The sequence below is a fragment of the Desulfovibrio sp. genome (genome assembly GCF_019424165.1).
Lineage (GTDB): Bacteria > Desulfobacterota > Desulfovibrionia > Desulfovibrionales > Desulfovibrionaceae > Desulfovibrio.
Window position 1 is genome coordinate 9,515 of record NZ_JAHZAA010000003.1, and the last position, 57,671, is coordinate 67,185.

Sequence of the window (57,671 nt, forward strand, 5' to 3'; positions counted from 1 at the left end):
GGCAAGGGCCAGCAGTTCTTCGCAAACGGTGGCTTCGTCCAGCGGGTCAAATTTGTACAGATCACGCAGCAGGGTGTTTTTTTCCTGCAGGGCGTGGGCCACCTTGGCCCGCACCAGGTCGGGATTGGTCAGGTCGCCTGCGCGCAGGCCCACACGGGCGGCCTTGTCTTCGTAGCAGGGGCCGATGCCGCGTCCGGTCGTGCCTATCTTGTGCAAGGCGCGTTTGGCTTCGCGGCCTTTGTCCAGGCTTTTATGGTAAGGCATGATGAGGTGGGCTTTTTTGCTGATGCCGAGCCTGGCCGGGGAAACGTCAATACCCTTGGCAGCCAGGTGGTCCACCTCTTCAAGAAAAACCTGCGGGTCAAGCACCACGCCGTTGCCGATGAAGCACATTTTGTCCGCGTGCAGTATGCCTGAAGGAATGAGGTGAAGGATGGTTTCTTCGCCCTGTACCTTGATGGTGTGCCCGGCATTGTTGCCGCCCTGAAAACGGACAATGGCCCGGCTTTGGGCGCTCAGCATGTCAACGATTTTGCCTTTGCCTTCGTCGCCCCACTGTGCGCCGATGATGACCGTATTCGCCATGATTTTACCTGCCTGAAACGCCGCCGCAGGGGGGCGTACTGTCATGAGGAAGCGTTACGCACCCGCAGGCGCGATAAATGACCGCCTTGTCAAACTGCCAAAAGCAGGACGCAAAGCCTTTCATGGTACCTATCTCGGATGCAAATGCAAGTCAAATGTCCATAACGGCGTAACACCGTACGCAGGCCATGTGTTTACAGGGCATGCGCCGGAAAATATGACGGCTTTGGTCTGTGGCCGCTGAAGTCCCCGGCTGCATGCTTTGCGGATGTGGCCGGGTATGGCGCAATGCCCGTGGTTGCTACGGCTTGCCGTCTTCGTCATCTTCTTTGAGAGGATGGAATTTCAGAACACGGCAGCGTTGCTCGGAAACGTCTTTTTGCGGCGGCTCCAGAGAAAATTCGGGTGCAAGGCCGGGTAGTTGCGGGGCAAGACCCTCGCGGCCCTGGCTCTGCCGCGACCAGTGATAGTTGAAAAGCTGGTTTTTCCAGCGCTTGGCCTGAATCAGGGAAAAGATGAGCGTCGCCTCTTCCCACTTTCTTGTGGGTTCAAAGCGGCTGCTTACGGTGGCGTATTTGCTCCACAGCGACATCAATGACGCTTCGTCGATCGTATCCAGTTGCTGCGCCAGCCGGGCAAGCAGTTTTTCCATATATCCTCCGCTAATAAGTGCAGGGCGCGCCAGGGGCGCAAACCTGCCTTGTGGGTCCTGGGCGACAAGGCAATGTAGGGCCTGGCCTGTGTTTCGTCAACGCGCAGACGGCGTAAACCCTGCGGCAAAGTCCCCGCCGCGCCGCGTGGACGGCGGATTTGGGCTGGTGGGGCGGCTTCTTCTGTGCTATGCAAAACCCTTACCTGACCGACGAACATCTGGAGGCACGCATGTCGGATCTCAAGGCCATGTACAGCACTGTCCGCAAGGACGCTTTTCCCGAAACCATGACCATCATTCTTGGCGATGAAAAACTCGTGTTCCAAAAGCGCGTCTGGACGCTGGACGGCGAGGAAAAGGGCCTGCGCTACGGGGAAAACCCCGATCAGCCCGCAGCCCTGTACGCCCTGAAAGAGGGTGCCATCACTTGCGGCGGCCTCCAGTGGCGGGGTCCGGGACACGGCATTGTTTCTGCCCTCACTGAAGAACAGATGATTCAGGCGGGCAAGCACCCCGGCAAGACCAACCTGACGGACGTGGACAACGGGGCCAATATCCTTCAGTACCTCGCAGACCGCCCGGCGGCGATCATTCTGAAGCACAACAATCCCTGCGGCGCGGCCTGGAGCAAGGACGGCGTGGCCGCCGCCCTTGAAAAAGCCTTTTGGTGTGACCGTATCGCGGCTTTCGGCGGCGCGGTGGTCGTCAACCGTCCCTTCACCCGTGAGGCCGCGGAAATGGTGGCCGCCAATTATTTTGAGGTGGTGGCTGCCCCGGCTTTTGAAGAAGGCGCGGTGGAGATACTTAAAAGCCGCAAAAATCTGCGCATTATGGAACTGCCCGGCCTGGGCCGCCTTGAAGAACTGACCTCTTCGGCGTTTCTGGACATCAAAAGCCTGTCTGACGGCGGCATTGTGGTGCAGAAATCTTTTGTAAACCGCGTTCTTTCCGGCGCCGACTTCTTGCCCGCCACCGCCACCACCAAGGACGGCCTTTCCGTGGCGGCGCGCGCGCCAAGCCCGGCGGAACTGGATGACCTGCGGTTTGCCTGGGCCGTGGAGGCCGGTGTTACCTCCAACTCCGTCATTTTTGTGCGCGACGGGGCCACCGTGGCTATCGGCACGGGTGAACAGGACCGCGTGGGCTGTGTAGAGCTTGCCATACACAAGGCGCACACCAAGTATGCGGATACCCTTGCCTTCCGCGAACTTGGCCTGACCCTTTACGAACTGAAGCTCAAGGCCGCCGAAGACAGCGCCCTGGCGGAAAAACTGGCCGACATCGAGCGGCGCACACAGGAAACCCACGGCGGCCTCGCCGGAACGGCCCTGGTGTCCGACGGCTTTTTCCCCTTCCGCGACGGCGTGGATGTCGCCATCGCCCAGGGCGTTACGGCCATCGCCCAGCCCGGCGGGTCCATGCGCGACGCCGAAGTTATCATGGCCTGCAATGAGGCTGTGCCTCAGGTAGCCATGGTTTTTACGGGGCAGCGTTCTTTCAAGCATTAAGTCCGGCGGCCTCGGGCCGGGCCGCGTATTGGCGCGGCCTGGCCTTGCCGCCTGTATTTTTTCCGGCCGGCCTCGGCCTGCGTTGCCGGCTGGGCGTATCCGCGCTGTCGGGGCGGGGGCCTTCTTTCTCCGCTGCCGCCGGAGCAGTCTGTTTTCAGGGCAACGCGACGTTGCGGCTGCTGGGCAACGGCGCGGGCGGACGTCCGCCGCAGGGGGCAGGCAGTCACGCGACTGGCGCCCGCATGAGCGCCTTGCAGATGCTGCGCGGCCATATCCTCAGCGTTGAAATGTTCCAGCGTCCTGATTTCACCCGTCACCATGCGAAAAGCCATGAGCCATACCCGCCGCATTTCTGAAGGCCGCAACGCGCGGCCCGTCCCGGAGTCCATGCCCCGCCTTTGCGTTACCGCCCTTTCCGGCGGCGGCGGCAAAACATTGCTTTCTCTGGGGCTTTGCCGTGCATTCGTTCGGTCCGGCCTTGTTGTGCAGCCCTTCAAGAAGGGGCCGGACTATATCGATGCCGCCTGGCTGCGCCTGGCCGCCGGGCGACCCGCCGCCAATCTTGATCCATATTTTCTTGAGCCGCCGCGTCTGCGTGCTCTTTTTGTCCATGCCATGCAAAGCGCGGCCGCCCATCTCGTGGAAGAAGCCGGGGCAGGCAGAAACGCCGCTGCCGCAGGCGGGCGTCTGCTCGGCCTTGTTGAAGGCAACCGTGGTTTTTTTGACGGCATGGACGCACGCGGTTCGTGCTCCACCGCGGAGCTTTCCCGCGTGCTGTCATGCCCGGTGATCATCAGCGTTGACTGCACCAAGATGACCCGCACAGCGGCGGCGCTGGTGCGTGGCATGCTGCATTTTGAAACGGGGATACGCTTTGCGGGCGTGGTGCTCAATCAGGTGGGTTCCAGTCGGCATGAACGCATTCTCAGGCAGGCGCTGGAGGAACATACGGATGTTCCCGTACTCGGGGCCTTGCCGCGGCTTGCGGAAAACCCCCTGCCTGAACGCCACATGGGCATTGCCTCCTGCGGCGACAGTCTTTCGCCCCAGGCACAGCAGGTGCTGGACAGGCTGGCGGATTTTGTGAGCGCGCATGTGGACATGCCCCGCGTGTTTGAAGCCGCCGCAAACGTTCCCCCGCTGGAGGCCGAAGCCTTCTGGCCGGAACCTGCCGGTGCAGCGGGCGGCAATTGTGCCGTCATGTCCCCGGCAGGGACAGGGCCAGACGGTCATGCCGCCGCGCCCCTCCCCGAGGGCAGCGCTGTGGCCGCCTTCTGTCCCCCCGGCGCCCTGGGCGCGCGCCCGCGCATAGGCTATGTGCGTGATGCCGCCCTGTGGTTTTACTATGAGGAAAATCTGGAAGCCCTGCGCCGGGCCGGGGCAGATCTTGTGCAGCTTTCGCTTCTGGATGCGGAGCACAGGCCTGCCTCGGCAGGGGATGAGCCTGGGGCTTCTTTTGACCTGGCCTGCCGCGCGCCCTGGCCGCAGGTGGATGGCCTGTACCTGGGCGGGGGCTTTCCTGAAGACCATGCAGAGGCGTTAAGCTGCTCGCCGTTGCTGGGGCAACTTGCGGTGTGGGCGGAGCTGGGCATGCCCATATACGCCGAATGTGGCGGCTTTATGGTGCTCTCTCGCGGTATTGAGCGTCAGGAAACAGTGTGGCCCATGAGCGGCATTTTGCCCGTAACTGCTGTTTTTTGTCCGAAACCGCAGGGCCTTGGCTATGTGCGGGGCCGTATTACGGCTCCCAATCCTTTTTTTGCGCCCGGCACAGATCTGCGCGGGCACGAGTTTCATTATTCCCGTTGCCGGTGGGAAGATGCGGACGGCTGGAGTCGCAATTCCGGCCATGCGCACTGGGCCATGCAACTGGACAAGGGGCAGGGCATGGGGCCTCCGCCCGGTTCGCCGTTGCCCCAGAAGGCGGGCAAGGAGTGCGGCGCGCACACGCCGCTTCGGGTGGACGGTCTTGTTTTTCGTAACGTATGGGCTTCATACACCCATATTTTCGCCCCGGCCGCACCGGGATGGGCAGAAAATTTCGTGAACGCGGCCCGCAGCTTTGCCGCACGGAACCGGAGAGAATGCCATGAATAACGCTAAAGTCTCCATCATTATTCCCGTCTGGAATCTCTGGAACATGACGGCCGCCTGTCTGCGCTCCCTGGCCATGCACACACGGGAGGAGAATGTGGAAATAGTGGTGGTGGACAACGGCTCTACCGATGCCACCACCACGGAACTGGAAGCTTTGGGCCGCGCCTTGTGGGGTGCGGCCTTTTGCCCGGTGCGGCTGACCACCAATATGGGATTTGCCGGAGGGTGCAACGCGGGGGCTGCCGCCGCCACAGGTGACCTGCTGTTTTTTCTTAATAATGACACAACCGTGACCCCGGGCTGGCTGCCGCCCCTGCGCGAGGCCCTTGGTCGGCAGCGCATGGGCGTCGTTGGACCGCTTTTGCTTTATCCTAACGGAACCATACAGCATTGCGGCATTTTTTTTACGCCCTTTCTGCAAGTGGGCCACCTGTATGAGGGCTTTCCCGGCGGGCACCCTGTGCCGCGCAACAAAAGGCCTCTTCAGGCCATAACAGGCGCGGCCATGCTGCTGCGCAAAGATGTTTTTTGGGAATGCGGCGGCTTTTTTGAAGGCTTTCGCAATGGCTTTGAAGATCTGGACCTCTGTTTTGAGCTGCGCGGCAAAGGGTATGCCCTGGCAGTGGAAGGGCGCAGCGTCATTGTACACCATACCAGCCAGACCCCGGGCCGTTTTGACCATGATAACGCCAACGGAATGCTGTTCTGCCAACGGCAGGCACGGCGACTCAGGCCGGATCTGCACATCCTGGCTGCGCTTGACGGCTACGAGTTGCGGCTCGGCCCCAATCTCGGGCACTGGCTTGAATTGCCGGAAGCGGTGGAAGAAAAGCGCAACGTGGACTTTGACGCGCGATTCACCGCCAATGAAGAGGCCTGCCGGGCAGAGCTGGAGCGTGAACCTTTGTGGCGGGGCGGCTGGCACCGGTTAATGGATATGCTTGAGGCCCGCGGCGATATGACCGCTGCCCTGCTGAGCGCCACCCGCTGCGCCATGTTTTTGGGCGACGAGGTTTCGCGCGAAAAACTGCTGCATCTTACAGAGGCCGTGGAAGGGCCGGATTACGCGGCTTCGGTGCGGGCCGGTCTGACCGGCGCTGTGGGAGATGATCTGGCGAAATCGGCCAAGGCACGGGTACAGCGTGCCCGCCGTGCGGCATACGCCATGGGCGATGTCCTTCTGGCCGAAGTTTTTAATAAATGGCTCTTGCGCTACGGCCAGGCATAGGCCAGACACTTCCATGCGGTGCTCAAAAAATGCAAAGAAAGCTGTTTTACATCAGGGGCAGACAGTAAATCCAGAAGCCGGCCCTTTTTCTATGGCCGATCTGCTGTCATAGCCCTTCGTGCTATTGAGATCACTTCTTTTTTTCTTTTCCGGACCTGCGTCCCGCCTGTAATTCATAAAAAACTCCTCATCTATTTCAATAAGGTGTGTATTTTTTACATTGGCGTAAATGTTTTTGCACAGTATTTTTTTGTTTTAAAAGTATGTGGTTATCGTTGTTGATGGGTGCAGTATGCCCGAAATTATTGATAGGAGTTATTGACAGCGCCGCTGTATTTCAATATGATATAAGCTATATAAGTTTTTTGCTATAAATATATTGGATATGCGGTATGAACGTTGAAAGTCATTCTGTCACGTTTTTCCAAAACCCGGTTCCAGACGGCGCACGGGGCCTCCAATGAAAGCTGTTGATGGGTATTCTGCAGATACTTTTCAGATGCCCCCACGCGATGTGGCACTTGCCTGCGGAAGCCGGTTGGACTTCTTGCAGGGTCTGCCGCAGGCTCTTGCGGTGATGCGGGTAGACCTGGATATTATGGGCAGACCGCGCGATCTGATGATTGTTTATGGTAATGAAGCTCTTTTTACACTTTTCGGTGCTCCCCGTGAGTGGATGACGGGCGTTTCGCTTGTTCATTCCTGTATGAAACTGGACAGGAAATGGCTGGAAATATTCTGGAAGACTGCCTATCAGGGGCATGTGCAGGAAATGTCCGGATTCTGGCCGTCATTGGGCAGGCACCTTGCGGTAACCTGCCATCGGCCACAATACGGCTACTGTACCTGTCTTTTTCAGGATGTTACCGAGCGCGTGCATAAAGAAAATGATCTGGTAAAAAGCCGTAACCGGCTTGAAGCCCTGCTGCGCAGTACTGTTGATATGGTTTTTCAGATTGATCCGGTTACAGGGGGTATCACTAATCTCGACCAGGATATAGTGGCCTGTAGCGGCCTGCTCAAAGCCAGAAGAGTGCCGGAAACCCTTTTGCGGCAAGGTCTTTTGGCCCCAGGGCAGAGCGAGAAAATCAACAGTCTGATCAGCCTTGCCCTGCGCGCTGAAAATGACTGTACCTGCGAGGTGCGCGCACGGCTCAAGGCCGGTGCTCCCTATACCTGGCACAGCCTGACTGTTGTGGGGTACAGCGACCCGTGTTCCAAAGAACTTGGCATTATAGGCGTTCTTAAAGATGTGCATGCCAGCATCAAGGAAAGGGATGCCCTGGTGCGCCGGGCGGAAAAAGATCCTCTTTGCGGCATTTATAACAGGGCTGCCGGCGAAAACCTTGTTGCCGCAAGGTTGAGCGGAGCGGACGAAACCTGTCACAGCGCGGCCCTGCTTGTTTTTGATCTGGATAATTTCAAGGCAATTAATGACACGACCGGGCATGCGGCGGGTGATGCGGTGCTGAAGGCTTTTGCCGTTCTGCTGGGCCAGTGCTTTCGTAAAGATGATATTGTTTTTCGGTTTGGCGGCGATGAATTTGCCGTTTTTGTGCAGAATATGCCGCAGGAAAGAATCGTCCGGGTCAGTAAAACTATTACGGCAAGGCTGGAAGAGCCACTTGTTGACGGCGTGCGCGTGGGCGTGTGCATTGGGGTGGCCTACAGCCGGTCTGGCCGTCACAACTATGAAGAACTTTATAAAATGGCCGATAAGGCTTTGTACAATGCCAAAGAAGGCGGCAAGGGACAGACTGCGGTTCTTTGTTTGCATGGCAGCGGAGCCTGATGGGCTGTCTGGTGAGCTGGCCTGATGCACCGGGTAGCTTCCGGCGGTGCAAAGGCATACTGTTTTAAAAGCGCTTTGCCGCGCATCAAGGATTTGTGCGTCGTGGGTGTGTTCGTGAGAAAGAGTGTCGTTGAGCGCCATTGTGCTGCATTTCGTGGCATGCAGCGTAGGCAGCCACGGCCATAGCCGCATTGCGGTCAATTATCGCGGAATGCAGGACGTACAAAAAAGAGGGCTGTCAGTAGTGGGGCAGCCCTCACTTTTTTGTCGAAAGCCTTTCCCGGCACTCTGGAGGCACTTGCAAAAATACAGTGCCAGGACGCGCCGGAAGGGCTCGTCTGAAGTTGCGTTCAGCCTTCGGGCAAGTCCGGAGGTCATGAACAAACGCCCGCCCCAAAGTCTCGTGCGTTCTTGCACGGGCAGGGCGGGCGTTTGTACGTTTTGAGAATCTGTGCCTTCACAATCCAATCTGCTGAAGTGGGCTGACAGCGAAAATGCTTGTCTGCCCTGCGCGAGTTTTTATAAAAAATCGCGCTACGGAGTTGCCAAAGCGTACCCGGCTTGCCGGGCGCACTGGCTTCGACCCGCACAGCGAAAGAAGTTGCGGGCTATGACGACAAGGATGGCCCACTGCTGCACAGGCGCTTCACCGTGCAAAGCGCTAGAAGCGCCCGATGATCAAATCGTCCAGGGTTCTTTTGGGAACATGATGAACCTCTTGGGCATCGCGCCAATAGGCCGTGTTACCGTCCGCGGGCAGCGGAGCTACCGCACGTGTTTCTTTGGCTGCGCCCAGGCCGAGCACCAGTGCGGGCTTGAGGTCTGCCGGGGCCTGCAAGAGCGCGGGTACGGCCTGATGATCAAAAGATTTGATGATGCAGCAGCCCCAGTCACGGCTGGTGGCAGCCAGTTGAATGGTCTGCGCGGCAATGCCCACGTCATAGAACGTCAGCTCCGTGCCGCCCTGCGGCATGAAAATGGTGATAAAGCCTGTGGGCTGTTCGCCGGGGTGCGGTCCGCCCCAGTCTTTGAGCGCGCCTGCCCAGCGGGTAAGAGCGAAGAGCTTTTTGCAGGTATCGCCCTGGGCTACAAGGCTGAACCGCAGGTCCTGGGCATTTCTGGCCGAGGGCGCCAGTCTGGCGCAATCCACAAGCCATTCCAGATCGGTAACGGTCAGCGGCCGGTCTTCTACAAACCGGCGGCAGGTACGCGCTTTTTCAGCTAATTTTCTGAAATCCATGGGGTCCTCCTTGCTTGTCCTGGCAAATGCACAGGCGCGGTCCAGAATATTCTTTTTGAGAAGAGATGTTCCCAAATTTTTCAAGCCGTGCATTCCGGTGTCCGGCAGCGCAGGCGCAGCGCCTTTGTGGCGGAAGGCCGCCGCGCAGCCGTCAGGGCTGCGTTACTGCACGGGCTTTCTATACTGTTGCCAGCAGAAACCACAACTGGCCCCATTGTATGGCAGCGCCCAGAAAATCGCCGTTAACACCGCCCCGGTCACGGGCCAGAGCCGCCATGCGGCGGATGAGAACATACTGCCCACAGAGCGTCAACGGAACTTGCCACAAGGCCACCTGCCCCGCAAAAAACATCAGACATAACAACAACAGTGCTCCCAGCGCGTAGCCTCGCGCCAGAGCCGGACTGGCTCCGGCACAGGTGAGCCCGCCCAGTGACTGTGGTTCGCGCGGCTCGGCAGATGCGGCCAGCCAGAGTGCGCAGGCCCGGCCCCAGGCAGGGGCTGCCACCAGGCAGAGCCATTGCCCGGCATGTATATGCCAGCACAGTGCCAGCCACATGCCACCAAAGGCCAGCAAAAGGTGCAAGGCTCCAAAAGCGCCCAAGCGGCTGTCGCGCAGGATGCTCCAAAAGCGGTCGTCCCGCGCACCGCTGCCACAGGCATCGCCAAGATCCGCCAGGCCGTCCCAGTGCAGGCCCCGCGTGGCCCATACTTCAAGCCCCATCCATGACCAGGCCGCAAGGGCGGCGCACAGCACAAGGCTGGCCTGAGGGGACTGGCACAGCAGAAAATATAAAAAAAAGCAGGGCAGGGTCAGCGTGAGGCCAATGCACAATCCGGCCGGGCCGTAAAAAGGCAGGCATCGGCCAAGGTCGTGTCCTGTGCAGTCACGACGGGGAGGCACCAAGCGGGTTAAAAAGGCCAGGGCGTCATAACAACGGCCTGGCCAGGACAAGCGACATATGTGCGGGTGCAAGGCCAAAACCCTAGCGGGTCATGGGGTGATTGAAGGCCAGAGCATAAAGATGGTGGAAAAAGTCCACATATTCCACGTTGATACGCTCGGGAACCTTGATGCGTGCGGGCGCGAAGTTCAGTATGGAGGTAATGCCCGCGTCCATGAGGTGCTGGGCCGCCCGCTGCGCCCTTTCCGGCGGGGTGGTGATGATGCCGATCTCGATATTCAGGTCAGACACCATATCCTTGAGGTCGCGGGTGCAGTGCACTTCAAGGCCGTGGACAATTTCACCTATCTTGAAGGGGTCGCAGTCGAATATGGCCACGATGTTGAAGCCGCGGGCGCGGAATTCACCGTGGTTAAGGATGGCCTTGCCGAGGTTGCCGACACCGATCAGGGCCATACGCCATTCGCGGTCAACACCAAGAGAAGAGGTGATGGCGGCGATAAGAGATTTTACATGGTAGCCGACCCCGCGAATGCCAAACTCGCCAAAGTAGGCAAGGTCTTTGCGCACCTGCGAACCGTTGACCCCGCAAGCCTCAGCCAGGGGGTTGGAGGAGATGACCTCCACATTGTCGCGGGAGAAGTTCTCCAGCACCTGTACGTATGTGGCGAGGCGCTGGATGGTGGCGCGGGGAATGTGTTTGCTTTTGGGTTGGTTAGCCATAGAAGTACCTTTTGAAAGCCGCGAGCTTGTCAACGGGAAGATGTCGTCTCGTGAAATAAAGTGTCTATCAAAAACCAGCAAATGTGCAAGCCGGGCTGCTTTTGTCAATGGTTACTGCCAAGAGCATCTGAAATATACGTAATCCTATGCTCTGGCAATGTCACGCTCAACTTAGCGCTATTGGGTTGCATGCACAACCATTGACGATGGTTGCCCCCCAGTGTGATAGTAACAAGATAGCCAACATGCCGCATGAACTTTGTTTTGTATTTTTTTTGTTGTTATAAAAGCATGTTACAGCTTGTTCCTTTTGGGTTGTGGGCGTTTGCCGCAGGTTGGGGCAGCCAATACGCGCGCATGTTACAAAAAGAATTTTTCGTGATCAAAATGCTACTATAAAAGGGTACAAAGGTTAAGCCCCAAGCTCCAGAATATGTTCCGGGCAGCAAAAAAGGCTAATATTCTAAAAATGCATCGGTTTTTATACGGATTGGGCATGTGGGGTTCAGTTGGTCATGTTTTTGTCCGCACAGGTTCGTCTGTTTCGTCATTATTTTCTCAATGCTGTTCCAGGCTGGGCAGGTTGCGGGCAGTGCAGGTTTGCTGTCGCGCTAAATATCTTTTGTAAAAACATCTCGCACGTAAAAATATGTGCTGCTGCCCGCTGGCTGGGCCAGCGCCTGGCAATGGCTTTTGCCCTGCCCCGTGGGAGGAGTTTCAGGGCGGCTTTACCGGTCAATCATGCCACTATGCTTTTTAGCTGAAGGAACGCACAGCCGCGCCGGATTTTCAGCCGCCTGCAAACAGGCGCATAGGCGGGGAAATAGCGGACTGATGCACTGTCTGGCGGCATAGCAGGCGCTACCCGGTCTTTTCCGGTAAGGCCGTTCTTTGTTGGCGCCGTGTTTTGTGTATTGGCGAGTATCTTTTGATGCGGCGCTTCCTCCCCGGATGTTATTTTGTGGGATAAATGGAAGCGCTGGCTGGCGGATTTTACGACAGTGGAGAAAAGGCGGCGCAACGTCTGCACGCTGCTTTTGGGCGGGCCGCGAACAGGCTATGGAAACTCAGGGAGTATGAGCGGCTCGCGCAGCATTCATGTTTTATATTGCGCTGCGTTGTGTATATGGGGCGAAGGCAGAAGGTAAAAGCAATTGAAACGGGGAAAAAGCGGAAATAAAAAAGGAGGCCGAAGCCTCCTTTTTTGTGTCAAAACTTGTCCGGCCTTACGCGTAGGGGTTGGCGTACAGCAGAATGAAGCTGATAACCAGGGCGTAAATGGCCAGGGATTCGATAAAGGCAAAGGCCAAAATCATGGTACCGGTGATCTTGCCGCTCACGTCAGGGTTGCGGGCAACGCCTTCGCAGGCGCCCTTCAGGCCAAGGCCCATGCCGATACCGCAACCGAAGGCGGCAATGCCGATGCCAAGGGCGGCGGCCAGGCAGGTGTAGCCAAGGGCCGAGGCGTCAAGCTGGTTGGCAGCAAAAGCCATGGTGGCCATACCCAGAAGAGCCACGGTATTCAGGGCGATCATCAGAAGTTTACGCATGAGACACTCCTTGCACTGTTGTATTGTTGGGTCATTACGACCATTCCCCACGTATAGAGTGCCTGTTTTACGTCCGGCAGGAGACGCCGCCGGGTTGCCTCCGGCGGGGGAGGGCGGCAGGGCCGCCCGTGGCAAGGCTAGTGTTCGGGAGCCTCAAGAGCGCCTTTGATGTAGAACATGGTCAGCATGAAGAACACGAAAGCCTGCATGGTCTTACCCAGAAGGAACAGCGCGTAGATGGGCAGTGTTCCCAGAATGGGCGCCATGATAAAAAACAGCACCATAACGATTTCTTCGCCCCGGATGTTACCGAAAAGACGGAGTGAAAGCGAAACCGGGCGGGAAAGATGCGACACCACTTCAAGCGGGAACATCAGCGGGATAAGAAACTTGGAAGGCCCGGTAAAATGGTGGATGTAGTGCGTTTTCCAGCGAATAAGGCCCACCGCGTTGTAAAACACCAGCACAAAGAGGGCCATACAGACCGTGGTGTTGAGGTTGGCGGTAGGCGCGTCGAAGCCGGGCACAAGGCCCATGAGGTTCATGCCGAAAATGTAAATGAAAATGCCCGCCAGCAGGGGAACGAACTTACGCCCGTTCTCACCCATGGTGGAAACGATAAAGTTTTCGATGGTGTCTACCATGGCCTCAAAAAAGTTCTGCAAGCCGCCCGGCACCAGCGTCAGGCGTCTTCGCAGGACCCAGGCCACAGCAAACAGAATGGCCATGCAGACCCAGGAGTAGAATACATGTTTGAATTCCACCACCTGTCCACCGATGGTGATTTCGTCCATGCCCATAAATGTGGAGAGCAATACCGGATGCGGCAAACCACCTGCCATGAGCCATGCCTCCTGGTCGATACGCGCCTAGGCGCTGCGTTGATGTAAAGCCCTAAGGCCATTCCCCAAAAATTTTTCGCGCTGCCCGCGCCATGCTCAGCAGGCCTGCTGGCTGCGCTTGGCCAGGGCATGGCCCTGCCATATACCTTCAGCCGGGCTTTTGCCAAATGCATAAAGCCGTGCCGCCGGATTTTCATGCCGCGCACAGGCCCTGCTGGGGGCGGCTGCGGCTGACGGTGCGGGCGTTATGCAATAAATCTGTGTTGTTCCGTCGCTGGTTTGCGGCTTCTGCTACGGGGTGCGGCGCGCGGTTCGCCCGGCCAGAGCAAAGCTGACAAGGGCGCAGAGCCCGCCTGCCAGCATGCCGCCCACAAGCGCAAACACTGGAGCTTGATACATGATGAGGGATATATATAGGATGCCCCCCACCAAGACAAGCCTGCCAAGCCAACGAATTATCACAATGCGCAAAAAAGCCGTGCTGTAGTCGCCCAGGCCCCGGCGTAAAAAGAACCGTGCCAGGCCCCAGAATGTCCAGGCCATGATGGCCAGGCCCACTCCAAACCAGAAAATCCAGGGCAGCACCGTGAAGGTCAGCGCGCCTACAAGCAGAACGGCGACGGCGAGCAGGAGTTCGTTGCGCACCATGACGCGCACTGCGGGATGGTCAAGGCCACGCCGCCAAAGCCAGGCGTCAAGGCTGTGTATCATGCTCTTTTTGCCGGTCACGGCCATCCGTTTTGCCCTGCTCCCCGGGGGGAACGCTTGCGGCCTCGCTCTGCGGGATCAGCCCTTTGCGCAGAGCGTCCTGCCTGGCCATTTTTTTCAGCAGCGCCTTGGTGTCGCGGTAAACATTCAGAAAACCGGCGGCGATGCCGACAAGCAGAAAAATCAGTTTGCCCCAGGGGCCTGTGTGCAGCCAGTAGTCAATGCCATAGCCTATGGCAAATCCCACAGCCGGGCCGCTGACCAGGTGCAGACCGATGACCCCTGTGTTGGCCATGGCTTCAAGGCCGCTTTGCTGCTGCTTGAGAAAATCCTTGAACGACATGTCCCCTCCCGCGCTGTGGCCGCCCTTGCAGGCAACTGGATTTGCATTTGTTCTCGCGCGTTATAGGGAATAGACGTTATAAACCCCAACGCTGTGTAAATTATCACAGCCTTTGCGCCGCGTCAATGACTTTCGCGGAAATATGCATGGCACATGGCCTTACAGGCTTTGCCACAGGGTCAGGCATTCCACGTGCGGCGTATGCGGAAACAGGTCCACTGCGGCCATTTCCACCAGCCGGTAGGCGCCGCGAAGCCGGGCCGCGTCACGGGCCAGCGTGGCCGGATTGCATGATACATAAAGGATGGTATGGGCATTGAGCCGCAACAGCGCATTCAGGGCGCGGGGGGCAAGGCCTGCGCGCGGCGGGTCCACCAGCACGGCATCCCATGTTTCCGTGGGGTGCCAGTAGTTTTCGTGCGCGGGGGCAAGCCTGTCCAGCCGCTGGGCGGCGTCGCCAGCCACATAGGAGCAATGGGTAAACCCCATTGCAGCGGCGTTGGCCTGTGCCAGGGTAACAGCTTTTGCGTCCTGTTCCAGCCCGAACAGCCGGCCGCAGCGGTCTGCCATGAGCAGTCCCGGAGCACCCACGCCGCAGTAAAGGTCAAGCAGCGCCGGAGATTCCTGGCTGACATGCCGCTTGAACATGCCCATGGCTGTGTCTGCCAGCACCTGCGCCGCAGCGGTATTGACCTGAAAAAACGATGCGGCATCCAGCGCGAAGTGCCGCCCGCCAAGGGGTTGCCAGAAGCGGGCCGAGGCCGGATTGTGCGCGCCGGCTCTGTCCAGGCTCACGATGCGTTTCTGCCCCTGGGCCAGGGCGTCATCACTGGCGCGCTCTTCGTGAATGAATCCGGCCAGGGCGGGAGAAGCCTTGAGCAGTTTTTGCCCCATGGCCCGTACGGCTTCCTGTTCTTCAGGGCTGCCTGGGCTGGTGATGCAAAGCGCCCACCAGCCGGGAGTGCGCAGGTCGGCGGAAAGCCCGCGCCGCAAAACGAGGAAGCGCCAGAAGCCGTTGTTCTGAGCAGCTTCTATGGTCATAGCGGCCGCTGCGATGCTGTTTTCCGGTGCGCGGCGTGCCGGGCGCGTGCCGCGCCTGCCTTTGCCGTCCTGCCTGTCGTGATGCGCGGCGTCTTCCTGGGGCGATTGCCTGTAACGGGCCTGATCACGGGGGGTATGCGCCGCCAGGCCGCTTTGTGCCGCCAGATCGGCCGCCATGCGGACAATGTCGCGAGCTGCGGCGGGCAACAGGGCGCATTGGGGTACAGAAACCACGCCGCGTCCGTTCCGGCGGCGCAGTCCGAGTATCAGAGGATCGCCTTCCGCGCCGCCGCCGGCAAAGGCCAGCTCCATCTTGTTGCGGTACTGTTCAAGCGCGGGAGAAGGCAGAACTTTGGTAAACAGGCCTTCCACAAGTCCGGCGTCCAGACCGCCGATGCGGATCATGGCATCAAGGGCGATGCGTCGTTTCCACTGTAATTGTGTGTCGTACGGCATGGTCTGCAACGGGCATCCGCCGCAGTCGCCATGGTGGGTACAGACGGGCGGCACAGAGCGTGGGGCATCCTGCAGGACTTCCAGCATGTCGGCTTCACAAAAACTGGATTTGCGTCGGGTGATGCGCGCACGCACGGTCTGCCCGGGCAGGCCGCCGGTCACAAAAACAACAGTGCCTCGGTTGCGGGTGCGCCCGGAGGCCCGCCCGGCCGCCGGAGCGGAGCCGGATATGGAAATCGCATCGCCGTGGGCGCGGGCCAGGCCGCGCCCGTCATGGGTCAGGCTTTCTATCTGAAGGGTAATGGTATCGTTCATCGCGGCAAAACATAGCAGCGCAAGGGCAGGATGCCAAGGAAAACTAGCAGGAAAAACTGTGGGTTTGGCTGTATATGCTGCAAGAACGCGGCTGTGGGGCGATTTTTCGCTTGTGCCGCGACGGCCCTTGGGGTACAAGCGCCGTGCGGCTGCATGCCGCCGCCCTGGGGCGGTGGTGGCGCGTCCTTGCCGAAAAAATGCGGAAGGCGCTTGACATTTGCCGTGCAATAGGGCAAATATGCCTTTCTCTTTTTGGAGGTTGATATCATGTACGCGATTATCGAAACCGGCGGAAAACAGTACCGCGTTGAAGAAGGTTCCAAGATCGTTGTGGAAAAGCTCGCGGCGCAGGCCGGAAGCGAAATTTCCCTGGACAAGGTGCTGATGGTCGGCGGCGCTGAATGCAAAGTCGGCGCTCCCTATCTTGCCGGGGCCGCTGTTACAGCGGAAGTGGTGGATCACGGGCGCGGCCCGAAGATCAAGGTGTTCAAGCGCTGGCGCCGCAATGACTCGCGCAAGATGCGCGGTCATCGTCAGGATTTCACCACCATTCGCGTCAAGAGCATCAACGGCTAGAACCTTTTATGAGGTTCTGGCGGGCGTGAGGGCGAACGCCCGATGTCCGGACATGCAGGTTCCTTCGGGGCCGGTTTGTCCGGTTGAGCGAAAAATTTACTCGCCCAGCTGAGCTTTAGGGTTCAGCGCACCAGGGAGGCTATTATGGCTCAAAAGAAAGCAGGCGGCTCTTCGCGTAACGGCCGCGACAGTGTAGGCCAGAGGCGCGGCGTTAAACGTTTCGGCGGCCAGCGTGTTCTTGCCGGCAATATTCTGGTGCGCCAGTTGGGCACCACTGTGCACCCCGGCGTCAACGTGGGCATGGGCAGGGACTTTACCCTGTTTGCCACGATTGATGGCGTGGTGCGCTTTGAAAAGTATATCCGCAAGCGCCGCGTGCTTACGCGCGTGCATGTGGAGGCGGCCGCCAGCTAGCGCGGCCGCGTGGGATTTTATTGATAAGGGAAGGGGCCGCAAGGCTTCTTCCCTTTCGGTGTTTGTGTGCCGTAAATCTGTTGGCGCAGCATGCCGGTTGAAAAACAAGCCCGTAAGCATCGGGCAGAGGATATTGCATGAGATTTGTGGATGAAGCCAGAATTCAGGTGCGTGCCGGCAAAGGCGGGCATGGCTGCCTGTCTTTCCGGCGTGAAAAATTTGTGCCCCGCGGCGGCCCGGACGGCGGCAACGGGGGGGATGGCGGCTCGGTGTACCTCAAGGCGGATAACCGCCTGCTCTCGCTGTATGACTTTCGTCTCAAGCGCCTGTACGAGGCGCAGAACGGCCGCCCGGGCGAGGGCAGCCAGTGCGACGGACGCAAGGGCGAGAATCTGGTTCTGAACCTGCCCGTGGGAACGCTGGTGTACGCGGAAGGCCCCGAAGGCGAAGTGCTGGTGGCTGACCTGAGCGAGCCGGACGCGGAAGTGCTGGTAGCCAGCGGTGGCCGTGGCGGCAAGGGGAATGAACATTTCAAGTCTTCCACCATGCGTGCGCCGCGTTTTTCGCAACCCGGCGAACCCGGCGAGGAATTCAGCCTGCGGCTTGAGCTGAAAATTCTGGCGGACGCCGGTCTGATTGGCTTGCCCAACGCCGGAAAATCCACGTTCATTTCGCAGGTGTCGGCCGCGCGTCCCAAAATTGCCGCGTACCCCTTCACCACGCTCACCCCCAACCTGGGTGTGATGATTGACGAGTTCAATCCGGACAGGCGCATGGTCATTGCCGACATTCCAGGCCTGATCGAAGGGGCGCATGAAGGGCAGGGCCTTGGCCTGCGTTTTCTCAAGCATGTGGAGCGCACGCGTTTTCTCGTGCATATCCTCAGCATTGAGGATGTGGGTGATGAAGATCCCTGGGCGGGCTTCAGCCTGGTGAATGAAGAGCTGCGCCGGTTTGACGCGGAGCTTGGCGAGCGCAGGCAGATCGAGGTGGTGAACAAGATCGACCTTGTAAGCCCTGAAAGGCTGGAAGCCCTGAAAGAGCGGGCCAAAGCAGATGGCCGCGAAGTTTACTTCATTTCTGCCCGCGACGATCTGGGGCTTGAGCCTCTGGTGCAGGAGCTTTGGCAGGTTTGCGAGAGCACCGCACGCAACGAGCCGATTGTGCGCCTTGAAGGCCCCAGCGATGTGGACGAAGAGGAATTTCCCGAAATTGAAGTCATCTATACCCGCGAATAGCGGGATGTGGAGCGGATATGAGCAGGCAGCACCCCCATGGCACGGCGTCCGAAGCCGGACAGCCGGAGCAGTGCGGCAAGTGTCGTTCTGAAGAAGAATCGTTTGAAACCTGGCAGCAGGAGCGCACGCGCGTTCTGGCCCAGGCGCGGGTAATTGTGGTCAAGGTGGGCAGCGCCGTGCTGACGGACGCCAGCGGGCTGAGCAGCCCGGTGCTGGCGGGGCTTGCCGCACAGCTTGCCGCCTTGCGCGACCTGCCGCTTGCCAGTGATCCGGCGGGGCAGCCCCAGCAGGGCGCGCGCCGTCTGGTTCTGGTTTCTTCGGGCGCGGTGGCTGCCGGGCGTGCCGCCCTGACAAGCCGTGGCCGTGTGGTGGAAACCGCGGGTCTGGCTGCGCGTCAGGCCGCGGCGGCTGTGGGGCAGGGTCAGCTTATGCAGGCCTGGGACAAGGTTTTTCTGGCCCACGGCATGCCTACGGCACAGGTGCTGCTGACTCGTGACGACCTTCGTGCGCGCCAGCGTTTTCTCAATGCCCGCAATACCTTTGCCGAATTGCTGCACTGGGATGTATTGCCGATCGTCAATGAAAACGACACGGTATCCATCAGCGAGCTGAAGTTTGGCGACAATGACTGCCTGGCGAGCCTGCTTATAAATCTGGTGGAAGCCGATCTTTTTATCAATCTGACCTCTTCGTCGGGCGTGCTTGCGGCTGATCCGCAAAAACATCCCGATGCGCCCGTTATGGATCATATCGACGATGTGGCAACGCTGGATCTGGGGCAACTTTGCGGCGGCAAGACGCTGGTAGGCACAGGCGGCATGTATTCCAAGCTGCTGGCCGCGCGCCGTGCCGCGCAACTGGGCGTACCCACGCTGATTTTGCCCGGCCGTGAGCCATGGGTCATCAGCCGTGCTTTTGCCGCTGCCGGGATATGCTCCGCGCCTGAGGGGCATGGGCCGTTCACGCGCGGAACCTGGGTGCGGTCCGGGCGGCACGCCATCACGCGGCGCAAGTTCTGGCTGGCCTATCAGTCTGACCCTGCGGGCAGCGTGCATGTGGATGACGGCGCGGCCAAAGCCTTGCTGCACAAGGGCAGCAGCCTGCTGCCCGGCGGCGTGTGCGCGGTGGAAGGAACGTTTCAGCGCGGGGGGCTTGTGCGCGTGCTGCACAAGGGTGAAAGCATCGGAGTGGGACTTTCCAACTACAGTGCGCCGGAACTCAAGAAAATCATGGGGCTCAAGCGCCATGAGGTGGCGGCCATTCTTGGTGATGCCCATTACCCCGAAGTCATACACAGGGATAACCTGCTGGTGGATGCGGCTGTCTGATTTCGTGAGTCCTGGGGCGCGTCTTCTGCTGTTGCGGGCGCGTCCGTGCGTTGCCCGGTGCTTTTTCTTTGCGCCGTGCAACGCCGTATGCGATGGACCTTGTCTGAACGACAAGGTTGACAATGGACAGCAACTACTCTGCGGCTCGTTGTTGAAGAGCCACAGGCAGCACCAGGGCTATGGCAACGGAAGGTGGTCTGGAGTAGACGGACTTTGAAATGTGAAGCAGTTCAAAGTTGTCATTTTGCCGGATGTGCAATTTTCGGCAGAATCTACGCCGTGTGACGGCGCTCCGCACTTTCGTACAGCGTTAGCGGATTTAAATTTTTTCAAATTTAAAATACTCTAAAAAGGTCCCGGCGGGACCTTTTTTATGGTCCGCGTTTAGCCGTGCTGCGGGGCAGGGCGCAGGGGAATGAGCGTGCCAAGGTCTATGCCCGTTACATCCACAAGGGCGCGGTACGGGTATATTTCCACCCCGCAGGCCAGCGCGGCGTAAAAAAGGCGCGCGTATTCCGGATCGATAAAGTCCGCAGGGGCAAAACAACTGCCGTCCGGGCGCTGCACAAGGTACAGCATGGCGGCCCGTTCGCCCTGGGCCACAATGTCCATCAGCTCGCGCAAATGTTTTTGCCCGCGTTCGCTGGCCGCGTCAGGAAAGCAGGCGGCATCGTCTTCCATCATGGTGACGTTTTTGCACTCCACCCACAGGGGCGGCAGGCCGGGGCCTGTGAGCAGTCCGTCCAGGCGGCTCTGCCCGCGTTTGGCCTCGCGGACAAGGCTGGCGTAGCCTTGCGCAAAATCGAGGCGCCCGGCATGAAAGGCGGCCTCAAGCATGCGATTGGGTATATTGGTGTTTACGCCCACCCAAAAGCCGGGGCTGGCACATGGGCCGGCGTCAGCAGGGGCGTCAGGGGTGGCGGGCGTTGCCGTCTGGGGCAGCCATACGCATTCCTGCGTATATTTGAGCTTGCGGGCAGGGTTGGCCGCCGGGGAGGCAAGAACGGGACGGCCCGGCCGGGTGAGGCCCAGCATGCTGCCGGAATTGTTGCTGTGCACCCACAGCTCCTGGCCGTTGACGCGCAGTTCTACACTGAAGCGTTTGCGCCGCTGCACAAAGCTGCCGATCACGCAGCCCTGCGGCATGGGCAGCAGGGGAGGCCGTGTCGCAGTACGGGGTGTCTGCCTGGGCATGTTTGCAGCGGGCAGGGCCTCGGTATCGGCAGGGGCCGCTGGCGCTGCGTGGCTTGCTTGCAGGCCGCAGGTTTTTTTTTGCTGCGCCTGTTGGGCCTGCGGTGGTTGCTGTGGAGGGCGCATCCGGCCACAGGCCTGCGGCTGGGGGCTGCCGGATTTTGTGGCCGCTGCGCCGTTCTGTTTTGTACGCATTTACACCCCGTGGCGAAGCTGATAAAATTGACGGCTGTAATTTCGCCGCATGCGCCGCATTGCGTCCCCCTTCGTGAAGGAGCCTCTCATGCAGATTTCAGATCGTTTGAGCAGCATCAAACCCTCTCTGACCCTCAGTGTCAACAGTCGCGCCCTGGAACTCAAGGCGCAGGGCGTTGCCGTAATCAGCCTGGCCGTGGGCGAACCGGATTTTCCCACGCCGCCCCACGTTTGTGAGGCTGCCAAGGCCGCCATTGATGCAAATTTTTGCCGCTATACCGCCGTACCCGGCATTCCGGAGTTGCGCAAGGCCGCCGGAGCGTATTTTGACCGCGCCTATGGCGTGCCCGTGCCGCAGGAATCCATTGTTATCGGGGCCGGGGGCAAGCATTGCCTCTACAATTTTTTGCAGGCTACTGTTAATCCGGGTGATGAGGTGCTTATTCCCGCACCGTACTGGTTGAGCTACCCTGATATGGTCATGCTGGCCGGGGGCGTGCCGGTCACCGTGCATGCCGGACCGGAGCAGGGTTTCAAGGTGACGCCCGGCATGCTGGATGCCGCATCTACGGACAAAACCCGCCTGCTCATTCTCAACTCGCCCAGTAATCCCACAGGGGCGGTGTATACCGAGGCGGAGTTTACGGCCATTATGGACTGGGCCTTGGCGCGCGGCATTTTTGTGCTGTCTGACGAGATTTATGACCAGCTTGTTTTCGCCCCGGCCAAGATGACCAGCGCCATCGGCTGGTTTGCCCGCTATCCCGAGCAGGTGGCCGTGCTCAACGGGCTTTCAAAAAGCTATGCCATGACAGGCTGGCGTGTGGGTTTTCTTGCCGCGCACCCCACGCTGATAAAAAAGATATCGTCCATGCAGGGGCATAGCACGTCCAGCATCTGCTCCATTGCGCAAAAGGCGGCTCTGGCGGCCCTGACCGGCCCCACAGACTGCATCGACACCATGCGCGAAGCCTTTATGCGCCGTCGCGATCTGGGAATGAAGATCGTAGGCTCCTGGCCGTGGGCTGTGTGTCCCAAACCTGACGGGGCCTTTTATCTTTTTGTGGACGTGCGCAAGTGCTATGGCGGCACGGTGAACAATTCCACCGAGCTGTGTACCCGCCTGCTGGACAAGGCGCATGTGGCGCTTGTGCCAGGCGCGGCCTTTGGCGACGACAACTGCATCCGCTTTTCTTACGCTGTGGCAGACGATGTGCTGTCACACGCGCTGGAAAGTGCCGGAGCAGAGATGGCCCGCCTGGCCGAAGAGGCGGACAGATAGGACGGATTTGTTGTTGCGCCAGGAAGCTTCGACGGCTACTGCGCCTGACGGGCTGCTGATGGCCTGGAAAGGCGTACAAAGGGGATTTGCATGACGCCCGGCAAGCGGCTTCGGCCGCGGATTTGAAAGAATTATAATTTTTTTTGCAAGAAGTTGTTGACAAACAGGCGTATTTTAGTCATTGTGCTTTTCGCCGTGGGGCTGTAGCTCAGTTGGGAGAGCGCTTGAATGGCATTCAAGAGGCCGTCAGTTCAATTCTGTCCAGCTCCACCAGATAGATAATTAAAACCCCCGATCATCACAAAGATGGTCGGGGGTTTTTGCTCGTTTATTAAGCTAAAAAATTAAATTTTTCGTTATCGTAGGTCTGCTCAGGTCGAATATTTTTCAACAAAAAATGTGCCTTATCAATAGCACTGTTTCTTTGTTCCTCTGATAGTCCATCTTGACACCCTTGCTGTAACACTATTTCTTGAGGGAAGCCCAGCTCAATCGCAATGCATGCCCACATGAATGCGTTTTCAGGAGCTTGCGACCTAAATTTCTTTCCCAAGGTTGAGCAAATCTTGTCTAGCTGTTTTGGTATTTTTTCTAGTGCACGGACTTGTCGTAGTTCTAAAGAATCAATCGCAGCAGTATTTTCAAAATCTTTTATGTCCAAAATACTTTTCGCCGGAGGCTCTTGGTTTCCATGCGAATCGCAAAATATAGCGGTCACTTCGGCGGGTTCGCCTTCTAAGCTGCTTAAAATTCCTCCGTATTGTCCCCAATGAATTACCCGTTTCCCCTTCGGCGGAAGATAGGGAATGCCTGTGATTAAAGGCCCCTTCGTAATCTCCAGTCCTTTCCTATTGTCATTCGGGGTGATTCCCCATGCGTTATATAATAGATTGCTGGATTTTTTAAATTTTATATTGTAAGCTGGAGCAGATCCGATATTTTCGATTACAATTTGAAGAGCGTTTGGAGTGTCAGGACGTGTTTGTGCATAAACAGAAATGTATGGCTTCCATTGTGCTTCAAGCGTTTTTTTTGTCACTTTAGCCATTAACCATGTTGCCCAAGCCATCACGCAAGTTGCAACGGTCATTAATAGATTTACAATATTTACCCACTCAGACATGCTCACTCCTCGACAATTTTAGCTAGTAGCGCTTGCAAATTCATATTCGCATGGCACCTGAGAGTTATTCCTCGTAGCACAACCGCAAATCAAATCCTGGGTATGTCTCTACTAAAGAATCTATTAACTTATTTACTAAATTAACAACATCTGGAATGGTGCCAGAATCAGTATTGGAGTTGATACCCGGAATTCTGTGAAATCGGTGCAATGGATTCAAGCAAACGGTGAAATTACTGTCGCGAACCGCACACCAATGACCATGAACATAAGAGGATGTCATGTTGTAGTATTGATCATAAATATCTTTACACTCTGAATCTTCAGCCATTTTACGCAAATTTGTTGTCGCCCAATTCCCAATGTTAATTTCTTGAAATTCTTCCCAGTAGTCCTCATTACACAATAGCTCCAATTTTTCGCGTGAAATAAAATCGGGCTGTTCCATCCCATCTCTTAACTTTAACAACATGAGCTTTGCTTGTCCGCATCCATAAGATCTATATGCCTTATAAAGTTCTAAATCATTTTTTATTGTTAAGTATTTGTGTGTTATCAGCAGTTCTGTAAGTGTCCTTATGGCAATTCGCCCCAATGATGCCAATTCAGCAGGCATAGCGGCAATTTCTTTAGCAAGAGATATGCCGTAAAAGACTATCCCGAATAAAGCATCACTTTGTGGATTTACATCTGTATTTGTGATCGTTGAAAAAAAATGCTCTTGTAACGTCATGTAAATTTTGTCTACCTCTTTTTCATCAATGTACCGTTGTTTTATTGTTTCAGGATCAAAAAATGTGCATTGAGTATTTTCAAAACAGAACTTCCAAAAATGTTTAGCCCACGCGTCGTCTATGTATTTGGCACTAGCCACTGAGAGTGTAAGTTCGAGGCTCCTTATTGATGGCCTGATTTTTGTCAAATCTGCTTGTTCAGGATATGAGCAAAGCTCATTGATCTTTCCTGTCATATTCTCAGAAAAAAATAATTTACCACAAATTGATACTAGAATTACTCGCAGCCATCTGCAGTGCGTGGCATTTTCAGATTGATGATCAAAACTGTTAAGCACCGCGTTGCTTAACGTTTGCTCCCAATTATCTATTTTTTCAGAGCAGCCAAGGTGATTACGCCACCTTTCTATCCCCGGTAGATCGTCAAAAACACACAATGATGAAAGTATCTCTTTTGCATTAGGGACACTAATAAGTTGACTTAAAAATGAAGCAAATACATCATCGCTTATACTCGCGAGATATGTAAGGGTTGCATCGGGGGGCGCAGCCTCTGCTGTTTTATTTTTCATAAAATCTTCACGGAGGATAATCATTGCTTTGCGCACAGAATTAAACACACCTTGTGGGCTTAAGTATTCAAAAAGTAATACAGCCCAAATCATTTCTGGAAGACGCTCGTTTGCCCAAGAGCTGAATTTAATAGGGGCGGGCATGTTAAGGAGGGGGGGTATTAGTTTTTTGCCTTGCTGCTTATGGTCGGTTAAGTTGCTGGTCAGAGACTTCCGGTTATTTTTTTTCTTTCTGCTCTTTTTCTTGCCCATCTCTCATAACTCCAAGCAGTATTAAATAATCAATAAATAATTTAGTGTATAGTAATACCTTTTATTTGTGGACGCAATGACTCCAAGATTTTTGGCTAGTGTTACAGCAAGGGTGTCAAGATGGACTATCAGAGGAACAAAGAAACAGTGCTATTGATAAGGCACATTTTTTGTTGAAAAATATTCGACCTGAGCAGACCTACGATAACGAAAAATTTAATTTTTTAGCTTAATAAACGAGCAAAAACCCCCGACCATCTTTGTGATGATCGGGGGTTTTAATTATCTATCTGGTGGAGCTGGACAGAATTGAACTGACGGCCTCTTGAATGCCATTCAAGCGCGCATGCGCCGTCAAATTGCGTTCAGGGCTGCACGGGCGCTACATCTGTTTGAACTACGTGCACACCAAGTTTCGGCGAAGGGTGTTGCCAGTAAAAATCCTCTCAGGCTTCTTCGTGCGGCTCCTTTCCCAGCGCGTGTTCTTTCCTCAACCATATTCTCCTGTTCCGTCAACTCTGCTTCATCTTGGTGATAAGCTGCGTCAGCCGTTCGGCCTGTTGGGCAAGGTTGGTAACCGCCTGGTTGGCTTCGGCCATTGCCTGCGCCGTCTGGCCGGACATGGCATTTACATGCACTATGGACTGGTTGATCTCTTCACTGGCGGCAGACTGTTCTTCGCTGGCCGTGGCGATGGCGCTGACCTGATCTGCGGTGGTCTCCACATTTTTTACGATCTGGCGCAGGGCATCGCCGGACTGCCCAGCGTACGTGGTGGCGGTATCCACTGCCTTAAGGGCGGAATCCATAGATTTGACGCTCTGTGCTGTACTGCTCTGGATGGCGGCAATGGCATTGCCCACATCATTGGTTGAAGCCACGGTTTTTTCCGCCAGTTTGCGGACCTCGTCTGCCACTACGGCGAAGCCCCGTCCGGCGTCTCCGGCCCGCGCGGCTTCAATGGCGGCATTGAGGGCCAGCAGGTTGGTCTGGTCGGCAATATCCGAGATGACGTTCATGATATGGGTAATGGCCTGCGCGTGCGTATCAAGGCGGCTCATATCGTCCTTAAGGGTCAGTGACACCGTGTGTACTTCATCAATGCTTGCAAGTGCGCTCTGCACTATTTGGGCGCCGTTTTCCGCATTGGCTCTTGTTTCCGCAGAGACGGCGGCGGCTGAGGAGGCGTTGCGGGCCACCTCCCGTACGGTGGCGTTCATTTCGTTCATGGCGGTGGCCGCTTCGGACAATCTCTGGGCAGACTCGCCCGCGCTGCGGTCGGCCTGTTCTATTTCGGCAGACAACTGGCTCGCCGCAGAAGAAACGGCAGACGCAACAAGTTCCAGTTGCTGTGCTATTTCAAGCAGTACGGCGGCTTTTTCCTGCGCGTCGCGGCTGGCTTCGTCTGCCTGGCGCATGGCCTCTGTGGCTTTTTCCGCCTGCTCGCGCGCGCTTTTTGATTCGGATTCGGCGTTGCTGATGAACTTCTTGCTGGCCGCGACCATTGTATTCAGCGCATTTCGCAATGTGCCGATCTCGTTTGCGGACGAGGCGTCAATGGTGCTGTCAAAATCGCCGTCCGCCACCTTCTGGGCAAAATCCGTTGTGAGCAGAAGGGGCGCGATGACGTTTTTTCTGGAATAAACAATGGACACCAGGCAAATGCCTGCGGCAACGGCCAGGCTGGCAAAGACGATAATTTCATACAGGTCGTTTCTCGCGGCAACGGCCTTGACCTCTTGCCGCGTGCGGCTTTCAAGGGCAGCCACAAAAGCATCCATCTTGTCCATAATCGGCTTGGCAAGGGACTCATATTCCTTGCCGTAGACAAGGTTTATGGCGCGCTCCCGGTTTGGTGTACCCTTGACGGTATACTGGCCGCCGGCATCCTTATAAAGCCCTTTGACCAGGCTCATGGCCTCCACTTCAAGCGGAACCAGATTGTTTGAAAGATTGTTGGCGGCGGTAATATAGGCCATTTCTTCGGCAGTTACCTTATACTTGGCGAGCAGTTCAAGCAGGTTGTGTTTTTCGTTGGGAAAAATATCCCTGTTGCTGAAACGGGGAATTTTTCCCGCCCGCTCATCAAGAACGGCATTATAGGCATCTTCATATTTTTTATCGCCGGTAACAGCATACATCTGCACGTTTCTTGTCAGATCTACGGAGCTTTGACGCAGTTCGTCACCCAGGGCGACGACAATTGCCTTGGTTTCCATCACCGTTTCTAAACGCTGGTTTGATCGTGCATAAAGAAATAGTGTGCCGCAAACAAAGGCAATAGCGGCGATAGTGGCCAAATTTATACAAGATGTAGCATTTTTTATGGTCATAACGCGCGCTCCGAATCTGGTTACGCCTGTTGGTTGGAAAAGCTGCCAGAAATAATATTTGGTTTCCTACATATGAAAACGGATATTAGCGTATTTTGATTAGAGTAAACAGAAAAAATGAAGCAAAATTTTTACGCCCGCCGATCTGCCGCACGTTGTTTTAACTATCTGTTAAAGCATATAAAAAATGTGTTTTTGCGGGATAAAAAGTTCCGTCGCGTTTTTGCTGTGGCGAATTGTTTTTTATGCTTGTGGTTCAGGGGGGTAGCCAATGCGCACCGTGCCGCCTGTTGTTGCGGCAAAGGGGAGCGACTGAGTACCCGCTTGCGCAGGGAGCAGGCGCACGGGCCGATATGGACGCATACACGCCGGTTTGATTTGTGGGATTTTTACGATAGATTAACGCCGCTGCCTGCCCGTCTGCTGACCGAGCCGCCGGAACGGCCAGTATCACCGCCTGCCATTATGATTTCTGTATTCCGCCGGTACGGTGGAACAAGGCTGATCCTGCCGCATTTCTTGCCATGCCAATCCTTTCTGCGTTTGCCTGTCGCTGAAAAGCGGCCGTTGCGGATGACCTTTCTGTAAAACTGGTCCGGTGCCTGTTCAGAAACAAAAAAATGGCTGGCCGCGTCCGTTGCATTTTGCAAGATGCGGGTGTATGCAGCCCCCGTTATTTTGCCCGCCATAAGGGCATGTGATTGTTATAAGGACTAACTATGACCACCATAAAAACTCCGGAGGGAAGGCGCCTCTGGGTTCCTGTTTTTACGCTTGCCCTGGCTGCCTTTATTTTTGTCACCACCGAGATACTGCCCATCGGCCTGCTGCCGGAAATTGCCGCGGACCTTGGCGAAACTGAAGCCTTCACCGGGCTTCTTGTGGCGGTATATGCCTGGGTTGTAGCCTTGCTGTCCCTGCCTCTGACCGCCCTCACTGCCCGGTTTGAGCGGCGCAAGCTGCTGCTCTGCCTGTTTGGCGTGTTCATTGCGGGCCATGTGCTTTCGGCTTTTGCGTTCAACTTTACCACCCTCATGATTGCGCGCATATGCGTGGCAAACGCCCACGCCGTATTCTGGTCAATCGCAAGCCCCATCGTGGTGCGCGTAACGCCGCCCGCGCTTAAGGCCAAGGGGCTTGCCATCATTATTGTGGGCGGCTCGCTGGCAACGGTGCTTGGGGTTCCGTTCAGCACGGTCATCGGCCAGCATTTTGGCTGGAGGGCCGCATTTTTGATCATCGGGGCCATGGCCTTCTGCATTGCGCTGATTTTGTGGCGGCTGCTGCCGACGCTTGAATCCAAGGACACGGGGTCGTTCAAAAGCGTTCCCGCCCTGTTTCGCAACAAGGAGCTTTCACTGCTCTATTTGCAGACCATGCTGGCTGTGACGGGGCATTTTGTGGCGTATACCTATCTTGCGCCCCTGCTCATTCAGGTGGGCGGCTTTACGGAAGGGGCTGTGCCTCTGTTTTTGCTGATTATGGGCCTGTCGGGCATTGCGGGCAGCATGTTTGCCACGCGCCTGGCGGGCAGTGGGGCAAAACTGGTCTTTACTGTGCCGCCTGTGGCAATTTTTCTTTGCCTGCTGGCGCTGAATGTTTCCATTGACCGCATTCTGCTTATCGTGCCGCTGTGCATTGTGTGGGGTGGCAGCATGGCGGTGCTGGGCCTGCTGTTTCAGAGCAGGATACTTGAAATCGCCGCTCATTCCGCAGATATCGCCACATCAATCTATTCGGGCATTTTCAACGTGGGCATCGGCGGCGGCGCGTTTATCGGCAGTATGGTGTTCAACAAGCTTGGGCTGGGCATGACGGGGTACGCGGGTGCGGCGTTCTTTTTCGCGACCATTCTGGTCAGCCTGTACGCTGCGCGGATCGGGCGCAGCGAAGGCCCTGCCGCTGGCTGAGGGCTTGCGCGCCGCGCAGGCAGCCTGCCGCTCAAGCGTGCCGGGCATGGCAAAGCCTGCGGGTTTGCGAGCCATGTACGGCATGACGCGCTGTGCTGCCGCAGTTGCCCCTGCCCACATTGCACCAACCGAAAAAGGAAGGCCTGTGATGAATATTATCCTGCACCGCGTGTATGAGCATAACCCGCCCGACGCCGACGTGCGCATTCTGGTTGACCGCATCTGGCCGCGAGGCATCGCAAAGGCCGCTGCCACCTGGAATGTGTGGTTGAAGGATATTGCCCCGTCCAGCGGGTTGCGCAAATGGTTTGCCCACGACAGGGAAAAGTGGAGCGAATTTCAGCGGCGCTATGCTGCGGAACTTGACGCTTCCGGAGCACCGCTTGCCAAGCTCCGGGAGATTCTTGCGGCTCACGACACGGTTGTGTTTCTGTATGCCGCGAAAGATCAGGACTGCAATAATGCCGTGGCCCTGAAAAACTATCTGGAATCCCTGCGGTAGCGGCACGTTGCACCGATTTATGGCTGATCACGTTGCGGTTTTCGGCCTGGTTTCGCATGGCGGCCCGCTTTTTGCCTTATGCGGATGTTTGGCTGTTCCACTCTCCCGACCTGCCCTGTTTCCCCGGCAGGGGGCATCAGGCATGTCGTTATCCTGCCGGTTCGGCATGCGCCCGGGCTGCCTTGCCGGGCATTGGCGGCGCGTCTTCTGTTATACTTTCCGCTTTCCTCGAAACATGCTTTCGGATATTTGCTTGCTGTAATGCCGTTTTTGCTGTTTTTGCAAACATGACTCCAGCACGGAGCTGCACATTTGGGTCTGTGTTTTTGCTCCCTGCCGTCCCGCAAGCATGCGTGGGCGGCCCTGTTTGAACCGATTTTTCGGTGGAGGCGTATGGATACGCAAAAAATATCTCCTGCCAGTGTGGTAAAGTCTCTGGGCCTTGTATTTGGTGATATCGGCACAAGCCCCATATACACTCTGGCAGTCATTTTTATGATGACGGAAAGAACCGAGGCCAACTTTATCGGCATTCTTTCGCTGATCGTCTGGACGCTGATTTTACTTGTCACTGTGGAATATGCCTGGCTGGCCATGAGCCTGAGCAAAGCCGGAGAAGGCGGCACCATTGTGCTGCTTTCCATCCTGCGGCCCATGTTGCAGTCCGGAAAAAAAATAGGTGTGGCCTCGGTGCTGGCCTTTATCGGGGTTTCACTGCTTGTGGGTGACGGCGTCATTACCCCGGCCATCACCATACTTTCGGCTGTAGAGGGGCTGGTGCTGCTGCCCGGCCTTGAGGACGTCTCGCAAGGCACGCTTGTTGTGCTGGCCCTGCTTGTGGCCGTCTTTCTTTTTTCCATTCAGAAAAACGGCAGCAGCAGGCTTTCCGCCTTTTTTGGCCCGGTCATGGCCGTATGGTTCGGTGTGCTGGCCTGTTCCGGCCTGGCTGCCATCGGCCAGTTTCCGGCGGTGCTGAAGGCCGTTAATCCCTGGTATGGCATTGATTTCATGATGCGTAACGGTCTGGCAGGTTTTTTTGTGCTGTCAGAGGTCATCCTGTGCGCCACGGGCGGCGAGGCCCTGTATGCCGATATGGGGCATATGGGCCGCAAGCCCATCCTGGCGGCATGGGGCATTGTCCTCACCGCGCTTTTGCTGTGTTATATGGGGCAGACGGCCTTTCTCATCCATAACCCGGGCGCGAACAACGTGCTGTTCGAGATGGTCCGCAGTCAGGCCCGGTGGCTGTACGCTCCCTTTCTGGTGCTGAGCCTGCTGGCGACCATCATTGCGTCCCAGTCACTCATAAGCGGCATATTTTCCATTATGTACCAGAGCATGGCCACGCATATCATGCCCCTTTTCAAGGTGGACTACACCTCAAAAGAAATGCACTCGCAGATCTACATAGGCTCTGTAAACTGGGCGCTCTTTCTTGCCGTGGTGCTGGTCATAGTGGGCTTCAGGGAATCGCACAGGCTCGCCGCCGCCTACGGCCTGGCCGTTACCGGAACCATGACCATTACGGGCATTCTTATGACCTGGATATTCCACCTGAAAAACCGCCCCTGGCTGTGCGCCACTGCTGCGGCCATCAGCGTGCTGGACGTGGTGTATCTGGTGGCGAACTTTTACAAGCTGCCGCACGGGGGCTACTGGTCGCTGGTCATTGCCATGATACCCTTGGGGATCATCCTTATTTACACGCAGGGGCAGAAGGCAGTGTATCAGCGCATGCAGCCCATGCCCCGCGATGTCTTCATGGAAAAATTTACAAAACAGAGAAGGCAGGGGCATACCATCAAGGGAACGGCCATCTTTTTCCTGCGCAGTCTGGACAGCATATCGCCGTATATCTGCAAGACCATGTTTGATAACGGCATCATTTACGAACGCAATGTGATGCTGAGCATTGTGCGCACATACGAGCCGCAGGGCCTGGAATGCCACTTTGAAGATACGCAGATTGCCGGGATTCAGGTGTTTACCGTCACAGCAGGGTATATGGAGCATATAGATATTGACGGTCTGCTGGAAAAAACGGGTATAAAGCCGCGAGCCATATTTTATGGCGTTGAGGATATATTCACCCGTTCCATTGTCTGGAAGGTCTATGCGGTCATCAAAAAGCTGGCTCCGCCATTTGTGCAGTTTTATAAGCTGCCGCTGCATTCCGTGCACGGTGTGATAAGCCGTATTTCGCTTTAGGGAGGCACTCAAAAGCATCCTTTGCCGCTCCGGCGACACCAGGTATCCGTGCAGCCTGGGGCTGCCTGAAAAAGGCCGGGAAAATCCCGGCCTTTTTTCTGCTGCACTTGACGGCAATCGAAGGCGGAAGCGTTGTTCCGCTGTGTCTGCGATGCGGAGCGCCGCTCTGCTAGGACGGGCTGTGCTGTTCCCGGCTTTGGGGGGAGGGCGCTTCCACAGGGGTGTTTTCCGGGGCGGGGCGTTCCGCGGGCTGCTCTGAGGGTTGCGCCGCAGTTTGTTCTGTGGGCATGCCGGAGGCGTCCGCCGGAAGAGTGCCGGTGATTTCTGCCGGGGCTGTGGGCGCGGGGGTGGTTTCGTTCTGCGCTGCCGGGGTGTGATTTTGTTCGTCCTGGGCGCGCTGCCCAAGCATCATCTGTGTCAGCAGGGTGATGATGAAAACAATTGTGGACATGATAATGATAACGGCCATTTTTTTCTTGTCTTGCATGAAAACCTCGCCTCGATTTTTTGCATACTTCTGCTGATTGTTGTCCGAAAAAGCGGCTGTGTAAAGCGCACTGCCGGAAACATGCACGCAGGCCATGCAACCGGTACGCCTGACAGCACGCCTGCTGTTGCGTGCCCGGGACTATTGGGATACGTTGCGGATATGGTCAGGTATGTGAAAATGCGCCCGGCCATTGTACAGGCCGGGTGCCTGAAAAGGAGAAACATATGAGCGTGAAGAACGAAGAAAATATGGATACCTTGAAAGAAGAAGTGCAGGCCCTGCGCAAGCAGATTGAAAGCCTTGCCAAGGTCGCGGAAAAAAAGGCCTCGCACCATGCGGCCTTTCTGAGTGCCAACCTGGAAGACGAAGTTGAAAAATACCAGAAGCTCGCGGCGGAAAAACTGCAAAAAGCTCTGGCCGCTGGTGGAGACGGCGTTGAAAACGTCAGCGAGCGCATACGTCAGAATCCTCTGGGCAGCCTGCTGCTGGCCTTTGGGGCGGGATATGTGCTTTCCGTCCTCTTTCGGCACGGGAAGTAGTACCTGGCGTGAACGGCCTTACTGAAATATTAATCCGCTTCTTTGACCTCTTGGAGGCCGAGGGCCGGCAGTTGCAGCGCAACGCGCTGCGTACGGTGCGCATGGCTGTGCTGCTGGTTCTTGGCCTGATTTTTGGGGCCGCGGCTGTGGCCTTTCTGGTCGCGGCCCTGTATCAGGCATTGATTGTCATCCTGCATCCGGCCTGGGTCATGTGCATTCTGGCCCTGGTATGTGCGGGCATTGCCGGGGGGGCGTTATGTCTGTCTCGTCCACGCAAGAAAACACCACACAAGAAAGTATCACAGTAGATGAGGCCAAGCGCCGCCTGCGTGAAGCTGCCTCCGGATTTGATCCGTACTCCCTGGTGCGCAGGCGTCCCCTGACCTGTACCGGAAGCGCCTTTTTGCTCGGCCTGGGCTGGCATTGGGCGCAGCCCGGACGCATGACATCGGGCGTGATGGCCTTTGCGTTGCAGAGTATGAGCAAAGTGGTGGCCGGAAGCCTGGCTGCGCGCCTCAAAGGCGCTTTTTCAGAAGCATCCGCTACCGGTGAAGCCGGCGGCGGTACGCCCGGAACTGCCGGGCCGGACTCCGCCGCCCCTGTGTCGCCGTCCAGTGAGGATGCCGCCGCGCCGCAAGTATAGGCTGCTGCGCTTCTGAAATGCCCGATATGGCGGTTGAGGCTCCGCGACCGCCTGGCCCGGATGGGGGCTGCCTTTATGCGCGCTGTGGGTGCTGAAACGAAGACCGTAAAAAATTAAAAGGCTCTGTTCGCAATGTTCAGTGCGTTCAAAGCGGCTTTTGGCGTGAGCGTGTGAGGCGTTGAAAAATGCCGCCTTTTTTAGTTTGTCGGGCGTGATGAAAAAACGTTATGCGCCCATGTTTGTTGTGGAAAGGCCATATGGACGAAAAAAAGATTTTTGAATTTCTGACTGACGGCTACGCCATTGCCGCTGTAGTAACGGCCATACTGTTCTATTTCACCATCCGGGGGCAGAAGCGCAGCGCCAATATTGTCATGCATCTGGCGCGCGTTTGCGCTGCCTGCGCCCTTGTGATGGCCATAAGTCTTTGTGCGCGGGAACTGGTGGACAAGTTCGGGGCAACATTTATCAACCCGCGCTACATCAATATTTTCCAGCATGTGTCCATTGTTCTTATTCTCATCCGTGAATCCTTTCTGGGAATTGACCGCTTTTGCGATCATCTTGCCAGAACCAGCGGCGACGCCACTTCGGCGCGCATTGTGTCACGCCTGCTCAAGGCGTCCATCTGCCTGTGCGCCATACTGTTTTTCGGTGAATATCTGGGCATAAGCTTTGCCGGACTGCTGACGTTCGGCGGTATAGGCGGCATTGCCATCGGCCTGGCGGGCAAGAATATTCTGGGGAACTTTTTTTCAGGGCTGATGCTGTATTTCGACCGCCCCTTCAATATCGGCGACTGGATAAAATCGCCTGACCGCAATATTGAGGGCACGGTGATGGAGATCGGCTGGCGCATGTCCAAGATCATGACATTCGAGCATTACCCCGTATATGTGCCCAATGATGTTTTTTCATCCATTTGTATAGAGAATGTGGGCCGCATAGCCAACTATCGTATCAAGCTGCAGATAGGCCTGCGCTATGAGGATGCGGACAAGATCCAGGCTGTTACCGATGCGCTGAAAAAAATGCTCCACGATGAACCGCGCATTGATAAAAACCAGGAAGTTCTTGTCGTTTTTAACGAATTTGCCTCTTCATCCCTGAATATCCTGATCTACTGCTACGCAAAAACGACCAACTGGGCGCAGTTTATGCAAACACAGCACGATGTGTATCTCGGCATCGTCTCGGTGGTGCACGGCCTTGGTGCGGACTTTGCCTTTCCCACGCAAACGCTTTATCTCGAAAAAGACGACGCCCCGGGCGCATAACCGACGCCGGGGGGGCGGCAGTATTGCAACGGCTGCACGTCCTGCCAAATCCGGGCCGGGTCTTTACTTTTGCAGGATGAGGCAATATTATTTGCTTCATCGTATCAATTTATAATTATTGGTAATTATATGAAGACGGGATTATACCCTGCCGCCAGAAACAAGCGCGGCAGGAACTGGGCGGCTGATGCGCTTTTTGTGGTGCTGGCCGCCCTTTATGCCATGGCCGTTGCCCAGGGGATCGTCTCGCTTTCCGGTCATGGCGCCGAGCTCGACAGCGATCTGTCGTGCTACGCTTTTGCTATGGCAGGGGAGCACCTGCCGGATAATTTTCACGGAGACCCTTTGCTGCATGAGGTGACTCCGGCCAACTCGCTCTGGAATCTTCAGCAGTTTGCCGCAGAATTGCTGACGCCGGGCGACCAGTATGCCGTGGGGCTGCTGTGGGCAGGGGCGCTTATCATTTTTGTTTATCTGGTGAGCATGTATCTGCTGGGGCGGTGGTTGTACGGCAGCCCCGGCCCGGCGCTCATGCTGGCTCTGCTCATGAGCGTTACAGTATGGGTGGGCTGGGGAACTTTCTGGGGCGTGACCCATTCCGACCCGGTGCCGCGCACATTTTTTGCGGCCCTGTGGCCTTTTATGCTTATGGGGGCGGTGGCCGCCATGCGCCATGCCTTCTGGCGTCCCGTTGCCATGCTGGCAGCGGGGCTGGGCATGTGGGTGCACGGCCTGGGAGCGCTTAATACCGGCGCCATGTTTTTTATGGCCTTCTTTTTTTGCAGGCCGGCGGGCTGGAGCTGGGCAAAGCATCTGGGTAACCTGACCCTGTGCCTGATATTTTTCTTTGTGCCGGTGCTGACGTTTTTGTGGCCTTCTCTCGGGCAGAAACAGGCATTCAGCCCGGCAGACATCGAAATGTTCCATGAGCTGTTTTCGCAGCGCTGGGCCAAGGATTACGGCCGGTTCGCCGAACGGCTGGCCTTGTTTTTAAGCTGGAGCAAACCCAACTTCTGGATTCTGCTGGCCGGCTTCGGCAGCTGGCTTGTGGTCCGGCGCAACGGCAGCCCCCGGCTTCGGCAACTGGCGGCCATGTGTCCGGCCTTTGTGCTGGCCCTTGCCCTGGTATCCACATTCTCATGGCTTGAGTCTCTTCTGGCGCCGCCTATGGGGCGTTTGCCCATGGCGCATGAGTTTGTGCGCGGGCTGCGCTACCTTATTCCCCTGGCATGGATCATGTTGGCCGGGGTGTTGGCCTTGTTCTGGCCGCGCATGGCAGCCTGGCTGCGCGTGGGCCTTTGTGCTCTGGCGGTGCTGCTTATGCTGCTTTGCAACGGCGACCGGCAAAATGTGGCCGCACTCTACAGCATAGCCGGGCATACGGGGCTTCCCATGCCCTATATGAGCCGGGCGGAAGGATTTTCTGTCCGTGCCGGCAGCCACCGTGAAGCCCTGCTGGCCCTCAAGGAAAAAACGGTTCCCGGCGATACCGTTTTCAGCAATTCCGGTGACCTGGGCGTAAGGTATATGGCGCAACGCGGACTTTTTCTTACGTTCAAAGACGGCTATCACCCGTACTACAATAAAAATTCCGAGCAGGCCCGGGAGTGGCTTGCCAATGAGAAGCTGCGCCTGCAAAGCCCCACCGGCTATGTGGATGTGTGGTTGCAGTCCGGCCTGCCGTGGCTGTTCTGTGACCGGCCGCAAGACCGTGCCATGCTGGAAAAATACGGAAACGTGGTGTGGGAAAATTCCGGCTGGCTTATTGTCCGCCGTCATGAGGGCGGCATGCCTGCCGGGGGGGATTCCGCCTCTGCTGTTTCGGGCGAAAAAAACGCCCCGACGGAAGGACTCCTGCAAGAGGGCCATGCTCCGGACCAGACCCCGGACCAGACCCCGGGCCAGACCCCGGGCCAGGCTCCGGACCAGACGCCCGGCGTTGCAGTGCCTGCGCCGTAGAATCCGCATAAGGCCGACGGCACGGCTGTTTTCAGCATACGGCACAAATGCCGGGGGTTGGGGCATGCGCGGATACCAGCCATGCCGGGTGTTTCGCCCGGAGGTCATGCCGGATGCCCTGCCGTGCCGGGGCATGCCATGTCCGGGCGCTTGCCTGGAGCGGCCCGATTGAGCATAATCAGCGGGTTGAAACCTTCAGCTCCATGTGGAGGACTCCCATGCAGCCCGAACTTCTGCTTTTTGATATCGGCAATACTTCCATCAAAATCGGACTGGCGCACGAGCGGCAGGTGGTCACTTCCTACACGCTGCGCACCGATGCGGGGCAGACGGCGGATGATCTGGGGCTGAAGCTCGCAACCCTGCTTGGGCATGCGGGCGTTACGCCGCAGAGCCTGCGGGCCTGTGTGGCTTCTTCGGTGGTTCCGGGCTTTGATCCGCTGCTGCGTGAGGCCGTGGCCCGCTATGTGGACTGCCCCCTGTATCGCGTTGGCGCTGATTTGTCCGTGCCGCTTGAAAACCGCTATGAGCGCCCGGCCGAGGTCGGGGCCGACAGGCTGGTGGGGGCCTACGCGGCCCGCCGTTTGTATCCGGAATTTCCGGGCCTGCTGGTGGTTGATTTCGGCACGGCGGTGACCATTGACTGTGTTAACGGTGACGCCTACATGGGCGGCCTGATTTTTCCCGGCCCGCGTACCGCATTAAGCGCCCTTTCACGCGAGGCGGCAAAGCTGCCCAGGGTTAACCTGGACGTGCGGGCCGATGAGCCGACCCCGGGGCGCAGTACGGCCACCAGCATACAGCACGGGCTGGTTTTCGGTTTTGCCTGTATGGTTGAAGGGCTTGCGCAGCGCCTCAAGCGTCAGTTGCCCGGGCCTGTCAGGGTGTTGGGAACCGGAGGTTTTGCGGCGTCCATCGCCAGGGTAAGCCCGGTTTTTGACCATGTGCTGCCCGCCTTGCTGCTTGAGGGTTTACGCCGCCTGTACTATGAAGAACGCACGGAGTTCTGATATGCTGCTGGTGAGCACGGCCCGTTGCTTCCGGTTTTGTCCGTAGGCCTGAAGGCCGCAACGGGCGTTGGAAAAATTTTGAAATGCCTATTCTCAACGGTACAATGCGCTGATTCGCAGATGCGTCATATCGATTGATTGAAAACAAGCCCAAGAGGGCAAAGGAGCCACACATGAGCAGCATTGCCTCGGTATTTGGCCGTGAAATTCTGGATTCGCGCGGTAATCCCACCGTCGAGGTGGAAGTGACCCTGGAATCCGGGCTCAGAGCACGGGCCGCTGTGCCTTCCGGGGCGTCCACCGGCAGCCGCGAAGCTCTGGAAATGCGTGACGGCGACAAAGCACGGTACTGCGGCAAGGGCGTCACCAAAGCCGTGGACCATGTGAACAGCGAGATCGCCGATGCCCTGCTCGGCATGGATTCACTGCGTCAGGTGCAGATAGACAATACCCTTATCGACCTGGACGGCACGGATAACAAATCCCGGCTTGGGGCCAACGCCATGCTTGGTGTGTCTATGGCCTGCGCCAGGGTGGCGGCGTCCTTTCTGGGCCTGCCCCTGTACAAGTACCTCGGCGGCATCAACGCCAAGGTGCTGCCCGCGCCCATGATGAACATCATCAACGGCGGGGCGCATGCTCCCAACAATCTGGATATCCAGGAATTCATGATCATGCCCGTGGGGGCCATGACCTTTCGTGATTCGCTGCGTATGGGTACAGAAATCTTCCATATGCTGCAGGCCATTCTTAAAAAAGACGGTCACGTCACCAGCGTGGGCGACGAGGGCGGCTTTGCCCCCAACCTCAAGAATCACGATGAGGCCTTCACTTACATCATCAAGGCTATCGAAGAGGCCGGCTATAATCCCGGCACCGAGGTGGCGCTGGCTATTGATGCCGCGTCCAGCGAATTCTACAAGGACGGCAAATACGTTCTTGCCGGAGAAGGCAAAACCTTCAACAGTGCCGAACTGAGCGAGTGGATGGCTGAATTCACCCGCAAGTACCCCCTTATCTCCATTGAAGACGGCATGGCCGAAAGCGATTGGGACGGCTGGGGCATGCTGACCGCCAGCCTGGGCGATCATGTGCAGCTTGTGGGCGACGACGTTTTTGTGACCAATCCCTCCATTCTGGCCGAGGGCATTGCCGAGGGCGTGGCAAACTCCATCCTCATCAAGCTCAACCAGATCGGCACAGTCACAGAAACGCTGGATACCATTGAAATGGCTAAAGAAGCTGCCTATACTACCGTTATTTCGCATCGTTCCGGCGAAACGGAAGACAGCTTCATTGCGGATCTGGCCGTGGGCGTCAATTCCGGGCAGATCAAAACCGGCTCTCTGTGCCGTTCCGAGCGCATGTCCAAGTACAACCAGTTGCTGCGCATTGAAGAAGAACTGGGCGACGATGCCGAATTCTTCGGTCCCATGCTGGCGGAATACTATTCGCTGGGTACAGAAGAATAAGGCAGGTTCTACCCGAAATGCCTGTTCGCGCTGCGTCCGTTCACGCCTCGCCGCAGGGCGGTGTGATGCCGCCAAAGGCCGCATTTACCTGGGCCGGGCTACCCGGCAGCGCTTTCAGACAGGTTTCGGAACTGACCGGATAATACAGTCAAAACCCGCGTCCGCCATCGGCAGACGCGGGTTTTGCCGTAATGGTGGCACGTCGCGGGATGCTGTTCCGGTAGTGAAAAATGAGGCATGCGCCCTTGAGCTTGAAGCCGGGGCAGTCTATACTGCTAACATCGCATGACTATACGTTGTTGCCCCCCCTGCGGACCAAGAAAAAATACATGGAGCAAGCCATGATAATAATTGACGGCAAAAAGACCGCGCAGGACATCCGCGCGGAACTGGCTACAGAGGTGACGGCAGCCACGGCCGAAGGGCGCCGCGCCCCCGGTCTGGCGGTAATTCTGGTTGGCGAGGATCCGGCCTCGCAGGTCTATGTGCGCAACAAGGAAAAAGCCTGCGCCGAGGTGGGAATTACCTCCTTTGCCTATCACCTGCCGGCTGAAACCGGGCAGCAGGAATTGCTGGACCTGATTGCGGAATGCAACGTGCGTCCTGATGTGGACGGCATTTTGCTGCAGTTGCCTCTGCCCCGCGGGCTGGACGCTCAGGCCTGCCTGCTGGCTATTGATCCGGCCAAGGACGTGGATGGTTTTCATCCCGAAAACGTGGGGCGTCTTTCACTGGGGCTGCCGGGCTTTGTTTCCTGCACGCCTGCCGGTGTTATGGAGCTGCTGCGCCGCTACAATCTGCCTACCAGAGGCAAAAAGGCCGTGGTAGTAGGGCGATCGGACATCGTGGGCAAACCCCTTGCCCTGCTGTTGACCCGCTCCGGCGAGTTTGGCGATGCCACTGTTACCATCTGCCATTCGCGCACCCCCGACCTGGCGGAAGAATGCCGTAAGGCCGACTTTTTATTCCTTGCCGTGGGCAGGCCCCGTCTTATTACCGGCGACATGGTTCGCCAGGGTGCAGTGGTCATTGACGTGGGCATCAACCGCAGCGACGACGGCCTGTGCGGCGATGCGGACTATGAAAGCGTCAGTAAAAAGGCTGCGGCCATCACACCCGTACCCGGCGGCGTGGGACCAATGACCATTGCCATGCTGCTTGTGAACACGGTGCAGTCGTGGCGGCAACGCACGGCCTGATACATCTTCTGACATTTTTGCCCTGCTCCCTCCGGCGGGAGGGGGCAGGAACCTCGACCCGCCATAAGGCCTGCAAGGAGCACGCATGGATTTCAAGACCGCAGTGAGAATCTGCCTGTTGCAAAAATATTGCGACTTCAGGGGTCGCGCCCGGCGGGCGGAATTCTGGTGGTTTGTGCTCTTTGGGGGTATCGTCAACATTGGGCTTGGTATGATGACCAATGCCGCCCCCCAGGAGGGGGTCCTGGCTGCCCGCGTGGTCACGGCGGTGCTCCTGCTGCCGCACTTTGCCGTCACCGCCCGGCGCTTGCACGACGCCAACCTTTCCGGCTGGATGCAGGTGGTTCCCGTGAGTCTGGCCCTGCTCGGCGGCGCTGCGGTACACCTTGACTTCGGCACATCCGCGTATATGTGCATCATGCTGGCCGGGCTGAGCGGCCTGTGGCTTATTATTTTGTATGCCCGGCCGGGAACTGCCGGCGCCAACCGTTTTGGGCCGGATCCGCTGGAAAGCGGAACGCCGGTTCAGGAGAAGGGCCGGGAACAGGGGCAGAAGATGCCCCCCAGCAAGTCCTCCGGCACTTCCGGCGCTGCTTCTGACGGCGCGCCTGTTACCGGCGGCGGGGCCGACAGCCCCGATGCGGCCTGGGCCAGGCTGGCCTCAAACCCTGCCCGTGAGCAGGGGGGCGAAAAGAAACCGGCCGCCATGCGGCCGGGGCAGCGGGCCGTACCTGACAAGAGAGACTAACCTGTGTTGTAACACCCGCCGATCCGCGCCGTGAACCGCTTTGCGGCATCGCTTGCCAGACCTGCGGCTATAGCGTATGGCCCGGAAATCCTATGCCATACTGTGAGGGCAACTATGTACCGTAATGCAAAAAACGTCGGTTATTATATGATCGGCCAGGGCAGCCTGAGCCAGCTCGGCGATCTTATGGCTCCGCGCCGCAAGGCTGTGTCCGGCCCTGCGGTCTTCTTTCTGGATCATTTTTTCCAGGGCAAGGACCTGGCAGAAAAACTGCCTGTGGAAAGCGGCGACATGGTGCTTTATGTCGACACCACCGGAGAGCCTACCACTGACAGCGTGGACGGCTATACCGCCCAGGTGAAAACCTTTCTGGACGGCGCGGAACCCTGCGCCCTTGTGGCCCTTGGCGGCGGCTGTGTGCTTGATACCTGCAAGTGCGTGGGCAACCTGCTCACCAACCCCGGCAAGGCCGAGGACTATCAGGGTTGGGAGCTTGTAAAAAATCCCGCACCCTACAAGATCGCCATCCCCACCCTGTCAGGAACCGGGTCTGAAACCTCGCGTACCGGCATTATCTGCAACGAGGAAAAAAACATCAAACTGGGCATGAACAGCGACTTTACCATGTTCGACCAGGTGTTGATGGACCCCGACCTCACGGCCAGCGTACCCCGCAACCAGTATTTCTACACCGGCATTGACACCTACATGCACTGCTTTGAGAGCATCACCGGCTCTTACCGTAACGTGGTTGTCGATTCTCTGGCTGAAAAGGCCATTGATCTCTGCAAGCAGATTTTTCTTTCGCAGGACATGATGAGCGAAGAAAACCGCGAAAAGATGATGATCGCTTCCTACCTCGGCGGCATGGCCGCAGGATTTGTGGGCGTAGTGCATCCCATTTCCGCCGGGCTGAGCATGGTGCTGCATATGCGCCACGGCATCGCCAACTGCTATTCACTGTCTGTGCAGGAAGATATCTATCCCGAACAGTACAAGGAATTCATGCTCATGATGGAGCGCCAGGGCATTGATCTGCCCAAGGGCATTTGCCAGGGGCTTACCGATGCGCAGTACGATGCGCTCTACGGGGCCAGCATTGTGCATGAAAAGCCGCTTTCCAACCGTCTTGGCCCGGATTTCAAAAAAATCCTCACCAAGGAAAACGTCATCGGGCGTTTCAAGAACATGTAGGCGCGGACAGCGCCGGACCATCTAAGGATATACAGTCTGTCGGCGGCGTGGGCGATGCTCCGCCGCCGTCAGGCTCTTTCGGGGCATCTGCCGTGAAGCGGCCCGGGCATGAGGCCATGTTGGCGGAGTATCTGCCTGTGGCAGCCCGTGTTTCACGGGTATGCCGGGGCAACGAGGCATCAGGCTTTTCCGGCTGTGGGAATGCCCGCAAGCCGGTGCCGGGCATGCGCAACGCGGCACAGCGATGTTCGCAGGATTGGCGCGTCCGGGCCTTGCCCGCTGTGACGCGGCAACTTCAAGCGCAAACTGCTTTATGAGGAGTCTCATGGATATCAAGGTCAATTTCAGCGGACGTGCCATCAGGTACACCGAAGAAGAAATAGCCGTGGTTGTCGAGGCCATGCGCAATGCCGATCCCCTTACCCAGGGGCATCACATGCGCCGGTTTGAGAGCAGGTTCGCAGAGTATCAGGGCGTGCCGCAGGGGACCTGCTTCACCACCATGAACGGCTGCTCCGCCCTGGAGCTTTCAGCGCAGCTCTGCCTGTTTAACGAAGGCGACGAGGTGGTCATTCCCTCTCACACCTTCACGGCTTCGGCTTATCCCTACATCAAGAAGGGGGCCAGGCTTGTCTGGGCCGATGTGGACCTGCACAGCCGCGTGGTCACCGCCGAAAGCATTGAAAAAGTGCTTACCCCGCGTACCAGGGCCGTGGTGGTCGTGCATCTTTACGGCTATGTGGCCGATATGCCCGCCATTACCGCCCTGTGCAAAGAGCGTGGCCTTATCCTCATCGAGGACGCCGCCCAGGCCATCGGGGCCGAGGTGGACGGCATCAAGGCCGGAGCCTTCGGGGATATGGGGATCTTTTCGTTCCATTCGCACAAAAATCTGACCACCCTGGGCGAAGGCGGCATGCTGTATGTGCGCGATCCCAAGCTGGCGGGCATGGTTCCCACCCTGCGCCACAACGGGCATTGTGCCTTTGACTTTGAGCGCCCCGATTATTGGAAACCCGCCATGGGCAATGTGGACATGCCCTTTATCGACGGGCGCATGGTGCCGCCCAACAATTACTGCCTGGGCGAAGTGGAATGCGCCCTCGGCACCAAGCTGCTGGAACGCATTGATGAAATCAACGAGCAGAAGCGCAGCCGCGCCCTGGCCTTCATTGATGCCCTGGCGGACTTTCCCGAGCTGGAATTCCACCGGGTCGACAGCACCCGCCACAACTATCACCTGCTTGCGGCCCGCATGACGACGGGCGTGGAAGCACGGGACAACTTCATGCGCGCCATGTTCAATGAAAAGGGCGTCAAATGCGTGGTGCAGTACATTCCGCTGGACAGGTACGATTATTACCGCCGCCTGGGCATGGGCGAGGCCCGCTGCCCCAATGCGGACCTGTTTTTTGACACCATGATTTCTTTCCCCTTCCAGCACTGGCTGACCGGGGAAGAGTTCGACTACATGCTGGCTTCCACCCGCGAGGTGCTGGCAAGCCTGCGCTAAGGCGGCGTATCTGCCGTCCGGTCGCGTCAGAAATAACGGCGTGGGCCGGGAATGGTACTCAAGGGTACTGGCCCGGCCTGCGCCGCTGTATTTGCCGGTCGGCGGCCTTTTGAACGGGGACGCAAGGTCAGCGCCGCACGGCGCCGCCGCTGGCGGGCGCTTTTGCCAGACGCCGCGCCCCCGCGCATGACAAATCCGGAAATATCGTGAAAGAACGCTGCATTGTCATACCGGCCATCAAGAAAAATGCCGTCATCCCTGATCAGCTTGTCAAAAAGCTGGCCGGGGTGACGCTTGTGCAGCGGGCCATCAATACGGCGCGGGGCGTTCTGCCCGGCGAAGATATCGTGGTGCTTACCGACAGCCAGGAGATATCCCTCATCTGCGAACGCGCGGGCGTGGGGTTTCGCCGCAACAAGGACATGCGCTTCACCACGCTGGATATCGTGAGCGAAATGCGCGTGCTGCTGGAAGAACTGGCGGCGCAGTATGAGCATTGCATCATCCTGCGCGCTTCCTGCCCGCTCTTGACCTGGGTGGATGTGGAAGATGCCTGGAAAAGATACCGCGAGGCGGACGCCGACAGCCTTGTGACCGTGAAAAGCGTGCGCCAGCGCATCTGGAACATGCAGGGCGACGGCCTTGAAGACCTGCTGGACGATGATACGGACCACAGGGGCGAAAAAACCCTTGTGGTTGAAAGCCGTGCGCTCATCATGCTGCGCCTGTCACGCCTGCTGGACCGGAACCGCGACCAGGGGCGCGGGCGCATCATTCCCTATTTTCTCAACGACAGGGCCATTGAAATACAGGGCTATCAGGACTGGTGGATATGCGAGCGCCTGCTTGAGCGGCGGCATGTGGTCTTTGTGGTGGCGGGCTGGCCCGCCATCGGCATGGGGCATGTGTTCCGGGCGCTCATGCTGGCGCACGAGATTACAAGCCATCGGGTAAGTTTTGTCTGCACCCGTGAAAGTGAGCTGGCCGTAGAAAGTATTGCCCGCAAGGACTACCGTATTGTCCGTCAGGGGCAGGAAGACCTGGCAGACACCGTGCTGGCCCTGGGGCCTGATCTGGTGGTCAATGATATCCTCAACACCACCACGGCCTACATGAAGCGTCTTGCCGCTGCCGGTGTGCGCTGCGTGAATTTTGAAGACGAAGGGCCGGGTGCTTCGCTGGCGCGCCTTGTAGTCAACGCCCTGTACGAGGGCGAAAGCACCGGGCGCCTGTGCAGCGGGCCGGATTTTTTCTGCCTGCGTGACGAATTTGCCAATGCGGCCCGCAATCCCTTCCGGCCCGAAGTCAAAACCGTGCTCATCACCTTTGGCGGCACAGACCAGCACGACTGCTCGCGCCGGGTGCTGGACATCATTGAGCCGATCTGCCGCGCCTACGACATTGCCATTCGCCTTGTGGCCGGGCCGGGCTACGCCCACAAGGATGCTATGGAGGCGCACCTGAAAAAGCTGGATAATCCGCTGGTGACCTTTACCTGGGCCACCAATGTCATGAGCCGCATGATGGAAGGCGCGGACCTGGCCATCTGTTCCGCCGGGCGCACGGTTTACGAACTGGCCCATATGCGCGTGCCTGCCCTTGTGCTGGCAACGCACGAGCGCGAAGCACGCCATACCTTTGCCCGGCCGCGCCACGGGTTTGCCTTTGTGGGCATTATGGACCGCGTGGGCGACGGCAGAATCCGTAACACCTTTCTGGCAATGCTGAAAAATCCGCGCCGTCAGCGTTTCTGGCAGCGGCAGGACAGTATGGACTTTACGGTCAACAAGAATCGTGTGGTGCGGCGTATGCTGGGCCTGCTCAGTGAGCGGCCCTAGGCAGTGTCCGGAGTAGATCAGTAGTAAAATGCTGTGTGGGAAAAGGTCCTTTAGGGCGTGAGTGTTTGAAATATTTTGTGGGGAAGGGATGCTTTTGTAAAAGGGGCCTTTCCCACGCCCCTACCTCGTAAAGATTTTCTTTCAGGTTGTTCAGTGGGGCCGATCGGGAGGCAGAAGCCGTGCCTTTTGGGCAGAACACTGTCGCAAAGGTACTCTGCTCCAGGTGCAGGGCGCCATGCCGTTGAGAAATCTCCATTATCGCCGGATACGGCGGAGGAAAAGCATGACCAGCAAAGGCAAGGTTATAGCCATAGTACAGGCCCGGTTGGGTTCCAGCCGCCTGCCGCTGAAATCCCTGCTCTGTCTGCGTGACCTGCCGGTGATCGACTGGGTGGCGCGTCGCCTTGCCGCGGCAAGCCGTCTGGACGGCATTATGGTGGCCGTGCCTGATACCCCGCTGGATGTGGTGCTGCTGGAGCACCTGCGCCGCCGGGGCATACCCTGCATGGCCGGACCGGAAGACGATGTGCTGGCCCGTTTCTGTCAGGCGGCGAAACTGGCGGATGCCGGGCTTGTGGTGCGCGTATGCGCAGACAATCCCCTTATCTGGGGCGGCGCCGTCGACAGACTGGTGGACTTTTACCGTGCGGGCCAATGGGATTACGCCTATAATCATATTCCGCGCAACAACCTCTGGCCGGACGGGCTTGGGGCAGAAGTGCTTTCGCGCGAACTGCTTGAGAATCTGGACCATACGGCGGTGGAGCCTTCGCAACGTGAGCATTGCCTCAATTATATATGGGACAATGCCGAAAAATTCCGCATCGGTACATTTGACCCCGAAGAGGAATGGCTGTGCCGCCCGGATCTGCGACTGGATATGGACAGGCCTGACGATTTCCGCCGTCTGGCAGTGCGGCCCATCAGCCCTGACATGGACGCCAGAGCCATTGTGGATATTTTTGGCTAGAGCAAGCTACTTTGAAATTGCGCTGACCACTGCGTGAGCAGACGTTCGCTACGGCGACGTAAGCGCAATGCATCCGCGCGGGTAAACGCCGCAGTAAGCGTGCCTTAAACTTTGAGAATATATATTTTCAAAAGTAGTCTGCCCTAAATAATCCTTTTGTCCCCGAACTGCGTCAAAGTGGGTTTCTGTCCAAAGAAGAATGCCGTCAGCGTATTCTCTTTTGGACAGAAACCCACTTTTTTGCTCTTGGAGCAAAACTGGTTGCCTGGCAGTAAAGCTCTTCTAAAAACCCTCTTCCAGCGGCGGATGCACCAGCCACTGGCCGTCGGGAACTGTGGCGGCGGCAGAGCCGGGGGCCACATGCACCTCGCGGCCCCAGACGCTGATGCGGTTTTGCGCAAACCATTGTATGGCCTGCGGATAAATACGGTGCTCCATGGCGTGAATGCGCTGCATCAGGTCGTCAACGTCTTCGCCGGGGTTCACGGGTACGGCCGCCTGGATGATAACCGGGCCGCCGTCCATTTTTTCTTCCACAAAGTGCACGGTGCAGCCCGATATCCTGACGCCGTACTCAAGCGCGTCCGCGCCCCCGTGCACGCCGGGAAAGCTCGGCAGCAGCGCGGGATGGATATTGATGACCCTGCCGGAAAACGCATCCAGAAAAACCGGGCTGAGCAGGCGCATGTAGCCCGCCAGCACCACAAGCTCCGTGCCGTGCTCCTGAAGGTGCTGCACCACTGTGCGGTCGTAGCTTTCGCGGTCGGGGTGTGCCTTGTGGTCCAGCACCACGCAGGCAATGCCCGCCCTGGCGGCACGCTCGATAACGCCCGCGCCGGGCCGGTTGCAGATGATACAGCAGACGTTCACGTCCAGAACGCCCGCAGCGGCCTTGTCAATGATGGCCTGGGCGTTGGAGCCGCTGCCTGAGGCCAGTATGGCGATATTCAGTGGCATGAGGTTTCCGTTGTATTAGAACTTTTTTGTGCGGGGCCGCTGCCTTGGTTGAACCCTGCGTGGGATCAGGAGGCTCCATGTGGCCTACTGAAACAGAATAAAAGTTTTTTTGGGGGGGCGTGTGGGGAAGGGATCCTTTTACAAAAGGGTCCTTCCCCCGCAACGCCCTAACAAAGCTGGCCCGGATGCGGGTCAGGCTTTGGCAAAGTGTTTTTTCAGGGCCTCCACCAGCGCCGGAATGGTGTATTCTTCAGGCTGGATGTGGCAGGGCAGGCCGTGGGCCGTCAGGGTATCGGCCGTGATGGGACCGATGGCGGCAAGCTGCACCTCGGGATGGGCCTTGAGCACGTCTGCCGGGATGAGGGAAAGAAAGTTTTCCACAGTGGAGGACGAGCCAAAGGTCACGCAGTCCAGCCTGCCTTCCTTGATGCGCTCAAGCACCTCATCCTTGCGATGGGCGGCGGCAACGGTTTCATACGCCGCAATGACATCCACCACAGCTCCGGCCTTGCGCAGTTCGTCTGGCAGCACCTCGCGGGCCTTGGCCGCACGGGGCAGGAGAAAGCGTTTGCCTTTCACGTCGCCGCCTTCGCGGGCCATAAGGCCCTCAAGCACGCCTTCGGCCACGTAACGTTCGGGGATGAAGTCCGGGTTGATGCCGCGCCGTGTCAGGGCTTCGGCAGTGGCGGGACCAATGGCGGCCACCTTGCAGTTGCCGATGGCACGGCTGTCTTTTCCGGCCTGCGCCAGACGCAGCCAGAAGTGGCGCACGCCGTTAACCGACGTAAAGATAATCCAGCGGTATTCGGCCAGGCGGTTCAGGGCGGCGTCCAGTTCCGCATAGTCGGTCATGGGGCTGATTTCAATGGTGGGGCACTGGATCACGTCCGCGCCCAGTTCGGCCAGGCTGGCGGCCAGGCCGCTGGCCTGTTCACGGGCGCGGGTGACGACCACGCCGCGGCCCAGAAGCGGCTTTTGCTCAAACCAGTTGAGGGTCTTGTGCAGGCTTGCCACCTTACCCACAAGAATAACCGAGGGATTGGTGAATCTGGCCTCAACGGCGGCGGCGGGCAACTGGGCCAGGGTGGACACAAGGCTGCGCTGGCGAGGCGTTGTGCCGCGATAGATGAGGGCCGCCGGTGTGTCGGGAGCCATGCCCGCGTCCAGCAGGTTGCGGGCGATGTCGGGCAGGTTTTTCATGCCCATGACAAAGACCAGGGTCGAGGCGCTGGCCGCAAGGGCGGGCCAGTTGTGCACGGAACCGGGCTTGTCCGGGTTTTCATGCCCGGTGATGATGGTGACGGAAGAGGCGAAGTCCCGGTGCGTCAGCGGAATGCCCGCATAGGCCGGGGCTGCAATGGTGCTCGTGATACCGGGTACTTCTTCAAAAGGCACTCCGGCGGCCACCAGCTCTTCGGCTTCTTCGCCGCCGCGTCCGAAGATGTAGGGGTCGCCGCCTTTCAGGCGGGCCACAATCTTGCCTTCTTTGGCCTTACGCACAAGCAGGGCATTGATTTCGTGCTGGGGCAGGGCGTGGTTGCCCGCCACCTTGCCCACATAAATCTTTTCCGCAGCGGGGTTGGCGTGGCCCAGCAGGCAGTCATTGGCAAGGGCGTCGTACACCACCACGTCCGCAGCGGCCAGAGCGTCGCGGCCCTTGAGGGTCAGCAGGCCCGGATCGCCGGGGCCTGCGCCGATAAGATACACCTTCATCATTACAGAGCGCCTCCCCTGGCCAGTTCAAGCAGTGTGCGCGCGCCAAAGGCCGAAGGCCCGGTGGGGCACAGGGGCGTGGGTTTGGAAACCCAGTCCACCCCGGCAATGTCCAGATGCGCCCAGCGCACGCCCTCCTGAATGAAGTGCTGCAAAAACAGGGCGGCATTGATGGCTCCGCCTTCACGCGGACCCATGTGGCAAATGTCGGCCACGTCGCTTTTCAGTTGCTCCGCATAGGGCTTCCACAGGGGCAGGGGCCAGTATTCTTCGCCGCATGCGCCTCCGGCCGCGCGGATGCGCTCGGCAAGGTCTGCATCGTCGCTGAAAAGCCCGGCGATCTGTGTGCCAAGAGCCACGGCGCACGCGCCGGTAAGGGTGGCTATGTCTACCAGGGCGGACGGCGTCCACGTTTTCTGGGCATAGGCCAGCGCATCGCACAGGGCAAGGCGGCCTTCGGCATCGGTATTCTGTATTTCCACGCTGTCGCCGTTGGCGGCGCGCACCACGTCGCCGGGGCGCATGGCCCGGCCGCCGGGCATATTCTCGGCGCAGGCCAGCAGGCCGATGACACGGCGGGGCGCATCTTCCTGGGCCAGCGCGGCCAGGGTGGCCAGCACTGTGGCGGCCCCGGTCATGTCGGCTTTCATCTGGTGCATGTTGGCGGCAGGCTTGAGGCTGATACCGCCCGTATCAAACGTGATGCCCTTGCCCACAAGAATGAGGGGCTTTTCCTGCTCATGCCCTTCAGGGGCGTGCTCAAGGATGACAAGACGGGGCGGGCGGCCGGAACCCTGGCCGACGGCCAGCAGGCAGCCCATGTTTTCTTTTTCAAGCTCGTGCTCGTCAAGCACGGTGCAGGTAAAGCCCTTTTCACGGGCCAGTTCCCGGGCGCGTTCGGCCAGTTTTTCGGGGTACAGCAGGTTGGGCGGCGTGCTCGCCAGATCGCGGGCAAGCATAACGGCCCAGGCGGCGTTTTCACCCCTGCGGGCGGCGGCATGCGAAGCGTCAGGCACTTCCTGCCCGTCAAAGCCCAGGGCCAGCCACTGCGGCTCGGCAGGTTCGTCTTTTTCGGCCTTTTTCAGGGCCGTAAAGCGGTAAAGGGCCAGCAGGGCGGCGCACACGCATTCTTCCACCAGGCGCTCACGGCCACCGGGCAGGCGGGCCAAGGCCGGTTCGGGCAGGAGGATGGAGCCAAAGCCCTTCTGGCGGCACAACTGCACGGCGGCGCCAACAGCCTTGCGGATGCCCGCTGTATCCACCTTTTCGCGGGGGCCGAGGCCCACGGCCAGTACGCGGGGTACGGCGAGTTCGGGGTGGCCGTGCATGAGGGCCAGTTCACCGGCTTTGCCCTTGAAGTCGCGCAGGGCGGGGGCTATGGCCAGCCAGGGGGCGGCCTTGTCCATCTGGGGGCAAATTTCTGTCAGGACCTCGTCCTGGCAGACGGGGGCCAGCATGACCTCGCCTTTCCAGTGTTCCGGGCCAAGATTTTGAAAGCGTATGTCCATGGGCTGTATTCTCCTCATATGTGCCGTATGTGTGCCGCAAAGATGCGACGGACGGCTGACGGCCTGCCTGATGCGGCGGCCTGTCCGGGTAGGGGAATATACGCTGCCGGGGGCTTTTTGCCAAGGGCGCGGGATCGCCCCCGGCGGAAAGACGCGCGGTATTTTGCGGCTCCGGGCAGGGTGAACGGCATTTCGGCCGACTCCGGGCGTGTACGGGGCTTGTCAGGAGGCAACACTGCGGGCATGGTGGGGCATGTTCTTTGCAGCAATGCCGTAAGGCGGCCCTGTGCCGCATTTCCGCGCCATTTTTCTGTCACTGGAAAATCCTATGCTCGTATATATACATGTTCCCTTTTGCAGCACGCGCTGCCGCTACTGCGCCTTTTATTCCAGCCCGCTGGGGCGCGGGGTGGACCCCGTGTCGTCTCCGGCCGTGCGCGACTATGTGGATACCCTGTTTATGGAGCTTGCCCACTGGGGTGACCGGCTGGGCGGCAGCCCGGTGCAGACGGTATTTTTCGGCGGCGGCACGCCAAGCCTTTTGCCGCCGCGCGTCATAGCTCTGGTTATGGAGCGCCTGGGGCGCTACTTTACGCTGGCTCCCAAAGCCGAGGTAACGCTTGAGGCCAACCCGGAATCCCTGCGGGGCGGACACCGCGTGGCCCAGTATCTTGATGCGGGCGTCAACCGTCTTTCCATCGGTATACAAAGCCTTGATGAGGGCATGCTGCGCATGCTGGGCCGCCCGCACAAGGCGCAGGACAGTCTGCATGCGGCCTTTCTTGCGCGCGAAGCCGGCTGTGCCAATATCAATGTGGATCTCATGTGGGGGCTGCCGGGACAGAGCGTGCGCCAGTGGCTGCAAACCCTCAAGGACGTCATGCGCATGAGCCCGGACCACATTTCGGCCTACGGGCTGACTCTTGAGCCGGGTACGCCGCTGGAGCTGGACGTGGAGGAAGGCCGCCTTATGCTGCCGCCGGAACGCGACCAGAACATCATGTTTATGGAGGGCGCGGCCCTGCTGGAACAGCACGGCTATCTGCACTACGAAATATCCAATTTTGCCCGTATGGGCTTTCAGTGCCGTCATAATCTGGGCTACTGGGAAGGGGAGGACTACCTGGGCCTGGGGCCTTCGGCCACGTCCACCATCGGCGGCCGCCGCTGGACCAATCCGGCCGGCCAGAAAGCCTGGGACGCGCGCACCCGCGAGGGCAGCCTCGGGCAGGATGTGGAAGAGCTGACGCCACAGACCCGTGTACTGGAACTGCTCATGTTGCGCCTGCGCACGACGCGGGGGCTGCGCGTGAAAGCCTACCGTGAGATGACCGGCAGGGATTTTGTGCGCGACCACCAGCGGCTGGTGCAGGCTCTGCATGAAAACGGGCTTATACGTATCCGCAACGGCTATCTGCGGCTGACGCGCAGCGGCATGCTGGTGTCCAATTCCATTCTGAGCAATCTTTTCGCCCGCACGCGTGAAGTGCTCCGGCATGGCCTTGCGCCCGGGGCGCGGCCCGATGCCATGCCTGCCGTCGGGGCGGGCAGCGGCAGCCTGGGCGCGGCCCTGCTGGCGGAAGGGGGCGCAGTGCCAGCGTCGCCATTGTCGCAGCCTGGGCAGGGCGGGGAACAGGGACCGGTGGAAAATGTCATGGCTCCGGCCGGAGCGCTGGGCCACAAGAGAAAGACGGCCCGCAAGGAGCCGGAAATACGAACCGTGCAGTGGCCCAGAGCCTGACTGTATCCGTCCTGTGGATTGTGCGGAGATGCCGCCCGATGTGCCTGAAGCCGCGTTGCAGCGGCGCATGGACGCGGGCGAGTGTTGCGCCGGGCTAGGATATGCCGGTACGCGGGGAGGCGGCAGCGCGAGCCTGCTGTACGCCCGCCTTGAGCCGCTCTGGCGGGCGGCATGTGTAAAGGCGTGCCACGACGCCGCAGGTGCGGTTGATCTGCGCGCGTAATCGCAGCGTGGCCCTGCCTTGAACCTTGCGCCGTGAGAACTAGAGCAGAATGGTCATGTTGAAATTGCTCTGGTAACTGCGTGAGCTGGCGGCCATACAGGCGCAGGTGCGGCTTACTTGCGCCGTTAGGCGCCGTTCAGCCTGTCGAGGGCCAGCAACTGTTCAAGCACACCGGAATCTGCGGGCAAAAAGTCCAGCGCCGGGGCCTCGTCAGGACTGATCCAGCGCAGGTTCTGCCCTTCGGCGGGGCATGGCTCGCCGGAAAAATCGGTAACGTGAAAGAAATACAGGCGCACATTGAGCTTGCGGTCGGCGTAGCAATGCTCCACGCACTGCCAGTAGCTGGCCTCACGCACACCTATGCCCAACTCTTCAGCCAGTTCCCGCTTGAGTGCTTCTTCAGGGCTTTCATCACCTTCTATCTTGCCGCCGGGAAATTCCCAGTAGCCTTCCATAACCTTGTTGGTGGGGCGTTGCGAGGCCAGAAAGTGTCCGCCGCGCCAGATGATGCCCGCCGCCACGTCGATGGTTTGCGTGTTGTCCATTCCGGATATTTTCCTTTGCACCTGACTGATCCGGGCGTACCGCGCTGGGCCGTGCCTTGCAGACGGCCCTGGACCGGCCGCAAGATGCCTGTCAAGGGCAGTGCGGCAGGCGCCTTGCTGCGGTGCGGCCATGTCGCACGGAGCCGCAAGCAGGCCACGAGCCTTGCCAGCCTGGATCAGTCTTCTGTATTCCACCGTGCGCGCACGGCTTCCATGCGCTCGTCAAGAGCGGTCATTTCCTCAAAGATGTCTTCGCCGCGTTTTTTGCAGGCTTCAAAACTCTTCAGCAGTTCCGCAGCTTTTCCGTGATCGGCGTAGACGTCGGGGTCGGCCAGTTGGGCCTCCACCGTACCCTGCTTTTCAAGCACCCCGGTAAGTTCTTTTTCCAGGGCATCATACTTGCTTTGCAGAGGCTTGATTTCCTTGTGCAGGGCGTTGCGCTTTTCAGCCTGTTCGCGTTTGAGGCGTTTTTGCTCTTCGCGCGAAAGGTTTTGCGCCAGAACCTCCTGCGCCAGATCGCCCGAGGCGCTCCGGCCGGAGGCCGCACCGCCGGAAGCGGCCGGGGCCGTTTGCCCCGTACCTGCCATGCGGGCGCGGCGCTCGGCGTCATATGCGGCAAAATCCGAGAACACAGTCAGGCCGTTTTTGTCAAGCTCCCACGCTTCAGCGCCCACCTGGGAGAGCAGCCAGCGGTCGTGGGCCACCATAAGCAGGGTGCCTGTGAATTTTTGCAGGGCCGACACAAGTGCTTCGCGGCTTTCAAGGTCCAGATGGTTGGTTGGTTCGTCCAGCAGCAGAAAGTTGCAGCGCTTCAGAAACAGGCTTGCCAGCACAAGGCGGCTTTTTTCGCCGCCTGAAAGGCCGCTGACCTGACGGTCAAAGTATTCCTGCCCCAGCATGAACAGCCCGAGCACGCTCATAAGCTCTTCTTCTGTGGTGCGGGGGTCGGACAGGCGGCGGATTTCGCCAAGCACTGTGGTGTCGCCGCGCAGGGTGTCCATCTGGTGCTGGGTATAGTAGCCCAGCCGCACCTGGGACGAGGTGACCATATTGCCACCGCAGCGTTCAAGACTGCCTGCCAGCAGTTTGAGCAGGGTGGACTTGCCACAGCCGTTGTGCCCCACCAGGGCGATACGCTGGCCGCGATACAGGGCGAAGCTCAGTGGCGGCCACATTTTTTTGCCGTCGGTGAAGTGAAAGTCCAGGTCTGCGGCAGAGAGTACGATTTTTTCAGAATGCGGCGCTTCGGGCCAGGTAAAGTTCAGCTCTTTACGTTTGGGTTCCGGCCGGTAGTCTTCCAGCTCTTTTTCAAGCTTTTTCGCCATCTTCTGACGCGATCCGGCCTGACGGGCCTTGGTGGCCTTGGCGCGGAAGCGCTCCACAAAGGCCATTTTGCGGTCAAGTTCGTCCTTGAGGGCGCGGGCTTCGCGTTCGCGCTGGGCGTTATACTCGTCCTGAAGGGTCAGAAACTGGGTATAGGTGGCCTTGCGGAATACGGGGCGCGACAGGCCGAGGTAAAGCACATGCGTACCCACCGTGTCCATAAAACGGCGGTCGTGCGCCACAAAGACCAGCGCGCCCTTGAAGTCCAGCAGAAAGGACTCCAGCCACTCCACGGCTTCCATATCCAGATGGTTGGTGGGTTCGTCCAGCAGGAGCACGTCGGCCCCGGCAGTGAGTACGCGGGCCAGCTTGGCGCGCTCGCGCCAGCCGCCGGAAAGCTCCCGCAGGGTGCGGTGCCACTTGCGCTCGGCAAAGCCAAGACCCGAAAGCACAGCCTTGGCCCGGTGCTCGGGATTATAGCCGTAACGCGCTTCAAGTTCGCTCTGCCGGTGCATGAGTTCGGTCAGCAGGGACTCGTCCTTGCTGGCGGCGGCATCTTCCCACTGTGCCCAAAAATCGTTCCAGTCATGCAGCACATCCAGCACATAGGTCAGCAGGGGCGTGTCCAGGGCTTCTTCTGAAAGCTCCTGCTCCACATAGCCCATGCGGCAGCCGCGCGGCAGTATGACACGGCCGCCGTCCGGGGCATCCACCCCGGCCAGCAGGCGCAAAAGCGTGGATTTGCCCGTGCCGTTGGGACCGCACACGCACAGACGCACACCAGAATCGACCTCCAGCGAGAAATTGCTGAAAATATCCCGGCCACCAAATGATTTGGAAAGTTCCTGAATCGTTATTTTCACAACCAGCCCTCACGGCGGTAGCCTTCTACGGCTTCTTTCATTCCCGCCTCAAGGCTCATGCACGGCGTGAAACCAAGTTCGCGCCGTATGCGGCTGCTGTTGCACAGCCAGCCCGCCTGACGGGCTTCGCGGTATTTGTCCATATTCCAGTTGGGTGCGCGGCGCAGGCGGCCGCCGAAGCGGGCGGGCAACCGGGCCAGCAGGGCATCGGCCATAATGCCGAAAGCCGACGACAGCCCGGCGGTGAGCGCCATGACGGGCAGGGGCATGCGGATGACGCGCACCCGGCGCGGTTCGCGCTCAAGGGCTTTGTCCACCGCAGCGCCCATGGCGCGGCAAAAGCCGCTCATGGTGTGCTCCTGGCCGTCGCTGAGGTGGTAGACGCCCGTTGCTTCGGCGCGGCAGGCGCAAATGACGGCCTGCCCCATGTCACGGGCATGCACGGCGCTGACGGGAAATTCCCGCCCTGCGCCGGGGCTGACAGCCAGACCGGACATGACGCCCTTGAACACGGGCAGCAGGCCCTTGTCGCCGGAGCCATAGATGATGGGCGGGCGCAGGGTGACCAGGCGGTCGCCCAGGGCGCGGCCCAGGATCTGCTCGGTAAGCATTTTTGACCAGCCGTATGCGGAAACGGGTGAGGGCGGCGCGTCGTCTTCCACGCCGGGGGCTGTGCCGCAGGGGCCGGTGGCCGCCAGGCTGGACACCAGCACAAAACGCCGTATGCCTTTGCGCCCGTCATTTTTACCGGTATGCGCGGCCCTGTCGGCCTGCATGACGGCATCGGCCAGGCTGCGGGCGGCGCGGGCATTGGCACGCAGATAGTCCTGCCAGCCCAGGCCGAAAAGCAGGGCGGCCATGTGTATGACCATATCCTGCCCCTCAAGGGCCTCGGCCAGGCCGCGCCCGCTGGCGAGATCCGCCTGGGCCACGGCCACGCCTTGCGGCAGGTGGGCAATGTGCGAGCTTGAGCGCGTGAGGCAGGTCACCTGCGCCCCGGCTTCAAGCAGTTGCGGCAACAGATGCCGCCCCACAAAGCCGGTTCCGCCTGTGAGCAGAACCCTGACGCCCGTGAGATGGCCGGCGTTGGCGCAGCCTGCATGCTGCCCCGGCTGATAGGCTTGTCCGGGGGCGGTCGTGCCTGAAAAATCAGAGGATGTTTTCATACCTGTACCGTGAGCCGCCGCGTTCATGCCCCGATCTCCCTGCGGTAGATGCGGTAGCGCTTGGTGAGGCGGCCTGAAAAATCTTCGATAAGATCGTTGACGGCCACGTTGTCTTCAAGGACCCACGAGGCTTCGACCCACTGAAAGTCCGGGTTCTGATGGGCTTTTTCCATCAGATAGTCCAGCAAAAGCAGGGGCAGGCCCATGAGCCGGAATTCTTCACGGATGCCGAAAAGAATGATGCGGTAGCCGCCGCGTATTTCGGAGCGCGCCTGCCACCAGTGCCACGGCGCTGTAATCCCCAGTTTGCCGTTGAGGCGCCGCAGCAGGGGGGCCATGTCGGGCAGGGCAACCATGCCCGCAGCCGGTTTGCCGTTGTGGAAAAAGAGCACGAAAAAATCCGTGTCCAGCACGGCCTTGAGTTCTTTGACGTGCTGTTCGGCTTCGGCGTCCGACAAGGGTGAGAAACCCCAGTTCTGCGCCCACGACTCCTTGTACAGGGTAAACATGTCGCGGATGTCTTGGGTCAGCGTAGCCTTGCCGGAAGTGCGACAGGTGAAATGCCCTTCTTTTTTGAGGCGGGTCACTTCTTCGTGGAGCCATTCCGGCGGGTTGAAATTTTTTCTTTCTATAAGATAGGCAAAAAGATCCTGCTCCTTGCGCAGATGCCAGCTTTCAAGCAGTTCCGCATAGTAGGGCGGGTTCCAGGGCATCATGATGGTGGGGGCAAGTTCAAAGCCGTCCACCAGCAGGCCGCAGGTATAGTTGGTGGAGGGGTTCAGCGGCCCGCGCATAAAGGTCATCCCCTGGGCTGCCAGCCAGTTTTTGGCGGCATCCAGCAGGGCATGGGCGGCTTCGCGGTCATTTTCGCACTCAAAAAAGCCGAAAGCGCCGCAGGTTTCGCCTGCGTATGCATTATACTTATCGTCAATAATGG

General features: G+C 58.4%; 49 protein-coding genes and 1 tRNA gene (1 of these 50 cut by a window edge). 28 read left to right on the forward strand and 22 right to left on the reverse strand.

Annotated features, from left to right (window positions below; translation table 11 throughout):
• A partial coding sequence (locus QZ377_RS02085; RefSeq protein WP_291439091.1) for an adenylosuccinate synthetase occupies positions 1-585 on the reverse strand: 585 nt, incomplete at its 3' end.
• Between the two features lie 301 nt (positions 586-886).
• Entirely contained in the window at positions 887-1,237 is a 351-nt protein-coding gene (locus QZ377_RS02090) for a hypothetical protein (RefSeq protein ID WP_291439093.1), read from the reverse strand.
• A gap of 230 nt (positions 1,238-1,467) precedes the next feature.
• On the opposite strand from QZ377_RS02090, the gene QZ377_RS02095 reads away from it, so the two are divergent.
• The 5 genes from QZ377_RS02095 to QZ377_RS02115 all read left to right on the forward strand — a co-directional run bounded on the left by QZ377_RS02095 (position 1,468) and on the right by QZ377_RS02115 (position 7,862).
• Positions 1,468-2,745 (forward strand): IMP cyclohydrolase, encoded by a 1,278-nt coding sequence (locus tag QZ377_RS02095; RefSeq protein ID WP_291439095.1) that lies wholly within the window; start codon positions 1,468-1,470, stop codon positions 2,743-2,745.
• 44 nt (positions 2,746-2,789) lie between these two features.
• Positions 2,790-3,101 carry a hypothetical protein gene (locus tag QZ377_RS02100; protein ID WP_291439097.1) on the forward strand — a complete coding sequence of 104 codons (312 nt, stop codon included), beginning with the start codon at positions 2,790-2,792 and terminating at the stop codon, positions 3,099-3,101.
• Entirely contained in the window at positions 3,076-4,842 is a 1,767-nt protein-coding gene (locus QZ377_RS02105; protein ID WP_291439098.1) for an AAA family ATPase, read from the forward strand. Before QZ377_RS02100 ends, QZ377_RS02105 begins: the two co-directional genes overlap by 26 nt.
• Entirely contained in the window at positions 4,835-6,070 is a 1,236-nt protein-coding gene (locus QZ377_RS02110; protein ID WP_291439100.1) for a glycosyltransferase, read from the forward strand. Before QZ377_RS02105 ends, QZ377_RS02110 begins: the two co-directional genes overlap by 8 nt.
• 538 nt (positions 6,071-6,608) lie before the next feature.
• Entirely contained in the window at positions 6,609-7,862 is a 1,254-nt protein-coding gene (locus tag QZ377_RS02115) for a sensor domain-containing diguanylate cyclase (protein ID WP_291439102.1), read from the forward strand.
• Positions 7,863-8,523: 661 nt separating this feature from the next.
• On the opposite strand, the gene QZ377_RS02120 is transcribed toward QZ377_RS02115, so the two are convergent.
• From QZ377_RS02120 to QZ377_RS02155, 8 genes are all read right to left on the reverse strand, one after another.
• Complete coding sequence (locus tag QZ377_RS02120; protein WP_291439104.1) at positions 8,524-9,102, reverse strand: nitroreductase family protein; 579 nt, start codon at positions 9,100-9,102, stop codon at positions 8,524-8,526.
• 178 nt (positions 9,103-9,280) lie between these two features.
• The gene (locus tag QZ377_RS02125) at positions 9,281-10,084 is read right to left on the reverse strand and encodes an adenosylcobinamide-GDP ribazoletransferase (RefSeq protein WP_365853858.1); all 804 of its coding nucleotides are present in this window, start codon (positions 10,082-10,084) and stop codon (positions 9,281-9,283) included.
• Positions 10,085-10,088: 4 nt separating this feature from the next.
• A complete protein-coding gene (locus QZ377_RS02130) occupies positions 10,089-10,730 on the reverse strand; it encodes a redox-sensing transcriptional repressor Rex (protein WP_015939258.1) in 642 nt (213 codons plus the stop codon).
• 1,226 nt (positions 10,731-11,956) lie between these two features.
• Positions 11,957-12,280 (reverse strand): ATP synthase F0 subunit C, encoded by a 324-nt coding sequence (atpE, locus tag QZ377_RS02135; RefSeq protein ID WP_015939256.1) that lies wholly within the window; start codon positions 12,278-12,280, stop codon positions 11,957-11,959.
• A gap of 137 nt (positions 12,281-12,417) precedes the next feature.
• Complete coding sequence (atpB, locus tag QZ377_RS02140; protein ID WP_015939255.1) at positions 12,418-13,122, reverse strand: F0F1 ATP synthase subunit A; 705 nt, start codon at positions 13,120-13,122, stop codon at positions 12,418-12,420.
• A gap of 291 nt (positions 13,123-13,413) precedes the next feature.
• Positions 13,414-13,857: a hypothetical protein gene (locus QZ377_RS02145; RefSeq protein WP_291439108.1), complete on the reverse strand. Its 444-nt coding sequence runs from the start codon at positions 13,855-13,857 to the stop codon at positions 13,414-13,416.
• Positions 13,817-14,173, reverse strand: coding sequence for an AtpZ/AtpI family protein (locus QZ377_RS02150; RefSeq protein ID WP_291439110.1), 357 nt, complete (start codon positions 14,171-14,173; stop codon positions 13,817-13,819). The genes QZ377_RS02145 and QZ377_RS02150 overlap by 41 nt, the downstream gene beginning before the upstream one ends.
• A gap of 159 nt (positions 14,174-14,332) precedes the next feature.
• Positions 14,333-15,985: a class I SAM-dependent RNA methyltransferase gene (locus QZ377_RS02155; protein WP_291439112.1), complete on the reverse strand. Its 1,653-nt coding sequence runs from the start codon at positions 15,983-15,985 to the stop codon at positions 14,333-14,335.
• A 267-nt stretch (positions 15,986-16,252) separates the two neighbouring features.
• On the opposite strand from QZ377_RS02155, the gene rplU reads away from it, so the two are divergent.
• The 4 genes from rplU (at position 16,253) to proB (ending at position 19,541) form a co-directional block, all read left to right on the forward strand.
• The gene (gene rplU, locus QZ377_RS02160) at positions 16,253-16,561 is read left to right on the forward strand and encodes a 50S ribosomal protein L21 (RefSeq protein ID WP_015939251.1); all 309 of its coding nucleotides are present in this window, start codon (positions 16,253-16,255) and stop codon (positions 16,559-16,561) included.
• Positions 16,562-16,705: 144 nt separating this feature from the next.
• Positions 16,706-16,975, forward strand: coding sequence for a 50S ribosomal protein L27 (gene rpmA, locus QZ377_RS02165; RefSeq protein ID WP_291439114.1), 270 nt, complete (start codon positions 16,706-16,708; stop codon positions 16,973-16,975).
• Between the two features lie 137 nt (positions 16,976-17,112).
• Entirely contained in the window at positions 17,113-18,213 is a 1,101-nt protein-coding gene (gene obgE, locus QZ377_RS02170) for a GTPase ObgE (protein ID WP_291439115.1), read from the forward strand.
• 17 nt (positions 18,214-18,230) lie between these two features.
• Entirely contained in the window at positions 18,231-19,541 is a 1,311-nt protein-coding gene (gene proB, locus QZ377_RS02175) for a glutamate 5-kinase (protein WP_291439117.1), read from the forward strand.
• Positions 19,542-19,925: 384 nt separating this feature from the next.
• On the opposite strand, the gene sfsA is transcribed toward proB, so the two are convergent.
• Positions 19,926-20,735, reverse strand: a complete 810-nt coding sequence (gene sfsA / locus QZ377_RS02180; protein ID WP_291439344.1) for a DNA/RNA nuclease SfsA — start codon at positions 20,733-20,735, stop codon at positions 19,926-19,928.
• A gap of 280 nt (positions 20,736-21,015) precedes the next feature.
• Here sfsA and QZ377_RS02185 point away from each other — a divergent pair, with 280 nt between their 5' ends.
• Positions 21,016-22,209 (forward strand): pyridoxal phosphate-dependent aminotransferase, encoded by a 1,194-nt coding sequence (locus QZ377_RS02185; RefSeq protein ID WP_291439119.1) that lies wholly within the window; start codon positions 21,016-21,018, stop codon positions 22,207-22,209.
• Positions 22,210-22,406: 197 nt separating this feature from the next.
• Positions 22,407-22,482: transfer RNA gene (locus QZ377_RS02190), tRNA-Ala, on the forward strand.
• Between the two features lie 58 nt (positions 22,483-22,540).
• On the opposite strand, the gene QZ377_RS02195 is transcribed toward QZ377_RS02190, so the two are convergent.
• From QZ377_RS02195 to QZ377_RS02205, 3 genes are all read right to left on the reverse strand, one after another.
• A complete protein-coding gene (locus QZ377_RS02195; protein ID WP_291439120.1) occupies positions 22,541-23,332 on the reverse strand; it encodes a hypothetical protein in 792 nt (263 codons plus the stop codon).
• A gap of 64 nt (positions 23,333-23,396) precedes the next feature.
• Positions 23,397-24,890 (reverse strand): DUF5677 domain-containing protein, encoded by a 1,494-nt coding sequence (locus QZ377_RS02200; RefSeq protein ID WP_291439121.1) that lies wholly within the window; start codon positions 24,888-24,890, stop codon positions 23,397-23,399.
• 512 nt (positions 24,891-25,402) lie between these two features.
• The gene (locus QZ377_RS02205) at positions 25,403-27,109 is read right to left on the reverse strand and encodes a methyl-accepting chemotaxis protein (protein WP_291439123.1); all 1,707 of its coding nucleotides are present in this window, start codon (positions 27,107-27,109) and stop codon (positions 25,403-25,405) included.
• A gap of 833 nt (positions 27,110-27,942) precedes the next feature.
• Between QZ377_RS02205 and QZ377_RS02210 the strand changes: the two genes are divergently transcribed.
• The 3 genes from QZ377_RS02210 (at position 27,943) to QZ377_RS02220 (ending at position 31,843) form a co-directional block, all read left to right on the forward strand.
• Positions 27,943-29,133: a sugar transporter gene (locus tag QZ377_RS02210; protein WP_291439125.1), complete on the forward strand. Its 1,191-nt coding sequence runs from the start codon at positions 27,943-27,945 to the stop codon at positions 29,131-29,133.
• A 148-nt stretch (positions 29,134-29,281) separates the two neighbouring features.
• On the forward strand, positions 29,282-29,635 hold the full coding sequence (locus QZ377_RS02215; protein WP_291439345.1) for a DUF488 family protein: 354 nt from the start codon (positions 29,282-29,284) through the stop codon (positions 29,633-29,635).
• Positions 29,636-30,028: 393 nt separating this feature from the next.
• A complete protein-coding gene (locus QZ377_RS02220; protein WP_291439126.1) occupies positions 30,029-31,843 on the forward strand; it encodes a KUP/HAK/KT family potassium transporter in 1,815 nt (604 codons plus the stop codon).
• A gap of 169 nt (positions 31,844-32,012) precedes the next feature.
• Here QZ377_RS02220 and QZ377_RS02225 read toward each other — a convergent pair whose 3' ends face one another.
• Positions 32,013-32,330 carry a hypothetical protein gene (locus tag QZ377_RS02225; protein WP_291439127.1) on the reverse strand — a complete coding sequence of 106 codons (318 nt, stop codon included), beginning with the start codon at positions 32,328-32,330 and terminating at the stop codon, positions 32,013-32,015.
• A gap of 227 nt (positions 32,331-32,557) precedes the next feature.
• On the opposite strand from QZ377_RS02225, the gene QZ377_RS02230 reads away from it, so the two are divergent.
• The 13 genes from QZ377_RS02230 to QZ377_RS02290 all read left to right on the forward strand — a co-directional run bounded on the left by QZ377_RS02230 (position 32,558) and on the right by QZ377_RS02290 (position 46,695).
• Complete coding sequence (locus QZ377_RS02230; RefSeq protein ID WP_291439129.1) at positions 32,558-32,872, forward strand: hypothetical protein; 315 nt, start codon at positions 32,558-32,560, stop codon at positions 32,870-32,872.
• A gap of 8 nt (positions 32,873-32,880) precedes the next feature.
• A complete protein-coding gene (locus QZ377_RS02235) occupies positions 32,881-33,180 on the forward strand; it encodes a phage holin family protein (RefSeq protein ID WP_291439131.1) in 300 nt (99 codons plus the stop codon).
• Entirely contained in the window at positions 33,129-33,515 is a 387-nt protein-coding gene (locus QZ377_RS02240) for a hypothetical protein (RefSeq protein WP_291439132.1), read from the forward strand. Before QZ377_RS02235 ends, QZ377_RS02240 begins: the two co-directional genes overlap by 52 nt.
• Before the next feature lie 257 nt (positions 33,516-33,772).
• Entirely contained in the window at positions 33,773-34,792 is a 1,020-nt protein-coding gene (locus tag QZ377_RS02245) for a mechanosensitive ion channel family protein (protein ID WP_291439134.1), read from the forward strand.
• A gap of 129 nt (positions 34,793-34,921) precedes the next feature.
• Complete coding sequence (locus tag QZ377_RS02250; RefSeq protein WP_291439136.1) at positions 34,922-36,751, forward strand: translation initiation factor 2; 1,830 nt, start codon at positions 34,922-34,924, stop codon at positions 36,749-36,751.
• A gap of 218 nt (positions 36,752-36,969) precedes the next feature.
• Positions 36,970-37,761, forward strand: coding sequence for a type III pantothenate kinase (locus tag QZ377_RS02255; RefSeq protein WP_291439138.1), 792 nt, complete (start codon positions 36,970-36,972; stop codon positions 37,759-37,761).
• A gap of 173 nt (positions 37,762-37,934) precedes the next feature.
• A complete protein-coding gene (gene eno / locus QZ377_RS02260) occupies positions 37,935-39,233 on the forward strand; it encodes a phosphopyruvate hydratase (protein ID WP_291439140.1) in 1,299 nt (432 codons plus the stop codon).
• 341 nt (positions 39,234-39,574) lie between these two features.
• Positions 39,575-40,432 (forward strand): bifunctional methylenetetrahydrofolate dehydrogenase/methenyltetrahydrofolate cyclohydrolase FolD, encoded by an 858-nt coding sequence (gene folD / locus QZ377_RS02265; RefSeq protein WP_291439142.1) that lies wholly within the window; start codon positions 39,575-39,577, stop codon positions 40,430-40,432.
• A gap of 85 nt (positions 40,433-40,517) precedes the next feature.
• Positions 40,518-41,180, forward strand: a complete 663-nt coding sequence (locus QZ377_RS02270) for a DUF805 domain-containing protein (protein WP_291439145.1) — start codon at positions 40,518-40,520, stop codon at positions 41,178-41,180.
• A 114-nt stretch (positions 41,181-41,294) separates the two neighbouring features.
• Positions 41,295-42,374 carry an iron-containing alcohol dehydrogenase family protein gene (locus QZ377_RS02275; RefSeq protein WP_291439146.1) on the forward strand — a complete coding sequence of 360 codons (1,080 nt, stop codon included), beginning with the start codon at positions 41,295-41,297 and terminating at the stop codon, positions 42,372-42,374.
• A gap of 325 nt (positions 42,375-42,699) precedes the next feature.
• Positions 42,700-43,887: a DegT/DnrJ/EryC1/StrS family aminotransferase gene (locus tag QZ377_RS02280; protein ID WP_291439148.1), complete on the forward strand. Its 1,188-nt coding sequence runs from the start codon at positions 42,700-42,702 to the stop codon at positions 43,885-43,887.
• Positions 43,888-44,093: 206 nt separating this feature from the next.
• A complete protein-coding gene (locus QZ377_RS02285) occupies positions 44,094-45,725 on the forward strand; it encodes a glycosyltransferase (RefSeq protein ID WP_291439151.1) in 1,632 nt (543 codons plus the stop codon).
• A 283-nt stretch (positions 45,726-46,008) separates the two neighbouring features.
• Positions 46,009-46,695 (forward strand): glycosyl transferase family 2, encoded by a 687-nt coding sequence (locus QZ377_RS02290; RefSeq protein WP_291439153.1) that lies wholly within the window; start codon positions 46,009-46,011, stop codon positions 46,693-46,695.
• 282 nt (positions 46,696-46,977) lie between these two features.
• On the opposite strand, the gene purN is transcribed toward QZ377_RS02290, so the two are convergent.
• From purN to QZ377_RS02305, 3 genes are all read right to left on the reverse strand, one after another.
• Positions 46,978-47,652, reverse strand: coding sequence for a phosphoribosylglycinamide formyltransferase (purN, locus tag QZ377_RS02295; RefSeq protein ID WP_291439155.1), 675 nt, complete (start codon positions 47,650-47,652; stop codon positions 46,978-46,980).
• 192 nt (positions 47,653-47,844) lie between these two features.
• On the reverse strand, positions 47,845-49,365 hold the full coding sequence (gene cobA, locus QZ377_RS02300) for a uroporphyrinogen-III C-methyltransferase (protein WP_291439346.1): 1,521 nt from the start codon (positions 49,363-49,365) through the stop codon (positions 47,845-47,847).
• Between the two features lie 2 nt (positions 49,366-49,367).
• The gene (locus QZ377_RS02305; RefSeq protein ID WP_291439157.1) at positions 49,368-50,873 is read right to left on the reverse strand and encodes a leucyl aminopeptidase; all 1,506 of its coding nucleotides are present in this window, start codon (positions 50,871-50,873) and stop codon (positions 49,368-49,370) included.
• A 328-nt stretch (positions 50,874-51,201) separates the two neighbouring features.
• On the opposite strand from QZ377_RS02305, the gene hemW reads away from it, so the two are divergent.
• Entirely contained in the window at positions 51,202-52,614 is a 1,413-nt protein-coding gene (gene hemW, locus QZ377_RS02310; RefSeq protein WP_291439159.1) for a radical SAM family heme chaperone HemW, read from the forward strand.
• Between the two features lie 348 nt (positions 52,615-52,962).
• On the opposite strand, the gene QZ377_RS02315 is transcribed toward hemW, so the two are convergent.
• The 4 genes from QZ377_RS02315 to QZ377_RS02330 form a co-directional block, all read right to left on the reverse strand.
• Positions 52,963-53,382 carry a (deoxy)nucleoside triphosphate pyrophosphohydrolase gene (locus tag QZ377_RS02315; RefSeq protein WP_291439161.1) on the reverse strand — a complete coding sequence of 140 codons (420 nt, stop codon included), beginning with the start codon at positions 53,380-53,382 and terminating at the stop codon, positions 52,963-52,965.
• Positions 53,383-53,558: 176 nt separating this feature from the next.
• The gene (locus QZ377_RS02320) at positions 53,559-55,568 is read right to left on the reverse strand and encodes an ABC-F family ATP-binding cassette domain-containing protein (protein WP_291439163.1); all 2,010 of its coding nucleotides are present in this window, start codon (positions 55,566-55,568) and stop codon (positions 53,559-53,561) included.
• Complete coding sequence (locus tag QZ377_RS02325) at positions 55,565-56,734, reverse strand: NAD(P)-dependent oxidoreductase (RefSeq protein WP_291439165.1); 1,170 nt, start codon at positions 56,732-56,734, stop codon at positions 55,565-55,567. The genes QZ377_RS02320 and QZ377_RS02325 overlap by 4 nt, the downstream gene beginning before the upstream one ends.
• A gap of 23 nt (positions 56,735-56,757) precedes the next feature.
• Positions 56,758-57,671, reverse strand: the 3' portion of a protein-coding gene (locus QZ377_RS02330) for a hypothetical protein (protein ID WP_291439167.1). It continues 217 nt past the right edge of the window; only the last 914 of its 1,131 coding nucleotides appear in the window; its start codon lies beyond the right edge, outside the window; the stop codon is at positions 56,758-56,760.

Excerpts from the sequence above, each read along its gene's own strand:
- atpE (WP_015939256.1), bottom strand. The coding sequence starts at position 12,280 with ATGCGTAAACTTCTGATGATCGCCCTGAATACCGTGGCTCTTCTGGGT.
- rplU (WP_015939251.1), top strand. The coding sequence starts at position 16,253 with ATGTACGCGATTATCGAAACCGGCGGAAAACAGTACCGCGTTGAAGAA.
- hemW (WP_291439159.1), top strand. The coding sequence starts at position 51,202 with ATGCTCGTATATATACATGTTCCCTTTTGCAGCACGCGCTGCCGCTAC.
- eno (WP_291439140.1), top strand. The coding sequence starts at position 37,935 with ATGAGCAGCATTGCCTCGGTATTTGGCCGTGAAATTCTGGATTCGCGC.
- QZ377_RS02225 (WP_291439127.1), bottom strand. The coding sequence starts at position 32,330 with ATGCAAGACAAGAAAAAAATGGCCGTTATCATTATCATGTCCACAATT.
- sfsA (WP_291439344.1), bottom strand. The coding sequence starts at position 20,735 with ATGCCCAGGCAGACACCCCGTACTGCGACACGGCCTCCCCTGCTGCCC.
- purN (WP_291439155.1), bottom strand. The coding sequence starts at position 47,652 with ATGCCACTGAATATCGCCATACTGGCCTCAGGCAGCGGCTCCAACGCC.
- QZ377_RS02155 (WP_291439112.1), bottom strand. The coding sequence starts at position 15,985 with ATGAACGATACCATTACCCTTCAGATAGAAAGCCTGACCCATGACGGG.
- QZ377_RS02230 (WP_291439129.1), top strand. The coding sequence starts at position 32,558 with ATGAGCGTGAAGAACGAAGAAAATATGGATACCTTGAAAGAAGAAGTG.
- atpB (WP_015939255.1), bottom strand. The coding sequence starts at position 13,122 with ATGGCAGGTGGTTTGCCGCATCCGGTATTGCTCTCCACATTTATGGGC.
- QZ377_RS02120 (WP_291439104.1), bottom strand. The coding sequence starts at position 9,102 with ATGGATTTCAGAAAATTAGCTGAAAAAGCGCGTACCTGCCGCCGGTTT.
- QZ377_RS02315 (WP_291439161.1), bottom strand. The coding sequence starts at position 53,382 with ATGGACAACACGCAAACCATCGACGTGGCGGCGGGCATCATCTGGCGC.
- QZ377_RS02145 (WP_291439108.1), bottom strand. The coding sequence starts at position 13,857 with ATGGCCGTGACCGGCAAAAAGAGCATGATACACAGCCTTGACGCCTGG.
- folD (WP_291439142.1), top strand. The coding sequence starts at position 39,575 with ATGATAATAATTGACGGCAAAAAGACCGCGCAGGACATCCGCGCGGAA.
- QZ377_RS02250 (WP_291439136.1), top strand. The coding sequence starts at position 34,922 with ATGAAGACGGGATTATACCCTGCCGCCAGAAACAAGCGCGGCAGGAAC.
- QZ377_RS02255 (WP_291439138.1), top strand. The coding sequence starts at position 36,970 with ATGCAGCCCGAACTTCTGCTTTTTGATATCGGCAATACTTCCATCAAA.
- QZ377_RS02150 (WP_291439110.1), bottom strand. The coding sequence starts at position 14,173 with ATGTCGTTCAAGGATTTTCTCAAGCAGCAGCAAAGCGGCCTTGAAGCC.
- QZ377_RS02110 (WP_291439100.1), top strand. The coding sequence starts at position 4,835 with ATGAATAACGCTAAAGTCTCCATCATTATTCCCGTCTGGAATCTCTGG.
- QZ377_RS02245 (WP_291439134.1), top strand. The coding sequence starts at position 33,773 with ATGGACGAAAAAAAGATTTTTGAATTTCTGACTGACGGCTACGCCATT.
- QZ377_RS02210 (WP_291439125.1), top strand. The coding sequence starts at position 27,943 with ATGACCACCATAAAAACTCCGGAGGGAAGGCGCCTCTGGGTTCCTGTT.
- QZ377_RS02290 (WP_291439153.1), top strand. The coding sequence starts at position 46,009 with ATGACCAGCAAAGGCAAGGTTATAGCCATAGTACAGGCCCGGTTGGGT.
- QZ377_RS02105 (WP_291439098.1), top strand. The coding sequence starts at position 3,076 with ATGAGCCATACCCGCCGCATTTCTGAAGGCCGCAACGCGCGGCCCGTC.
- obgE (WP_291439115.1), top strand. The coding sequence starts at position 17,113 with ATGAGATTTGTGGATGAAGCCAGAATTCAGGTGCGTGCCGGCAAAGGC.
- QZ377_RS02090 (WP_291439093.1), bottom strand. The coding sequence starts at position 1,237 with ATGGAAAAACTGCTTGCCCGGCTGGCGCAGCAACTGGATACGATCGAC.
- QZ377_RS02275 (WP_291439146.1), top strand. The coding sequence starts at position 41,295 with ATGTACCGTAATGCAAAAAACGTCGGTTATTATATGATCGGCCAGGGC.
- QZ377_RS02215 (WP_291439345.1), top strand. The coding sequence starts at position 29,282 with ATGAATATTATCCTGCACCGCGTGTATGAGCATAACCCGCCCGACGCC.
- QZ377_RS02200 (WP_291439121.1), bottom strand. The coding sequence starts at position 24,890 with ATGGGCAAGAAAAAGAGCAGAAAGAAAAAAAATAACCGGAAGTCTCTG.
- QZ377_RS02280 (WP_291439148.1), top strand. The coding sequence starts at position 42,700 with ATGGATATCAAGGTCAATTTCAGCGGACGTGCCATCAGGTACACCGAA.
- QZ377_RS02205 (WP_291439123.1), bottom strand. The coding sequence starts at position 27,109 with ATGGAAACCAAGGCAATTGTCGTCGCCCTGGGTGACGAACTGCGTCAA.
- QZ377_RS02195 (WP_291439120.1), bottom strand. The coding sequence starts at position 23,332 with ATGTCTGAGTGGGTAAATATTGTAAATCTATTAATGACCGTTGCAACT.
- QZ377_RS02130 (WP_015939258.1), bottom strand. The coding sequence starts at position 10,730 with ATGGCTAACCAACCCAAAAGCAAACACATTCCCCGCGCCACCATCCAG.
- QZ377_RS02240 (WP_291439132.1), top strand. The coding sequence starts at position 33,129 with ATGTCTGTCTCGTCCACGCAAGAAAACACCACACAAGAAAGTATCACA.
- QZ377_RS02185 (WP_291439119.1), top strand. The coding sequence starts at position 21,016 with ATGCAGATTTCAGATCGTTTGAGCAGCATCAAACCCTCTCTGACCCTC.
- cobA (WP_291439346.1), bottom strand. The coding sequence starts at position 49,365 with ATGAAGGTGTATCTTATCGGCGCAGGCCCCGGCGATCCGGGCCTGCTG.
- QZ377_RS02095 (WP_291439095.1), top strand. The coding sequence starts at position 1,468 with ATGTCGGATCTCAAGGCCATGTACAGCACTGTCCGCAAGGACGCTTTT.
- QZ377_RS02305 (WP_291439157.1), bottom strand. The coding sequence starts at position 50,873 with ATGGACATACGCTTTCAAAATCTTGGCCCGGAACACTGGAAAGGCGAG.
- QZ377_RS02270 (WP_291439145.1), top strand. The coding sequence starts at position 40,518 with ATGGATTTCAAGACCGCAGTGAGAATCTGCCTGTTGCAAAAATATTGC.
- QZ377_RS02325 (WP_291439165.1), bottom strand. The coding sequence starts at position 56,734 with ATGAAAACATCCTCTGATTTTTCAGGCACGACCGCCCCCGGACAAGCC.
- proB (WP_291439117.1), top strand. The coding sequence starts at position 18,231 with ATGAGCAGGCAGCACCCCCATGGCACGGCGTCCGAAGCCGGACAGCCG.
- rpmA (WP_291439114.1), top strand. The coding sequence starts at position 16,706 with ATGGCTCAAAAGAAAGCAGGCGGCTCTTCGCGTAACGGCCGCGACAGT.
- QZ377_RS02220 (WP_291439126.1), top strand. The coding sequence starts at position 30,029 with ATGGATACGCAAAAAATATCTCCTGCCAGTGTGGTAAAGTCTCTGGGC.